53 protein-coding genes, 1 tRNA gene and 1 riboswitch (1 of these 55 only partly in view) are annotated in these 56352 nt (G+C 65.1%); of the genes, 34 read left to right on the top strand and 20 right to left on the bottom strand.

The annotated features are described in order from the left end of the window. Positions 1-58: 58 nt before the first annotated feature. Both DFR51_RS08090 and recA read left to right on the top strand, forming a co-directional pair. Positions 59-2527, top strand: coding sequence for an ATP-binding protein (locus DFR51_RS08090; protein WP_243445416.1), 2469 nt, complete (start codon positions 59-61; stop codon positions 2525-2527). Positions 2528-2660: 133 nt separating this feature from the next. Further along, positions 2661-3689 (top strand): recombinase RecA, encoded by a 1029-nt coding sequence (gene recA / locus DFR51_RS08085; protein ID WP_420853118.1) that lies wholly within the window; start codon positions 2661-2663, stop codon positions 3687-3689. 74 nt (positions 3690-3763) lie between these two features. On the opposite strand, the gene DFR51_RS08080 is transcribed toward recA, so the two are convergent. Then, entirely contained in the window at positions 3764-5791 is a 2028-nt protein-coding gene (locus DFR51_RS08080) for an elongation factor G (protein ID WP_121049012.1), read from the bottom strand. Positions 5792-5988: 197 nt separating this feature from the next. On the opposite strand from DFR51_RS08080, the gene alaS reads away from it, so the two are divergent. Beyond that, entirely contained in the window at positions 5989-8634 is a 2646-nt protein-coding gene (gene alaS / locus DFR51_RS08075; protein WP_121049977.1) for an alanine--tRNA ligase, read from the top strand. A gap of 1 nt (position 8635) precedes the next feature. Here alaS and DFR51_RS08070 read toward each other — a convergent pair whose 3' ends face one another. Together DFR51_RS08070 and DFR51_RS08065 are read right to left on the bottom strand one after the other, a co-directional pair. Then, positions 8636-10429 carry a cation:proton antiporter domain-containing protein gene (locus DFR51_RS08070; RefSeq protein ID WP_121049010.1) on the bottom strand — a complete coding sequence of 598 codons (1794 nt, stop codon included), beginning with the start codon at positions 10427-10429 and terminating at the stop codon, positions 8636-8638. 55 nt (positions 10430-10484) lie between these two features. Continuing rightward, entirely contained in the window at positions 10485-11705 is a 1221-nt protein-coding gene (locus DFR51_RS08065; protein WP_121049007.1) for an NADP-dependent isocitrate dehydrogenase, read from the bottom strand. A 159-nt stretch (positions 11706-11864) separates the two neighbouring features. Between DFR51_RS08065 and DFR51_RS08060 the strand changes: the two genes are divergently transcribed. From DFR51_RS08060 to DFR51_RS08050, 3 genes are all read left to right on the top strand, one after another. Further along, the gene (locus DFR51_RS08060) at positions 11865-12665 is read left to right on the top strand and encodes a phosphatidylserine decarboxylase (protein WP_121049004.1); all 801 of its coding nucleotides are present in this window, start codon (positions 11865-11867) and stop codon (positions 12663-12665) included. Beyond that, entirely contained in the window at positions 12662-13519 is an 858-nt protein-coding gene (locus DFR51_RS08055; RefSeq protein ID WP_121049001.1) for a CDP-alcohol phosphatidyltransferase family protein, read from the top strand. Before DFR51_RS08060 ends, DFR51_RS08055 begins: the two co-directional genes overlap by 4 nt. Before the next feature lie 281 nt (positions 13520-13800). Next, entirely contained in the window at positions 13801-15420 is a 1620-nt protein-coding gene (locus DFR51_RS08050; protein WP_276330562.1) for a long-chain-fatty-acid--CoA ligase, read from the top strand. Here the strand turns inward: DFR51_RS08050 and DFR51_RS08045 are convergent. After that, on the bottom strand, positions 15417-16481 hold the full coding sequence (locus DFR51_RS08045) for a PA0069 family radical SAM protein (protein ID WP_121048995.1): 1065 nt from the start codon (positions 16479-16481) through the stop codon (positions 15417-15419). The two genes, DFR51_RS08050 and DFR51_RS08045, sit on opposite strands and share 4 nt — an antisense overlap. 55 nt (positions 16482-16536) lie before the next feature. On the opposite strand from DFR51_RS08045, the gene DFR51_RS08040 reads away from it, so the two are divergent. Continuing rightward, positions 16537-16872, top strand: coding sequence for a VOC family protein (locus DFR51_RS08040; protein ID WP_121048992.1), 336 nt, complete (start codon positions 16537-16539; stop codon positions 16870-16872). On the opposite strand, the gene moaB is transcribed toward DFR51_RS08040, so the two are convergent. After that, a complete protein-coding gene (gene moaB, locus DFR51_RS08035; protein WP_121048989.1) occupies positions 16869-17396 on the bottom strand; it encodes a molybdenum cofactor biosynthesis protein B in 528 nt (175 codons plus the stop codon). The two genes, DFR51_RS08040 and moaB, sit on opposite strands and share 4 nt — an antisense overlap. Further along, positions 17386-18159 (bottom strand): uracil-DNA glycosylase, encoded by a 774-nt coding sequence (locus DFR51_RS08030; protein WP_207790676.1) that lies wholly within the window; start codon positions 18157-18159, stop codon positions 17386-17388. Before DFR51_RS08030 ends, moaB begins: the two co-directional genes overlap by 11 nt. Before the next feature lie 131 nt (positions 18160-18290). Between DFR51_RS08030 and DFR51_RS08025 the strand changes: the two genes are divergently transcribed. From DFR51_RS08025 to DFR51_RS08005, 5 genes are all read left to right on the top strand, one after another. Beyond that, on the top strand, positions 18291-19943 hold the full coding sequence (locus DFR51_RS08025) for an electron transfer flavoprotein-ubiquinone oxidoreductase (protein WP_121048982.1): 1653 nt from the start codon (positions 18291-18293) through the stop codon (positions 19941-19943). Between the two features lie 10 nt (positions 19944-19953). Continuing rightward, positions 19954-21627 (top strand): tetratricopeptide repeat protein, encoded by a 1674-nt coding sequence (locus tag DFR51_RS08020; protein WP_121048980.1) that lies wholly within the window; start codon positions 19954-19956, stop codon positions 21625-21627. Then, the gene (locus DFR51_RS08015; RefSeq protein ID WP_121048977.1) at positions 21624-22472 is read left to right on the top strand and encodes a 4-(cytidine 5'-diphospho)-2-C-methyl-D-erythritol kinase; all 849 of its coding nucleotides are present in this window, start codon (positions 21624-21626) and stop codon (positions 22470-22472) included. Before DFR51_RS08020 ends, DFR51_RS08015 begins: the two co-directional genes overlap by 4 nt. Before the next feature lie 287 nt (positions 22473-22759). Next, positions 22760-23635: a CHAD domain-containing protein gene (locus tag DFR51_RS08010; protein WP_121048974.1), complete on the top strand. Its 876-nt coding sequence runs from the start codon at positions 22760-22762 to the stop codon at positions 23633-23635. Then, positions 23604-24119 (top strand): CYTH domain-containing protein, encoded by a 516-nt coding sequence (locus DFR51_RS08005; RefSeq protein ID WP_243446549.1) that lies wholly within the window; start codon positions 23604-23606, stop codon positions 24117-24119. Before DFR51_RS08010 ends, DFR51_RS08005 begins: the two co-directional genes overlap by 32 nt. Here the strand turns inward: DFR51_RS08005 and DFR51_RS08000 are convergent. After that, positions 24113-24325, bottom strand: a complete 213-nt coding sequence (locus tag DFR51_RS08000; protein WP_121048969.1) for a hypothetical protein — start codon at positions 24323-24325, stop codon at positions 24113-24115. The two genes, DFR51_RS08005 and DFR51_RS08000, sit on opposite strands and share 7 nt — an antisense overlap. Positions 24326-24528: 203 nt before the next feature. On the opposite strand from DFR51_RS08000, the gene rpsB reads away from it, so the two are divergent. From rpsB to fabZ, 11 genes are all read left to right on the top strand, one after another. After that, positions 24529-25278 (top strand): 30S ribosomal protein S2, encoded by a 750-nt coding sequence (rpsB, locus tag DFR51_RS07995; RefSeq protein ID WP_121048966.1) that lies wholly within the window; start codon positions 24529-24531, stop codon positions 25276-25278. Between the two features lie 103 nt (positions 25279-25381). After that, a complete protein-coding gene (gene tsf / locus DFR51_RS07990) occupies positions 25382-26308 on the top strand; it encodes a translation elongation factor Ts (protein ID WP_121048963.1) in 927 nt (308 codons plus the stop codon). Positions 26309-26398: 90 nt separating this feature from the next. Continuing rightward, positions 26399-27118 carry a UMP kinase gene (pyrH, locus tag DFR51_RS07985; RefSeq protein ID WP_121048960.1) on the top strand — a complete coding sequence of 240 codons (720 nt, stop codon included), beginning with the start codon at positions 26399-26401 and terminating at the stop codon, positions 27116-27118. 18 nt (positions 27119-27136) lie between these two features. Next, entirely contained in the window at positions 27137-27691 is a 555-nt protein-coding gene (frr, locus tag DFR51_RS07980; RefSeq protein ID WP_121048957.1) for a ribosome recycling factor, read from the top strand. Positions 27692-27780: 89 nt separating this feature from the next. Continuing rightward, complete coding sequence (uppS, locus tag DFR51_RS07975) at positions 27781-28449, top strand: polyprenyl diphosphate synthase (RefSeq protein WP_121049974.1); 669 nt, start codon at positions 27781-27783, stop codon at positions 28447-28449. A gap of 7 nt (positions 28450-28456) precedes the next feature. Beyond that, complete coding sequence (locus DFR51_RS07970) at positions 28457-29227, top strand: phosphatidate cytidylyltransferase (RefSeq protein WP_121049971.1); 771 nt, start codon at positions 28457-28459, stop codon at positions 29225-29227. Further along, on the top strand, positions 29224-30387 hold the full coding sequence (locus DFR51_RS07965) for a 1-deoxy-D-xylulose-5-phosphate reductoisomerase (protein WP_121048954.1): 1164 nt from the start codon (positions 29224-29226) through the stop codon (positions 30385-30387). Before DFR51_RS07970 ends, DFR51_RS07965 begins: the two co-directional genes overlap by 4 nt. Then, positions 30387-31523, top strand: a complete 1137-nt coding sequence (rseP, locus tag DFR51_RS07960; RefSeq protein WP_338068299.1) for an RIP metalloprotease RseP — start codon at positions 30387-30389, stop codon at positions 31521-31523. Before DFR51_RS07965 ends, rseP begins: the two co-directional genes overlap by 1 nt. 55 nt (positions 31524-31578) lie before the next feature. Next, positions 31579-34146 (top strand): outer membrane protein assembly factor BamA, encoded by a 2568-nt coding sequence (gene bamA, locus DFR51_RS07955; RefSeq protein ID WP_121049965.1) that lies wholly within the window; start codon positions 31579-31581, stop codon positions 34144-34146. Next, positions 34146-34715, top strand: a complete 570-nt coding sequence (locus DFR51_RS07950) for an OmpH/Skp family outer membrane protein (RefSeq protein ID WP_121048951.1) — start codon at positions 34146-34148, stop codon at positions 34713-34715. Before bamA ends, DFR51_RS07950 begins: the two co-directional genes overlap by 1 nt. A gap of 12 nt (positions 34716-34727) precedes the next feature. Then, positions 34728-35198, top strand: a complete 471-nt coding sequence (gene fabZ / locus DFR51_RS07945) for a 3-hydroxyacyl-ACP dehydratase FabZ (RefSeq protein ID WP_276330560.1) — start codon at positions 34728-34730, stop codon at positions 35196-35198. Here fabZ and mobA read toward each other — a convergent pair. Genes mobA through DFR51_RS07915 form a run of 6 tightly spaced genes read right to left on the bottom strand, consistent with a single transcriptional unit; the run spans position 35190 to position 41769 of the window. Further along, positions 35190-35690 (bottom strand): molybdenum cofactor guanylyltransferase, encoded by a 501-nt coding sequence (gene mobA / locus DFR51_RS07940; RefSeq protein WP_121048945.1) that lies wholly within the window; start codon positions 35688-35690, stop codon positions 35190-35192. The two genes, fabZ and mobA, sit on opposite strands and share 9 nt — an antisense overlap. Continuing rightward, positions 35690-36202, bottom strand: a complete 513-nt coding sequence (locus DFR51_RS07935; protein WP_121048942.1) for a RidA family protein — start codon at positions 36200-36202, stop codon at positions 35690-35692. Before DFR51_RS07935 ends, mobA begins: the two co-directional genes overlap by 1 nt. Before the next feature lie 16 nt (positions 36203-36218). Further along, a complete protein-coding gene (locus DFR51_RS07930) occupies positions 36219-37382 on the bottom strand; it encodes an isovaleryl-CoA dehydrogenase (protein WP_121048939.1) in 1164 nt (387 codons plus the stop codon). Beyond that, positions 37379-39367, bottom strand: coding sequence for an acetyl/propionyl/methylcrotonyl-CoA carboxylase subunit alpha (locus tag DFR51_RS07925; RefSeq protein WP_121048936.1), 1989 nt, complete (start codon positions 39365-39367; stop codon positions 37379-37381). The genes DFR51_RS07930 and DFR51_RS07925 overlap by 4 nt, the downstream gene beginning before the upstream one ends. Beyond that, entirely contained in the window at positions 39360-40172 is an 813-nt protein-coding gene (locus DFR51_RS07920) for an enoyl-CoA hydratase-related protein (protein WP_121048933.1), read from the bottom strand. Before DFR51_RS07920 ends, DFR51_RS07925 begins: the two co-directional genes overlap by 8 nt. A gap of 7 nt (positions 40173-40179) precedes the next feature. After that, positions 40180-41769 (bottom strand): carboxyl transferase domain-containing protein, encoded by a 1590-nt coding sequence (locus tag DFR51_RS07915; protein ID WP_121048931.1) that lies wholly within the window; start codon positions 41767-41769, stop codon positions 40180-40182. A gap of 90 nt (positions 41770-41859) precedes the next feature. On the opposite strand from DFR51_RS07915, the gene DFR51_RS07910 reads away from it, so the two are divergent. Further along, a complete protein-coding gene (locus DFR51_RS07910) occupies positions 41860-42765 on the top strand; it encodes a LysR family transcriptional regulator (RefSeq protein WP_121048928.1) in 906 nt (301 codons plus the stop codon). Here the strand turns inward: DFR51_RS07910 and DFR51_RS07905 are convergent. From DFR51_RS07905 to DFR51_RS07890, 4 genes are read right to left on the bottom strand one after another with little or no spacing between them, the layout of a single operon-like run. After that, positions 42717-43418 carry an ABC transporter ATP-binding protein gene (locus DFR51_RS07905; RefSeq protein ID WP_121048925.1) on the bottom strand — a complete coding sequence of 234 codons (702 nt, stop codon included), beginning with the start codon at positions 43416-43418 and terminating at the stop codon, positions 42717-42719. The two genes, DFR51_RS07910 and DFR51_RS07905, sit on opposite strands and share 49 nt — an antisense overlap. Continuing rightward, a complete protein-coding gene (locus tag DFR51_RS07900; protein WP_121048922.1) occupies positions 43415-44383 on the bottom strand; it encodes a FecCD family ABC transporter permease in 969 nt (322 codons plus the stop codon). The genes DFR51_RS07905 and DFR51_RS07900 overlap by 4 nt, the downstream gene beginning before the upstream one ends. Then, positions 44380-45165: an ABC transporter substrate-binding protein gene (locus DFR51_RS07895; protein ID WP_121048919.1), complete on the bottom strand. Its 786-nt coding sequence runs from the start codon at positions 45163-45165 to the stop codon at positions 44380-44382. Before DFR51_RS07895 ends, DFR51_RS07900 begins: the two co-directional genes overlap by 4 nt. Beyond that, positions 45153-47024, bottom strand: coding sequence for a TonB-dependent receptor plug domain-containing protein (locus tag DFR51_RS07890; protein WP_160119221.1), 1872 nt, complete (start codon positions 47022-47024; stop codon positions 45153-45155). Before DFR51_RS07890 ends, DFR51_RS07895 begins: the two co-directional genes overlap by 13 nt. A gap of 77 nt (positions 47025-47101) precedes the next feature. Continuing rightward, positions 47102-47299: riboswitch (cobalamin riboswitch) on the bottom strand. Between the two features lie 102 nt (positions 47300-47401). Between DFR51_RS07890 and rpmE the strand changes: the two genes are divergently transcribed. From rpmE to DFR51_RS07875, 3 genes are read left to right on the top strand one after another with little or no spacing between them, the layout of a single operon-like run. Next, positions 47402-47632 (top strand): 50S ribosomal protein L31, encoded by a 231-nt coding sequence (gene rpmE, locus DFR51_RS07885; protein ID WP_121048911.1) that lies wholly within the window; start codon positions 47402-47404, stop codon positions 47630-47632. Between the two features lie 38 nt (positions 47633-47670). After that, the gene (locus DFR51_RS07880) at positions 47671-48093 is read left to right on the top strand and encodes a VOC family protein (RefSeq protein ID WP_121048908.1); all 423 of its coding nucleotides are present in this window, start codon (positions 47671-47673) and stop codon (positions 48091-48093) included. Next, positions 48090-49052: an NADPH:quinone oxidoreductase family protein gene (locus tag DFR51_RS07875; RefSeq protein WP_121048905.1), complete on the top strand. Its 963-nt coding sequence runs from the start codon at positions 48090-48092 to the stop codon at positions 49050-49052. Before DFR51_RS07880 ends, DFR51_RS07875 begins: the two co-directional genes overlap by 4 nt. Here DFR51_RS07875 and DFR51_RS07870 read toward each other — a convergent pair. Together DFR51_RS07870 and DFR51_RS07865 are read right to left on the bottom strand one after the other, a co-directional pair. Then, positions 49039-49446 carry an OsmC family protein gene (locus tag DFR51_RS07870; RefSeq protein WP_170151759.1) on the bottom strand — a complete coding sequence of 136 codons (408 nt, stop codon included), beginning with the start codon at positions 49444-49446 and terminating at the stop codon, positions 49039-49041. The two genes, DFR51_RS07875 and DFR51_RS07870, sit on opposite strands and share 14 nt — an antisense overlap. A 55-nt stretch (positions 49447-49501) precedes the next feature. Beyond that, entirely contained in the window at positions 49502-50362 is an 861-nt protein-coding gene (locus DFR51_RS07865; RefSeq protein ID WP_121048902.1) for a pirin family protein, read from the bottom strand. Positions 50363-50517: 155 nt separating this feature from the next. On the opposite strand from DFR51_RS07865, the gene DFR51_RS07860 reads away from it, so the two are divergent. Continuing rightward, the gene (locus tag DFR51_RS07860; RefSeq protein ID WP_121048899.1) at positions 50518-51063 is read left to right on the top strand and encodes a TIGR00645 family protein; all 546 of its coding nucleotides are present in this window, start codon (positions 50518-50520) and stop codon (positions 51061-51063) included. 17 nt (positions 51064-51080) lie between these two features. Here DFR51_RS07860 and DFR51_RS07855 read toward each other — a convergent pair. Then, positions 51081-51170: transfer RNA gene (locus DFR51_RS07855), tRNA-Ser, on the bottom strand. A 78-nt stretch (positions 51171-51248) separates the two neighbouring features. Here DFR51_RS07855 and DFR51_RS07850 point away from each other — a divergent pair. The 6 genes from DFR51_RS07850 to DFR51_RS07825 form a co-directional block, all read left to right on the top strand. Beyond that, on the top strand, positions 51249-52319 hold the full coding sequence (locus DFR51_RS07850; protein ID WP_121048896.1) for a lytic murein transglycosylase: 1071 nt from the start codon (positions 51249-51251) through the stop codon (positions 52317-52319). A gap of 77 nt (positions 52320-52396) precedes the next feature. After that, positions 52397-53155 carry a septal ring lytic transglycosylase RlpA family protein gene (locus tag DFR51_RS07845; protein ID WP_121048893.1) on the top strand — a complete coding sequence of 253 codons (759 nt, stop codon included), beginning with the start codon at positions 52397-52399 and terminating at the stop codon, positions 53153-53155. A gap of 24 nt (positions 53156-53179) precedes the next feature. Then, a complete protein-coding gene (locus tag DFR51_RS07840; RefSeq protein ID WP_121048890.1) occupies positions 53180-53998 on the top strand; it encodes a M55 family metallopeptidase in 819 nt (272 codons plus the stop codon). Between the two features lie 109 nt (positions 53999-54107). Continuing rightward, on the top strand, positions 54108-55262 hold the full coding sequence (locus tag DFR51_RS07835) for a D-alanyl-D-alanine carboxypeptidase family protein (RefSeq protein ID WP_121048887.1): 1155 nt from the start codon (positions 54108-54110) through the stop codon (positions 55260-55262). A 6-nt stretch (positions 55263-55268) separates the two neighbouring features. Next, positions 55269-55880, top strand: a complete 612-nt coding sequence (tmk, locus tag DFR51_RS07830) for a dTMP kinase (RefSeq protein ID WP_121048884.1) — start codon at positions 55269-55271, stop codon at positions 55878-55880. Next, a protein-coding gene (locus tag DFR51_RS07825) for a DNA polymerase III subunit delta' (RefSeq protein ID WP_121048881.1) crosses the window boundary here: on the top strand, positions 55877-56352 show its 5' portion. The gene runs 451 nt beyond the window's last position; only the first 476 of its 927 coding nucleotides appear in the window; the start codon lies at positions 55877-55879; the stop codon falls past the right edge of the window. The genes tmk and DFR51_RS07825 overlap by 4 nt, the downstream gene beginning before the upstream one ends.

Genomic DNA, 56352 nt, shown 5'->3' with positions numbered 1-56352 from the left:
TCCGTTCCGCGCGAGCGGGCTTGACCGGGAGCGGCCTTGCGCGGATGACCACCTCACGATGACGACGCACTCCGACTCCCGGTTTCCGGCCAACACTGAGGAACTTCCCGATCCGATCGAGTGGCCGCGCCTGCCGGGCGCACAGCGCCACATGGCGATCGTAATCGCAGGCGCGGTGTTGCTTGGCCTCGTTTCCACCGTGCTGGTGGGGTGGGCGATGGATTCGTGGGAAATCGCCTCTCTATACGGCGCGATGATTCTCGCGTCGGCGGTGGTTGCCTATTTCTCGGCGCTCGGCAGGGCGCGACGCGGGGCGGGCGGCATCGACTGGACGATGATGCGCACTGCGCTCGATTCGCGCAGCGACGCTCTCGCCGTAACCGACGCGGAGGGAAAGCTTGTCTGCGCGAATGCCGCTTATGGCACGCGCTGCGACGGCTACCCTTCGCCCTTCGATCTTGCGGGCGAGGATGAGGCGAGCCGCGGGCGGATTACCAACATCGCCGAGCAGGCACGGCGCGACGGCAACGGCTTTGTAGAGATCGATCAAACCGTGGGCGGCGCGCGGCGCAAACTGCGCGTATCGGTGCGGCCTGCCGATACGGCGCGGAACTATCTTCTGTGGACGCTTCGTCGCGGCACCGCAGAGAAGGCGATGGACGACACGATCGCGATGCTCGAAGGCCCGGCGGGCATCTGGCTGGGCAGCGCCGGGCTGATGATCGTGATGGCCAACCCCTCCGGCGAGATCATCGCGGCGAACGGCGCCTTCAAGAACGCCATCACGGGCACCGCCGGGCGCGTGCCGACCAACCTCGTCGATATTCTCGAGGCGGGGGAGGACGGCGCGCGGCGGATGAAGACCGGCAGCGGCACGAACATTCCCGTGCGCCTTATCGAACTCCCGCTTGGGAACCAGAAAGAGGCAGGCACGAGCGCTTACGTGTTCCTGATCCTGCGCGAAGGCGCCGCGGCGGCCGAGACCGGAACGCCAGTGCCGGACAGTCTGCCGGCGCTGCTTTCCGTGCTGCCGATCGGACTTGCGCTCGCCGATCGCGACGGTCGCTTCACGTTCATGAACGAAAGCTTCGCTGCCATCGCGGGGGTCGAGGAGGGGAGCGAACTGCGCTACCCGAGCGATCTCGTCGTCGATGAGGACAAGACGATGGTCTCGGACGCGGTGCGCCGCGCAGCCGCCTCCATTGAACGCGCGCGCGATCTGCGTGTGCACCTGAAGCACAAGCCCGAGGAGCCCGTGGCGCTCACCGTCGGCAAGGCGCCGGGCGCAGGCGGCCCCGCCGTCGTTCTTTCACTCAAAGACAATCAGGAACAGCTGAAGCTCGAAAAGCAGATCGCGCAGGCGACCAAGATGCAGGCGGTGGGCCAGCTCGCAGGCGGCGTGGCGCACGACTTCAACAACATCCTTACCGCCGTGATCGGCTATTGCGACCTCATGCTGCTCCGCCACACGCCGGGCGACAGCGATTTCGACGACATCAACCAGATCCGTCAGAACGCGAACCGCGCCGCCAATCTCGTGCGCCAGCTCCTCGCGTTCTCGCGCCAGCAAACGCTGCGCCCACAACTCATCCATGTGTCGGACATCGTGGGCGAACTCAGCCATCTGCTGAAGCGCCTGCTCGGCGAAACGGTCACGCTGACCGTGAAGCACGGCCGCAGCCTCGCACCGGTACGCGCCGACCCCGGCCAGATGGAGCAGGTGATCGTCAACCTCGCGGTGAACGCGCGCGACGCGATGCCCGAGGGCGGCGAACTCACGATCTCGACCTTTGCGGTTTCGGCGCGCGAGGCGAAGAAACTCGACCGCGAGGGCATGCCTGCGGGGGAATATGTCGCGATCGCCGTGAAGGACACGGGCACCGGCATTCCGCCAGAAATTCTCGGCAAGATTTTCGAGCCGTTCTTCACCACCAAGGAGGTCGGGCGCGGCACAGGCCTCGGGCTTTCCACGGTGTACGGCATCGTCAAGCAGTCAGGCGGCTTCATCTTTGCCGATAGCATGGTGGGTGGTGGCACCACCTTCACAATCTACCTGCCTGCGCAGGAAGCGCTGCCGGAGGCCGTGCCGGCGGCAGCGGGCGAGAACGGCGGCGACCCGTGGGGTCAGGGGAAGATCCTGCTTGTGGAGGATGAGGCGATGGTCCGCGCCGTCGCCGAGCGCGCGCTGACGCGCAAGGGCTATGAGGTGCTGACCGCAGGACACGGCGAGGAGGCGCTGGAGATCCTGGAGCGGCTGCCGGAAGGCGTCGACCTGCTGATTTCCGACGTGGTGATGCCCACGATGGACGGGCCGACGCTTGTTCAGCACGCACGCAAGACGTTCCCCGATCTCAAGATCATCTTCATGTCGGGCTACGCCGAGGAACAGCTTCGCAAGTCGATCGACGTTCCCGATGTCGCGTTTCTTGCCAAGCCGTTCTCTGTGCAGGAACTTTCCGACAAGGTGCGGCACGAGATTGCCCGTGGCAAGGCGCGCGGGAAGGCGGAGCCCGCCGCAGCCAAGTAAAGAACGAAAATAGAACAAAAGCGCTTGCGCACGCGGAACAAAATGCGTACACGATCCTTCATTGAAACGGCTTCGTCAGCCCACTAGGAGGGACCGGACAATGGCATCAGCGCTTCGGGTGGTAGAATCAGGCATGGACAAGCAAAAGGCTCTCGACGCGGCTCTGGCGCAGATCGACCGGGCATTCGGCAAGGGCTCGGCAATGAAGCTCGGTCAGCGCGACGCGCTTGAGATCGAGGCGATTTCCTCGGGTTCGCTGGGACTCGACTTGGCGCTTGGCGTCGGCGGTTTCCCGCGTGGACGCGTCATCGAGATCTACGGTCCGGAAAGTTCGGGGAAGACGACGCTCGCGCTCCATGCCATCGCCGAAGCGCAGAAGGGTGGCGGCACGGCGGCATTCATCGATGCTGAGCACGCACTCGATCCGGTTTATGCGAAGAAGCTTGGCGTCGACGTCGACAACCTCATCGTCTCGCAGCCCGATACGGGCGAGCAGGCGCTGGAGATCACGGATACGCTGGTGCGTTCGAACGCCATCGATATCCTCGTGGTCGACTCGGTTGCCGCGCTGGTGCCGCGTGCTGAAATCGAAGGCGAGATGGGTGACAGCCACGTCGGCCTGCAAGCCCGCTTGATGAGCCAGGCGCTCCGGAAGCTTACCGGTTCGATCAGCCGCTCGCGCTGCATCGTTATTTTCATCAACCAGGTGCGCATGAAGATCGGCGTCATGTACGGCAACCCGGAAACGACGACGGGCGGCAACGCGCTCAAGTTCTACGCGAGCGTTCGTCTCGACATTCGCCGCACCGGCCAGATCAAGGACCGCGACGAAATCGTTGGCAACGCGACGCGCGTGAAGGTGGTGAAGAACAAGGTGGCGCCGCCCTTCAAGCAGGTCGAGTTCGACATCATGTATGGCGAAGGTGTCTCCAAGGTCGGCGAAATCCTCGATCTCGGAGTCAAGATCGGCATCGTCGAGAAGTCGGGCGCGTGGTTCAGCCACGATTCGACGCGCATCGGGCAAGGCCGCGAGAATGCCAAGCAGTTCCTGCGCGATCACCCCGAGATGCGAGAGAAGATCGAAAAGGCGATCCGCGACAACGCCGCCGGTATTTCCGAGGCCCTGCTCACCGCAGGCCCCGACGTAGACAGCGACGAATAGGCGGCCCTTCCCAGCGTCCCCGCCGAGGCCGCCTCCCCCGAGGCGGCCTCTTTTGTTTCAGGTGCAAATGCTCGTCAGGCAGCGAGCGCCTGTTTGACGACTGCGTCCGCCAGCGTTCCGTTGAGTTCGGCGAGATGATCGAATGTCGCCGCGAACGTCGCGAGACCCTGACTCATCGAACGAAGTTCGGCACCGAAGCCGTGGAGCTCGGCTTCCGGCATCAGCGCTTCGATCACGTCCCAGCGTGACCAGCCTTCGCGCGGCGTGATGCCCAGCATTTGTCCGCGATGGCTCGCAATGCTCGACGTGATGCGCGAGGTTGCGCTGCCCGGCGTCTCGATCGTCACATGCGCGACGGGTTCGAGCAGGTGCGGGCTGCATGCCGCGAGGGCTTCGCTCATCGCGATGCGACCCGCCGTGCGGAATGCCAACTCCGAGCTGTCGACCGAATGATACGAACCGTCGGTCAGCGTCACCGCCACGTCGACGACGGGGAAACCGAGCGGCCCGCGTTCCATGGCGTCACGGATTCCGGCCTCGACCGCCGGAATCCACTGTTTAGGGATCGCGCCGCCAGTGATGCGGTCGTTGAACGCGAAGCCTTCGCCGCGTCCGCGCGGGGCGACGTCGATCACCACGTCGCCGAACTGGCCGTGGCCGCCCGACTGTTTTTTGTGGCGCCCGCGCTGAGTCGCCCCGCGACGGATCGATTCGCGGTAGGATATGCGCGGCGGCTGCGCATCCACAGCCACCGAGTAGCGCCGCTTGAGGCGCGCAAGCACCATGTTCAGATGCTCGTCGCTGATCCCACGCAGCAGCATCTCGTGCGTTGCCGCGTCCTGGTCCCAGGCGAGCCCCACGTCTTCCTCGACAAGTTTGTGGAGTGCCGTGGATAGCCGCACATCGTCCTTCCGGTCGCGCGTTGCGATCGCGAGCGCATGGCCGGGCACCGGGCGCGCGATCTCGGCGTTCCGCGCGTGACCGGTTGAAGACACCACGTCCCATGCCGCGATCGTATCCACCTTCGCGATTGCCGCCACGGCCCCGGGCGGGACGCTCGCCGTCTTGCCGAGCTTGTCGCCAAGCACGCTGAACAGTGCGCCTGCACGCACGGGGCTGCCATCCCGGTCGCGAAGCTCGCTACCTTCTGCAAGCCCGCCGAATGCGCGTGCATAGACGAGCCGCCCAGCGGCGTTGCCGTGCGCGACCTTGAAGGCAAACGTGCCACCGTCTGCCCCGAGCCGCGCGGCGGCGGCGGCAGGCGAGGGGGCTTCATGGCGCAGCATCTTCAGAAGCCGCCGCACGCCATGATCGCCCTGCGCCGAACCGAACAACAGGGGCACGACAAGGTTCTCGCCCGTTTCCCGTGAGAGGTCGCCGAATACCATCGCCGGGTCGGGCGCTTCGTCCATCAGCAGCTTTTCCAGAAGCGCGTCGTCGTGGTCCGCAAGCTGCTCCAGCATATGGAAGCGCTCCGCCGATTCGCGCTCGGCGAGGGCGGGCGGCATTTCGATGCGCTCCGATGCCTTGCCGGGGCGGTAATGAAAGGCGCGTTCGAGCGCGAGGTCGACGAAGCCGCTCACCGTGTCTCCCTCGCGTATGGGAATCTGCCGCGCGAGGATGGGCTTCGCGCTCATCGGCTGCAGCGCTTCGAGGAGATCGCGGATGCGCCCGCGCGCGGATTCGATCTTGTTGACGAAGATCGTGTGCGGCACGCCCAGCGCTTCGAGCTGGCGAAGCGCGGGCTCGGCAAGCGCCGCTCGTGCCGGATCGGGATCGATCACCACCACCGCGAGGTCGGCAGCCGCCACCGCAAGCATCGCGTCGGGCGCGAAGCCGGGGGCTCCGGGCGCGTCCACGATTGCGAACGCATCGCCCAGATAATCGAAGCGGGCGAGATTAAGTTCGGTGGAGCCGCGCCGCGCCCGCGCCTCTGGCGAGGCATCGCCGACGCTCGTTCCGGCCTCCACGCTGCCCTGCCGCGGGATCGCGCCCGCTGTGAACAACATCGCTTCTGCAAGGCTCGTCTTGCCCGTGCCCGCCGGGCCGACGAGCGCCACTACCCTGACAGGTTTGCTGGTCTCCGAAGTCAAAGCCGCCATGTCACGATCTCCCCAAGCTGGTTGCCCATACTGGTTGATCGCCGCCCGGTTTCGGCCTCGTGCATTGGGCCGGCAACGCGTGCGGCACAACATCGCCAGCGTCTGCCTGTTGCGCCGCGAGCGCAAGGGGGAATGCTCGCGCGCGCCCGTCATTCTGTCGCCTTGAGTAGTGCGCAGTCCTCGATTACATGCTCGCCATGACCTCCACGAACGATATCCGCCGCTCATTTCTCGACTTTTTCGGGGGCGAGGGGCACATGCGCGTGCCTTCCGCGCCACTGGTGCCGCAGAACGACCCGACGCTGATGTTCGTGAACGCTGGCATGGTGCCGTTCAAGAACGTGTTCACCGGCCTCGAAACGCGCCCCTACAGCACGGCGGTTTCCAGCCAGAAGTGCGTGCGCGCTGGCGGCAAGCACAACGATCTCGACAATGTCGGTTATACGGCACGTCACCATACGTTCTTTGAAATGCTGGGAAATTTTTCCTTTGGCGACTATTTCAAGGAACGCGCGATCACCCTCGCGTGGAACCTCATCACCAAGGAATGGGGCATTTCGCCGGACCGGCTGATCGTGACGGTCTATCATACCGATGATGACGCGTTCGCGCTGTGGAAGAAGATCGCGGGCCTGCCCGACAGCCGCATCATCCGCATCGCTACCAAGGACAATTTCTGGGCGATGGGCGACAACGGCCCGTGCGGCCCGTGCTCGGAGATCTTCTACGACCACGGCGAGCACATTCCCGGCGGTCCTCCCGGCAGCCCGGACGAGGATGGCGACCGCTTCGTCGAGATCTGGAATCTCGTGTTCATGCAGTATGAGCAGGAAGCGGGCGAGATTGTCCGCGACCTGCCGCGTCCCTCGATCGATACGGGCATGGGACTGGAACGGATCGCCGCCGTGCTGCAGGGCAAGCACGACAACTACGAGATCGACCTGTTCCAGACGCTGATCGGTGAAACCGCCGAGATGACGAAGACCGATGCGACAGGTCCGATGTCGGCCTCGCACCGCGTTATCGCCGATCACCTGCGCGCCAGCGGTTTCCTGGTGGCGGATGGTGTGCTGCCGTCCAACGAGGGCAGGGGCTATGTGCTGCGGCGTATCATGCGCCGCGCCATGCGCCACGCGCACCTGCTCGGCGCGAAAGACCCGCTGATGTACCGGCTGGTGCCGTCACTTGTCAGCCAGATGGGCGGCGCCTTCCCGGAACTGACGCGCGCGCAGCCGCTGATCGAAGAGACGCTGAAGCTTGAAGAGACCCGCTTCCGGCAAACGCTGGAGACGGGCCTCCGTCTGCTCGACGAGGCGACGGCTGGCATGGGTGCAGGCGCAGTGCTGCCCGGCGAGACGGCGTTCAAGCTTTACGACACCTACGGCTTCCCGCTCGACCTCACCGAGGATGCGCTCCGCCGTCAGGGACTGTCGGTCGACAAGACCGGTTTCGATACCGCGATGGCCGCGCAGAAGGCGGCTGCCCGCGCCGCCTGGGCAGGTTCCGGTGCGCAGGCCGACGAAGGCGTGTGGTTCGACATCGCCGAGGAATCCGGTGCGACCGAGTTCACAGGCTACAACTCCGACACCGCGCAGGGCGAAGTGATCGCCATCGTCAAGGACGGTGCGCGCGTGGAAACGGCGGGCGCGGGCGACACCGTCGTCATCCTCACCAACCAGACGCCGTTCTACGGCGAATCCGGCGGCCAGACCGGAGACGCGGGAACGATTACGGCTGGCGGTCTCAAGGCCGTTGTCGAAACGACGTCGAAGCCGCTCGGCAAGCTGCATGCGCATCAGGCGCGCATTGCCGAGGGCAGTGTCCGTGTCGGCGATGTCGTGCAGCTCGATGTCGATGCCGCGCGCCGTGGCCGCATCCGCGCCAACCATTCGGCGACCCACCTGCTGCACGCTGCGCTTCGCAATCGGCTGGGTGCGCACGTCACGCAGAAGGGCTCGCTCGTCGCGGAAGATCGCTTCCGTTTCGATTTCAGCCACCCGAAGGCGCTCACCGCCGAAGAGATCGCGCTCGTCGAGGCGGACGTGAACGCTCAGGTGCGCGCCAATGCGGAAGTGACGACGCGCCTGATGAGCCACGCCGATGCGATCGAGGCCGGGGCGATGGCGCTGTTCGGCGAGAAGTACGGCGACGAGGTGCGCGTGCTTTCGATGGGCCGGGATGCGGACGCGGATTATTCGGTTGAACTGTGCGGCGGCACGCACGTGCGGGCGCTCGGCGACATTGGCCTCGTCAAGATCATCAGCGAAAGCGCCGTCTCTTCGGGCGTGCGCCGTGTCGAGGTGCTGACCGGCGAGGCAGCGCGGCTTTACCTCCAGGGGCAGGAAGACCGGCTGCGCGAGGCCGCCGCGACACTGAAAGTGGCGCCCGCGGAGCTTCCGGCACGCCTGCAGGTGCTCGTCGAGGAACGCCGCCGGCTCGAGCGCGAGCTGGCCGACGCCAAGAAGGCGCTGGCACTCGGCGGCGGTGCGGGCGCAGCTCCAGCGACGGAGGCTGAGGAGGTCGCGGGCACGAAGTTCATTGCGCGTGTCGCAGAAGGGCTCGATCCGAAGGATCTGCGCGGCGCGGTCGATGAGGCGAAGAAGCAGGTCGGCTCGGGCGTTGCCGCGATCGTGGCAGTGAACGAGGGCCGTGCCAGCATTGCCGTCGGCGTCACCGACGACCTGATCGCACGCTTCAACGCCGTCTCACTCGTGCAGGCGGGCGTCGCGGCGCTTGGCGGCAAGGGCGGCGGCGGGCGTCCGGACATGGCGCAGGGCGGTGGCCCCGAAGGTGCGAAGGCTGCGGATGCTATCGCGGCGGTGAAGGGCGCGCTCGCGGCCTAGCCTATTCTGCCGAGTCCTCGTCGCTGCGGCGCAGGCGCGATGCGGCTTTCAGCGGTTCCCGCGGCAGATCCGGCACCATGGCCTTGATCTTCTCACGCTTGATTTCGCGCATCTCATGGATCGAGGCGATCACCAGACCCATTGGCCGCCCGATATCGACGAGTACGGCTTCGGCAAGCTGGAGAGACGATTCCAGCGTTTCCGGGACAGCGTCTGTCGCGCCCGCGCGGTAAAGCTGCGCGGCGTGCTCGGCATCCTTGGCGCGCGCGATGATGCAGAGATCGGGGTGGGCAGCGCGCACGGCGCGTGTCGTTGCGATCAGCTGCACGGGATCGTCCATCGTAAGCACGATCGAGCGCGCCTGTGCGATGCCGAGATGGTCGAGAAGCCCCGGCCGACCGACATCGCCGAAGACGATTTCGTGGCCCCGTTTGCGGCCGAGATCCACCATATCGACATCGGCATCGACGATCACGAACGGCTGTTCGTGCCGTACCAGCATGTCCGTAACCATTTGGCCCACCCGGCCATAGCCCGCGACGATGGTTCGCCCGCCGCTTTCCGACAGATCCCGCGTCGGTTCGGGCGTCGCCGGGTCCACGCGCCGCGCCGTGTCGCTGCCGATCCGGGCCAGCAGCGGCGTCGCGGTGAGGCCGACGGCGGTGACGATCTGCCAGAAGGCCGCCGTATCGGTACCGATCACGCGCGCCTGCACCGCAGCTGCAAGCACGATCAGCGTTGTTTCCGAAGGTGACGCCATCAGCACACCGACATTCGCGGCAACCCCGCGCGGAACGCCGGAGAGGCGCAGGAGGCTGCTGGTCACCAACGCCTTCACGAGGATGATGCCGACGATCGCGAGCATCAGGAACGGCCACATGCGGGCGATGAGCTCGAAATCGAGGCTCATGCCCACGGTCATCAGGAAGATGCCGAGCGCCAGATTCTTGAAGGGCTCGACAGTGACTTCGACCTGCATGCGATACTCGGTTTCGGCGATCACCAATCCGGCGAGGAGCGCGCCCACGATCGGCGAGAGGCCGACCGCGCTCGTCGCAAGGCTGGCGCCCATCACGACGACGAGCGACACTGCGAGGAAAAGCTCGGGACTCTTGGTGCGCGCGGCCTGGCGGAACAGGCGCGGCAGCAGCAGCCGGCCCAGCACCAGCAATGCGATGACGACGATCGCGCCCAGAAAAACCGTGCGCGTGAGATCGCCCGCATCATCGCCGCCGGGCAGCGGGCTGATAACGCCCATCACGAAGATGATCGGCACGATGGCCAGATCCTCGAACAGCAGCATCGCGAAGGCGGGCTTGCCGATCGGGCTTTTCGTGCCCGTCATCGGCAACACGAGCGCGGTCGAGGACATCGCCAGCGCGATGCCGAGCATCAGCGAGACGACGGCGCCGAGATCGGTGAACTGGTGCAGAAGAAACCCGATGAGGCCGCCGGATATGGCAAGTTCGGCAGGCCCGATGAGGAAAACCAGCCGCCTCAGGTCCCACAGGCGGCGGAACGAGAGTTCAAGCCCGATCGAGAACAGCAGTAGAATGATGCCGATCTCGGCGAACGGTTCAATGACCTCCCGGTCGTTGATTGAGATGTGCCGGACCCAGGGGAGTGCGTCTCCCAACCGACCGAGCCCCGAAGGGCCGATCAGCAGGCCGACAACGATGAAACCGATGACCGGGCTGATCCGAAGCCGGTGGAACGCAGGTATGACGAGGCCGGTCGCGCCCAGAATGACGAGCGCGTCGCGAAAACCAGGAGAAAAGAGCGGATCTGCAGCCACCGCGGTATCCTAACGGGCAGGCCACCACGGCGTCAGCAGAAAAGCGCGTAAAGCGCTAGAATTCCTTGCTCATCGCGGCTTCGAGGTTGTCCACGATCTTCTCGAAGAATTGCTCGGTCGTCATCCAGGCCTGATCCGGGCCGATGAGGAGCGCGAGATCCTTCGTCATGTGGCCATCTTCGACGGTATCGACGCAAACGCGCTCGAGCAGTTCGCCGAATTTGGTGACCTGCGGCGTGTTGTCGAGCTTGCCGCGATGCTTGAGGCCGCCGGTCCACGCGAAGATCGATGCGATCGGGTTCGTCGAGGTCGCCTTGCCCTGCTGGTGCATCCGGTAGTGGCGTGTGACGGTGCCGTGCGCGGCCTCGGCCTCCACGGTCTTGCCGTCCGGCGTCATCAGCACCGAGGTCATCAGGCCGAGCGAGCCGAAGCCCTGCGCGACGGTGTCGGACTGCACGTCGCCGTCATAGTTCTTGCAGGCCCACACGAACTTGCCGCTCCACTTCAGGGCGGAAGCGACCATGTCGTCGATCAGGCGGTGCTCATAGACGATGCCAAGTTTGTCGAACTGTGCCTTGAATTCCTTGTCGAATACCTCCTGGAACAGGTCCTTGAAGCGGCCGTCGTAGGCCTTGAGGATCGTGTTCTTCGTTGAGAGGTACACCGGCCACTGGCGCGCGAGGCCATAGTTGAGCGAAGCGCGCGCGAAGTCGCGGATGGAATCGTCAAGGTTGTACATGCCCATCGCAACGCCGGCGGTCGGGAAGTCGAACACCTCGTGCTCGATCACGTCGCCGTTCTCGCCGGTCCACTTGATGGTGAGCTTGCCGGCGCCCGGCACGCGGAAATCGGTGGCCTTGTACTGGTCGCCGAACGCGTGGCGGCCGATGACGATCGGGTCCGTCCAGCCCGGCACGAGGCGCGGCACGGACTTGATGACGATCGGCTCGCGGAACACGACACCGCCCAGGATGTTGCGGATCGTGCCGTTCGGCGACTTCCACATCTTCTTGAGGTTGAACTCCTCGACGCGCGCCTCGTCGGGCGTGATTGTGGCGCACTTCACGCCGACGCCATATTCCTTGATGGCGTTCGCGGACTGCACGGTCACCTTGTCGTCGGTGGCGTCGCGGTTTTCGATGCCGAGATCGTAATATTTAAGGTCGACGTCGAGGTACGGGAGGATCAGGCGCTCGCGAATCCACTGCCAGATGATCCGCGTCATCTCATCGCCGTCAATCTCGACGATGGGGTTTGCCACCTTGATCTTCGCCATCGATACCTCTTGGTCCTGTATGGATTTTTACTCGCGCACGCTCTTGGCGGAAACGACGGCCAAGATCAACAGGGGCGGGAGCGGCAAAGGCGCGCTCCGCCCGCTTTCTCTTAAGCTGCGCGTTGTCATCACCTGCGCGCAGGGGCTAAAGATAGGCGCATGAACGACACCACACCCCCCGAGCCGCCAGTGACGCAACCCGTAACGCCGCCCGCGCCCGCCGCTACGGCACCCGCGCCCGCTGAACCGGCGGCGACCTACAAGTTTCCCCCCTCGATCCACCCGGACGGCAACAAGTTCGTGGTGCTCGCGGCGGTGCTCACCGGTTTCTTCTGGTTCATTGCGGACTGGAATATTCTCGGCTGGCTGTCGGCGGGGCTCACGGTCTGGACGTTCGCCTTCTTCCGCGATCCCGCCCGTGTCACACCCGAGGGGGCGGGCCTCGTCGTGTCTCCGGCCGATGGACTCGTGTCGCAGATCATGGACGTTCCCGCGCCGCGCGAGATTTCCGGCACCGAGCGCGGGATCGGCGATGGAACCTTCACACGCGTTTCGATTTTCATGAGTGTGTTCGATGTCCACGTAAACCGCTCCCCGATCGCCGGCACGATCCGCGACATCGTCTACGTGCCCGGCAAGTTCCTGAACGCCGAGCTCGACAAGGCGAGCGAGCATAACGAGCGCCAGTATTTCGTCGTTGAGGGTGCCGATGGGCGCCGCATCGGCTTCGCGCAGATCGCCGGCCTCGTCGCGCGGCGGATCATCAAGTTCGTGAACACAGGCGAAAGTGTCGGGGCTGGACAGCGCGTCGGCCTTATCCGCTTCGGCAGCCGCGTAGACGTGTTCCTGCCCGCAGGCACGGTTCCCGCCGTCGCCGTCGGCCAGCGCGCCGTTGCCGGCGAAACCATTATCGGTCGTCCCGGCGGCCCCGGTGATCGCCTGCGCGGCGTCCGCCAGTGAAGGTCGACCACGAACCGCCTCGAAGGCTGAAACGGGTCATTCCGATTCGGGTTCTCATCCCGAATGCAATCACGATCGCTGCGCTCTGCGCCGGTCTCACCTCGGTGCGCCTCGCCATTGCGGGCGATTTCGAACGTGCGATCCTCGCGATCGTCGTGGCGGGTGTGCTCGATGGCATCGACGGACGTGTTGCGCGCCTGCTGAAGGGCGCGAGCCGTTTTGGCGCCGAGCTTGATTCGCTGTCCGATGTCACGGCCTTCGGCGTGGCACCCGCGCTCGTCATCTATTTGTGGACGCTGGAGCAGCTTCCGGGTGCGGGGTGGATCGTCGCACTCGCTCACGCTGTCTGCTGCGCGCTGAGGCTTGCGCGCTTCAACGCCAACCTCGACGTCACAGACCAGCCGCACAAGAAGCATGGCTTCCTTACAGGCATTCCCGCACCGGTAGGGGCGGGCATGACACTGAGCCCCATGTTCCTCTACTATTGGCTGGAGCCGACCCGTTTCGCGCATTATTCCGAGGTCGGCACGGTCGCCACCGCCGTCGTCGTCGGTACGGTCGCGTTCCTGATGGTCTCGAACCTGCCGACCTATTCGTGGAAATCGGTCCGCATCCGTCCCGAATACCGGCTGATGGCGCTCGTCGGCGTCGCCCTGTTCGCCGGCGCGCTGCTGTCCGCACCATACATGACGCTCTCGCTGATCTCGGTGGTCTACGCCGCCACGATCCCGATGGCGATCCTGTCGTACCGCAAGGTCAGGCGGCAAGTGGCAGCGGCTGCCAATCCCGATAGCGGGATGGAGCTGGACACGGACGCGGCATCGGCTCAACCGCCGTCACCAGACGCTCCGTAATCACGGCATCGATTTCACCGCGAAGCGCCCGCGCGATTGTGGTGCGTGCATTCGCGAACATGTGAGCGACCACGGCAAGGCTTACGAAAAGCAACAGGCTTGAAAGCGTGGCAGAGAGCATGAAGGCCATATTTGAACCCCTTTTGTTCTTCTCATGTTCGCTTGTTCCATATTTGTTCCATCGTTGTCAAGAGGCCGCTCTGGCAGCGTCGGATTGATCAGCAGCGTGCGTCCGGCTAGCTTCGCGCCGCTCTTCGGGAGGAGTCATAATGTTAGGTGGAATGCAGGACTGGCCTTTGCTGGTCTCGAAACTTATTGACCATGCAGCCCTCAATCACGGCACGCGCGAAATCGTCACGGCGCTGGTCGAAGGCGGCGAAGGCCGTTCCAACTGGCGCGAGGTGCGCGAACGCGCGCTCAAGATCGCGCAGTCCCTGAGCCGCCTCGGCATCCGCCTCGGCGACCGCGTGGCGACGCTCGCGTGGAACACCCAGCGCCATGTGGAATGCTGGTACGGCATCTCGGGAATGGGCGCGGTCGCACACACCGTGAACCCGCGCCTTTTCGAAGAGCAGATCATCTACATCATGAATCATGCGGGCGACCGTGTGCTGTTCTTCGATCTTACCTTCGTACCGCTCATCGAAAGAATCGCGCCCAAGCTGAACACGGTCGAGCACTATGTTCTGATGACGGGGCGTGAGCACCTGCCCCAAACGAGCATCCCGAACCTGCTTGCCTACGAAGACCTGATTGCCGACAGCGACGGCGATATCGAATGGGCCAATATCGACGAACAGACGCCCGCGGGGCTCTGCTACACGTCGGGGACGACCGGAAATCCCAAGGGCGTGCTCTATACGCACCGTTCGAACGTGCTGCATACGCTTGGTGCCAACTCGGCGGATGCGCTTGGCGTCACGTCTTCAACCGCGATTCTGCCGGTGGTGCCGATGTACCACGCGAACGCATGGGGTGTGCCCTACGCCGCGGCCGCCGCGGGCGCCAAGCTCGTGATGGGCGGCGCTCATTTCGACGCGCCGACGCTGCACGGCCTTATCCTGCGCGAGAAGGTGACGCTCACTGCGGCCGTGCCGACGGTTTGGCTCGCCATGCTCCAGCACCTCGAAACGACAGGGGATGCGCTTGGAGAACTGAAACGGGTCGTCATCGGCGGCTCGGCCGTGCCACGCTCCATGATCGTTGATTTCAAGGAGAAGTATGACGTCACCGTCTGCCACGCCTGGGGCATGACCGAGATGTCGCCGCTGGGCACGCTCGGCTCGCTTTCCGCCGAAGCGCTCGAAAAGCCGCAGGAAGAACAATACGACATCCAGACCAAGCAGGGCCGTTCAATCTTCGGTGTCGAGATGAAGATCGTTGACGACGACGGCAGCGAGATGCCGCGCGACGGCAAGGCCTTCGGCCACCTGATGGTACGCGGGCCTTGGGTCGTGCGCGAATATTACGCGGGCGATGGCGGCCACGTGCTCGATGCCGACGGCTGGTTCGATACTGGCGACGTCGCGACGATCGACGCGTCCGGCTACATGCAGATCACCGACCGCGCCAAGGACGTGATCAAATCCGGCGGCGAGTGGATCAGTTCGATCGAGCTGGAAAACGAGGCTGTAGGCCATGCAGGCGTGGCGGAAGCTGCTGTGATCGGCCTGCCGCATCCGAAGTGGGACGAGCGGCCGCTGCTGATCGTCGTGCCCAAGGCGGGCGCGAACCCGAGCAAGCAGGAGCTTCTGGACCACCTCGCTGGCCGCGTCGCCAAGTGGTGGATGCCGAACGACGTCGTCTTCGTGGAGGAAATCCCGCATACGGCGACGGGCAAGATCCAGAAGCTGACGCTCCGCCAGCAGTTCAAGGACTATCGCTTCCCAGACGCGGCCTAAAACAGTGAAAGCTGCCTTCCGCGCGGGCTGAACAAGTCGGTGCGGAGTGAAATGTCGCGGCGGTTGAGGCCGAAGCGGCGGCATCCGGCCTGGAAACGCGCGCGGATCATCGCCGCATAGGCCCCCTGCGGCTTGAAGCGCGCGTGGAAGCTGCCCTCATTGTCCTTGCCGCCACGCATCTCCTGGATGTGCGACATCACGCGCGCGGCGCGGTCCGGCATGTGAGCATCGAGCCAGGCCCGGAAAATGGGCGAGACCTCGTGCGGCAGGCGGACGAGGATCATCGAGGCCATATCCGCGCCAGCCTTCGCGGCAGCTTCCAGGATTGCTTCAATCTCGTGGTCGTTGATCGCCGGGATGAGCGGCGCCAGCGACACGGAGACGGGCACACCCGCCTCAGCAAGGGCCTTCACTGCTTCGATTCGCCTGTGGGGAGCGGTCGCACGCGGTTCCAGCGTCTTCGCGGTTTCCACGTCGAGCGTTGTGATCGAGACCATCACCGCGGCGAGACCGCGCGCTGCCATCGGGGCGAGGATATCGATGTCGCCCACCACTCGCGCGGACTTGGTCGTGATCATCACCGGATGATTTGTTTCAGACAGGATTTCCAGTATTTTCCGTGTCGTACGGTATTTCCCTTCCACGGGCTGGTAGGGATCCGTGTTGGTGCCGAGCGCCATCGGACGGCATTCGTAGCGCGGTTTTTCAAGCTCCTTCCTGAGCAGCTCGGGAATGCCCTTCTTCACCGTCAGCTTGCGCTCGAAATCGAGGCCCGGCGAGAGGCCAAGGTACGCATGCGTCGGTCGCGCGAAGCAATAGGCACAGCCGTGCTCGCAGCCGCGATAAGCGTTGATCGAACGGTCGAAGGGCAGGTCGGGCGAAGTGTTGCGCGTGATCGCCGTTCGCGGCAGTTCGTAGCTGATCTCGGTGCGGAACGGCGGCAGGTCGTCCTCGCCGCACGAATCGAGCCAATCGCCGTCCGCCTCGCGTGCCAGATCATCGAAGCGGTTGCTGGTTGTGTTCAGGGTTGCGCCGCGCGCGGCGTTGACGCGTCTCGACATTGACAAATCATGCACGCCATTTAAGAACAAATCAAGAACATTGAAAGGAACAGAGATGGCGCGCTTCAACTATTTGGAACTGCCGACGCGCGATATCGCGAACGCTAAACGCTTCTATGCGGATGTTTTCGGGTTCGAGATCAACGATTTCGGGCCCGGTTATGCTGCGACCGTGACGGGTGACACGGACATCGGCTTCAACGCCACGGGCGAGCACGTGACGGCGCATGTCCTGCCGGTGATCGAGGTAGAAGACCTGGAGGCGGCGAAGGATGCAGTGATCGCGGCAGGCGGGGCAATCAGCCTCGACATTTTCCCGTATCCAGGCGGTCGCCGCTTCCACTTCGTCGACCTGGAAGGGCACGAGCTTGCTGCGGTGAAAGGCGACTAGCGCTCCCGCAGCCTCGGCATCAATTCCACAAAGTTGCACGGGCGATGGCGGCTGTCGAGCTGGGTGGCGAGAATACCGTCCCAGCCGTCCTTCACGGCCCCGGTGGAGCCGGGCAGCGCGAAGATATAGGTGCCGCGCGCGATGCCTGCGGTGGCGCGAGACTGCACAGTGGACGTGCCGATCGACTGAAAGCTCAGCCAGCGGAACAGTTCGCCGAAACCAGGGATTTCCTTTTCGCAGACCTCGGCGAGGGCTTCGGGTGTGACGTCACGCCCGGTGACGCCGGTACCCCCGGTTGTGATCACGCAGTCCACCTCCGCGTCTTCGATCCACGCTGCGAGTTGCTCGACGATGGTGCCGACGTCGTCCTTCACGATCGCGCGTGCCGCGAGGATATGCCCCGCGCCCTCCAGCCGTTCGACCAATGTGTTGCCCGATCGGTCGTCGGCGAGCCCGCGCGTATCGGAAACCGTGAGCACGGCGATACGGACGGGAATGAAGGGTAGGCTTTCGTCAATCGGCATCAAGCTTCGCTTTCACGGCGAGAAGGTCTGCCCATGCGAGGCGTTTCGCATCGGGCTGGCGGAGCAGGAACGCCGGGTGCAGCGTCGGCATCAGCGGGCAATCCGTGCCTTCGACGGCAAGTGGTCGCCACTGGCCGCGCAATCGCATGATACCGGTGACGTCTCCCGTGAGCGCGCGCGCAGCGCAGGCGCCGAGCGCAATGATCACCTTCGGGCGGACCAGCGCGATGTGGCGGCGCACGAACGGCATCGTCGTTTCCACCTCAGCCGGTGTCGGCGTGCGGTTGCCGGGTGGGCGCCAAAATGTGACATTCGTGATGTAGGCGCTGGTGCGATTGCGGCCAATTGCCGCGAGCATCCGGTCTAGGAGCTGGCCTGCGGGCCCAACGAAGGGCAGGCCCATGCGGTCTTCCTGTGCCCCGGGCGCCTCGCCGATCAGCATCAGGTCAGCCTCCGGGTTGCCGTCCGCGAACACCGTGCTGACGTTCCCCGTGCGCAGCGGGCAGCCTTCGAAAATCTCGACCGCGTGGCGGAGTTCAGCGATCGTCGTCGCTGAAACGGTCGCTGGCGGGCTTGCGGCGCCGGCGCGCAAAACAAGCTCCGGCTCCGACACGGAGGCAGGGATTTCACGCGTCGCAGCGCGCGGAGGCGGAGTGCGCCAGTCTCGCGGCGCGGCTTCGACGAGCGTGTCTACACCCGCCTCGACCCACCAGCCGAGTGTGGCAAGCAGTTCGTCGCGCTCGCTCGCTTCCATCACTCGCATGTTCCTCAAGTCTTCAATCCGCACTGGTAAAGGCGGGCCTTGCGACCTATCAAACCCGCCAAAACCATTATTGTGTCGTCTGCAATAAGGCGCACAGCTAGAGTTGCAAACGGGGGAAAGGGAAGGAACCCATGAGCGAACGCGAATCGATGGCCTATGACGTCGTCATTGTCGGCGGCGGACCGGCAGGCCTCGCGTCGGCGATCCGGCTGAAGCAGCGCGCGGCGGCCGAGGGCAAGGAGATTTCGGTCTGCCTGCTCGAAAAGGGATCGGAGATCGGCGCGCATATCCTTTCGGGTGCTGTCATCGACCCGCGCGGGCTTGATGAGCTGCTGCCGAACTGGCGCGAGATGGATGGGCATCCGCTCACCGTCGAGGTGTCGTCGAACCACCACTGGATCCTGACGAAGAATCGCAAGTTCGATTTCCCGCATATCCTGCTGCCGCCGTTCATGGACAATGACGACTGCTACACGGGCAGCCTCGGCAATCTCTGCCGCTGGCTGGGGTCGCAGGCTGAGGCGCTTGGCGTCGAGATTTTCCCCGGCTTTCCGGCGGCTGAAGTGCTGTTTGATGAAAACGGCGCGGTGAGGGGTGTCGCGACCGGCGACTTCGGTGTTGCGCGCGATGGCAGCCACAAGCCTTCGTACCAGCCGGGGCTGGAGCTCCATGCCAAGTATACGATGTTTGCCGAGGGCGTGCGTGGTCATCTCAGCAAGCAGCTGAAGAAACGCTTCGCCCTGGATGTGAACAGTCAGGCACAAGTCTATGGAATCGGGATCAAAGAACTGTGGGATGTGAAGCCCGAAAATCATGACGAGGGCTGCGTCATCCACACACAGGGCTGGCCGCTCGACGATGCGAATGGCGGCGGTTTCATCTACCATCAGGCGAACAACCAGATCGCGCTCGGCTTCGTCACCTGGCTCAACTACCGCAACCCGCACCTCTCGCCGTTCGAGGAGATGCAGCGCTGGAAGACGCATCCGGCGATCGCGAAGATGCTCAAGGGCGCTCGCCGCGTGTCCTATGGCGCGCGGGCGATCAACGATGGCGGCTACCAGGCCGTGCCGAAGCTGGTATTTCGAGGCGGCGCGCTCGTCGGCTGCGCGGCGGGCTTCGTCAACGTGCCGCGCATCAAAGGCTCGCACACCGCGATCAAGACCGGGATCATGGCGGCGGACGCCGCCTTCGATGCCGTGACCGCTGGCCGCGCGAACGATGAGCTTTCCGCTTATGCCGCTGCCTACGACGAGAGCTGGGTGAAGAAAGAACTCTTCACCGTCCGCAACACGCTGCCGCTTGTCGAGAAATTCGGCAACCTTGTTGGAACCGCGCTTGCCGGCGCGACCATGTGGCTCGAACATTTCGGCATCCGTATGCCGTTCACGATGAAGCACCACCCGGATAACGAGCAGCTCTGGCGCAAGGAGCACTGCAAGAAGCCGGATTATCCGAAGCCGGACGGCGTGCTGACCTTCGATCGCCTCTCGTCGGTGTTCCTGTCGAACACCAACCACGAGGAGGACCAACCGGTCCACCTGCAGTTGAAAGACCCGTCGATCCCGATCGCGTACAACCTGCCGCTCTACGACGAGCCTGCGCAGCGTTACTGCCCGGCGGGCGTTTACGAGGTCGTGGGGGAGGAAGAGGGCAATCCGCGTTTCCAGATCAACGCGCAGAACTGCGTCCACTGCAAGACATGTGACATCAAGGATCCGACGCAGAACATCAACTGGGTGACGCCAGAAGGCGGTGGTGGGCCCAATTATCCCAATATGTAGCGAGGTTTCCATGCGTGCAGCCGTAGCTTTCCTCCTCGCATCCGCGCTTGCGGCGCCGACGGCGCAGGCGACCGTGATGCCGTTGAAAGAGGCGGACTACGGCAGCTACGTGCAGGGCCACCTTGCGCTAGCGAACGGTGAGCTTGGGCGCGCAGCCGATTATTTCGCGGGCGCGCTCACCTATGCGCCCGACGATCCGCAACTGCTGCGGCAGACCTTCGACCTCGCTATCGCGGCAGGCGACGAGGCGCTTGCGGTTGGTGTGGGTGAGCGGTTGGCGCGGCAGGATCGCTTCGACAGCGGCGTGACGCTGCTGCTCGTTGCAAACGCGATCAAGACACGCAAGTGGAGCGAGGCGCGCGAGGCGACGGCACGGCTCACCGATGCCGGCTTCGGCAGCTTCATCGTGCCGATCATCGATGCATGGATCTTGGAGGCGCGCGGCAAGACTGCCGAAGGCGTCCGCAAGCTCGATGCGGAAAAGCTCGATGGTTTCGCGCGGGCCTATGTGCTGGAGCACCGCGCGCACCTGCTGTTCCGTGCAAAGCGCTACGCGGAAGCTGCTGAAATCTATGATGAGCTCACCAAGGACGACGGCGGGCGTAACATCCGGATGCGGATCGCGGCGGCGCGCGCGCTGCAAGCCGAAAAGCAGCCCGAAGAGGCGCTGAAGCGGCTTTCCGAATCTGCCGGCCATACGGATGTCGAGGCGGCGAAGGCCGCGCTTGCCGCGGGAACGCCGATCGTCGGCATCCCGGCGAATGCCAGCGAAGGCGTTGCGCTTCTTGCGCTGCGCATGGCGGCCGACCTGTCGCGTGAGCGGCCGATCCCCGTCGCGCTTACACTGGCGCGGATCGCGACGATGCTGGCGCCCGATCAGGCGTCGGGCTGGCTGCTGACGACCGAACTTCTCGCGTCTTCAGAACGTTACGAGGCGGCGCTCGATGCTGTTCGCAAGGTGCGCGGCAGCGATGACGAGAAGGCGATGGCGCTGGGGCAGGAGGCCGCGATCCTCGCGCGCCTCGACCGAGAGCCGGAAGCGATGCAACTGCTGGAAACCGCTGCGAATGCGCCGGGCGCACGTGCCGAGGATCACGCACGCTACGGCGATGCGCTGCAATCGGCGAAGCGCTTCCTTGATGCCGCTGCGGCCTACGACAAAGCGCTCGCGCTCGGGCCCGCGGACCAATCGATCGTGTGGCGACTGCATTTCCTGAAAGGCTCGGCGCTCGAACAGGGCGGCAAGTGGCCCGAGGCGGAGGCTTCGCTGCGCGAGGCGATCCGGCTCCAGCCTGCCGACGCGACGCTGCTCAATTATCTCGGCTACGCGCTCCTCGATCGCGGGCTTTCGAAGCCGGAGGCGCGCATGCTGATCGAGAAGGCGCACGCGCTCGCGCCGGAGGACGGCTACATCACCGACTCACTCGGCTGGGCGCAGTATCAGGCGGGCGAATATGCGGCAGCCGCCGCAACGCTCGAGCAGGCGGTGGCGGCCGTCGCCGACGATCCCGTCATCACCGAGCACCTCGGCGATGCCTACTGGATGATCGGTCGCCGTATCGAGGCGCGCCACCGCTGGAAGGCTGCGCTCGATGCCGGGCCCACGCCCGAGCGCAAAGGGCCGCTCGAAGCCAAGTACGACTATGGTCTTGATCTCGCGCTGAGGGACACGGCGAAGAAGTGACCGGCGAGACGGCCGCCGAGACCGGCTGGGCGAAGATCAACCTCGCGCTCCACGTGCGCCGCCGCCGCGCGGACGGTTACCACGACATCGAGACTATCTTCGCCTTCGCGGATTTCGGCGACATTCTCTCCGTGCGTGCGGCAGATGACGTCACGCTGACCATTGGCGGCCCGTTCGGCGAAGGCTTGCCTGCCGACGAGAGCAACCTTGTCCTGCGCGCAGCGCGCGCGCTTGCCGGTGCGTACGGCATAGAGACGGGCGCAGCCCTTATGCTCGACAAGCGCCTGCCGGTTGCGTCCGGTATCGGCGGCGGCTCCGCGGACGCGGCAGCGGCGCTGCGCCTCCTCAACCGCCATTGGGGAATCGATGCCGACGAAAAGGCGCTATGCGCGATCGGCACGGCGCTCGGCGCGGACATACCCGCTTGCGTCGGCAGCCGCACACAGCGCGGCGACGGGGTAGGGGAGCAACTTCGCGTTCTTGCTGACGATGATGTGCGCGGCAAAGCCGTTCTGCTCGTGAACCCCGGGACGCCGCTTGGAACCGGTCCGGTGTTCGCGGCATGGGACGGCGCCGATCGGGGTGCGCTCGCGGGCGGTCTCCCCCTTGCTGCCGCCCGGGACGGGCGAAACGATCTGGAGCGCCCCGCGATTTCGCTCTGCCCGGTGATCGGCACGGTGATCGCTGCGCTGGAGGATCGGCCCGGCGTGGCATTTACACGCATGTCTGGCTCTGGCGCGACCTGCTTTGCGCTGTTCGAGGCGGAGGCTGATGCCGAAGCGGCCCGGGCTGCCATTGCGGCCGAACACCCAGGCTGGTGGGCGGCGGCGGGCAGATTGCGTTGACTGTCCCGAAACGGGGCGGGCGGCACAGAATCGTCAAAGTGACGTCATTCGCAAGTCATTGATTTCATATAATTGATGTTCTGGCACTGCCCTTGCTGAAGCAACGCTGGCAGCGCGAGGATGTCTGTATGGATAGGCCCCGCAGCTTTCGGTCTGGGTCGATTGCCTGAGCTGACCCACACCGAGAAACTGACGGCGGAACGCATTGAGTTTGCGTCCGCCGTTTTTTTTTGTGCGCCAAGCGCCTATAGCGACGTGCTGAAACAAAGGCGGAGCGACATCGATCTATGGCCTATCGTTTCGCGCGGGGCGATGCCGGCATCGAATCCGCGCTGCGGCGGATCGCTGCCGAGCAGCTTGACGGCGCGCTTGCCTCGCTGGAGGGGGCGGACGCCAATCTTGAGCGCAGCGTCCACGGCGTCCGCACGGCAACCAAGCGTATACGCGCGCTGTTGCGGCTGCTGCGTGCGGTCTTCCCCGGCTATTCCGAAGCGAACGTAGCCCTGCGCACGCTCGCCGTCAGGCTCGCCGATGTGCGTGAGGCGCAGGTGATGCTCGCGACGTTCGACAGTGTCGCGGGCGAAAGCGGCGGCAAGACACTCGCTGCCTTCCGCACCGAGCTGGAGGCGGACGAAGCAGCAGCAGCTTTGCGCGTGCGCGGCGCTGTGCTTGAGGACGCGCGCGCGCGGCTTCTCGCGTTGCGGGCCGCGGCCGAAGGCTGGCGGCTCGAACGCGATGGGTTTGGTGCGCTTCGCAAGGGGCTGCGGCGTACGTGCCGCAAGGCGGTGAAGCTGATGGGCGAGGCAGGCGGAGCGGCGGGCGACGATTTCGAGGCGTTCCACGAGTGGCGCAAGCACATCAAGGACCATGGATTTCAGGTGCGCCTGCTTCACGATATCGATCCTGCTCTCACCGCGCGCGGTGAGATGCTGGGGCGGCTTGGCACTCTTCTTGGCGAACAGCACGACCTTTGCGCGCTGGAGGCGCGGCTGCATGATCGCCGGGAAAAGCCGCTGCGACGCTTGGAGAAAGTGGCGATCGAACGGCGGCACGCGCTTGAAAAAGAGGCGTTGAAGCTTGGCGCCATCCTCTTCGAGGAGCCATGCAAGCGCCGCGTTCGCCGCTGGGAGCGTGCGTGGGCCGGTTGGCGCGACGCTACGTGATGGACGGGATCTGATGGCGCGCGAGATCGAACGCAAGTTCCTGGTCACCGGGGACGGCTGGCGCACGAACGTGGTGCGCAGCAGGGCGATTGCGCAGGCCTATATCGCGCGCGGCGAGCAGGCCTCCGTTCGCGTTCGGATCGTTGATGATGCGGGCGGCAGGCTCACCGTCAAGGGGCGGGTCTCGGGCCTATCCCGCGACGAGTTCGAATATGACGTTCCGCTCGAAGATGCGCGCGCCCTGATCGGCATGCGCAGTGGGCGCCTTCTCGCCAAGCGGCGATATGACGTCATCGAAGAGGGAAGGCTGTGGGAAGTCGATGTTTTCGAAGGTGAATTTTCAGGGCTGGTGATCGCGGAGTGCGAGTTGGAACGTGAGGATGAGGCCGTGACGCGTCCGGCGTGGCTGGGCCGTGAAGTGACTGCCGATCCGCGCTACTACAATGCGGCGCTCGCCGTGCAGGGGCTTCCGAGCGATCAGTAAAGCGCGAACACCGGTTTGCTGCGCCGGGCGGAAGAGGCTTTCGGCGCCTCGAAGGGGCAGGCGCGCGCGCCTGTATTGATCTGGAGCGTGGGGACGCCGCCGCTGAACAGCACGAATGCGCCGTTCGGGCCAGTCTTTCCCGTATCGGACGCCGCCGATCCCGCTGCTGTTGCAGCCATGCCGAGAATAAGCGCGGACTTGAGCATGTCGTCCTCCCAAGACGATCTTTGCGCCTGATACGCAATACAGGGCTTTCGTCCCCCGAACAATCGCCGGACGACGCAGGCCCCTTGCATTTGCCGACGCGCGGAGCTAAAGGCCGCCGCATTCCACAGATGCGGGAACATATCCGGTGGGCGGTCCGCTGCCTTCCTCCTGCATCGAGGTAAAACCGGAAGGAGAAACGATTATGGCGGCACCCGTCGTCACGATGGCGCAGCTTTTGGAAGCCGGCGCCCACTTTGGTCACCAGACGCACCGTTGGAACCCGAAGATGAAGCCTTACATCTTCGGTGATCGCAATGGCGTGCACATCATCGATCTTTCGCAGTCCGTCCCGCAGTTCGCGCGCGCGCTTGAATTCGTTCGCGCCACGGTTGCCGCCGGCGGCAAGGTGCTGTTCGTCGGCACCAAGCGCCAGGCGCAGGAGCCGATCGCGGAGGCCGCGCGCCGTTCGCGGCAGCATTTCGTGAACCACCGCTGGCTGGGCGGTATGCTCACCAACTGGAAGACGATTTCGCAGTCGATCCGCAAGTTCAAGCAGCTCGAAGAGCAGCTTGCCGGCGACACGCACGGCCTCACCAAGAAGGAAGTGCTGAAGATGACGCGCGAGCGCGACAAGTTCGAAGCCTCGCTCGGCGGTATCCGCGACATGGGCGGCCTGCCCGATGTCATGTTCGTGATCGACACGAACAAGGAAGACCTCGCCGTGAAGGAAGCCAACGTGCTCGGCATTCCGGTGATCGCGATCCTCGACACGAACAGCGATCCGAGCGGAATCGCTTTCCCGATCCCGGGCAACGATGACGCCTCGCGCGCGATCCGCCTCTACTGCGATGCGATCGCGGACGCGGTTCTCGGCGGCAACCAGAATCGCCAGCGCGATCTGGGTGCGGACCTCGGTGCAGCGGCTGAGCCGCAGGCCGAAGTCGCCGCCTGACGCCCCACGCGCCGCTTTTCGAGCGGTGTGTCACAAAACGGAAGGGGCGGCGCCGTAACGGGCAGCCGCCCCGCCTCATTCAAAGACAGAAGGGATTAAGCACATGGCCGAGATCACGGCACAGCTTGTGAAGGATCTGCGCGAGCGCACCGGCGCCGGCATGATGGACAGCAAGAAGGCGCTCACCGAGACGGGCGGCGACTTCGAGGCCGCGGTCGACTGGCTGCGCGCCAAGGGCCTCGCCACGGCCGCCAAGAAGGCGGGCCGCACGGCCGCCGAGGGCCTCGTCGGCGTCGCCACCAGCGGCACGAAGGGCACGGCGGTCGAGGTGAACTCCGAAACCGATTTCGTCGCCAAGAACGAGATCTTCCAGGGCTTCGTGCGCGAAGTGACCGACCTTGCACTCGCGAGCGGTACGACGGACGTCGCGGCGCTCGGCGCGCAGAACACCGCCGCCGGCAAGCCGGTTTCGGAAGCGCTGACCGACAACATCGCAAAGATCGGCGAGAACCAGTCGCTGCGCCGCATCGCGCAGGTCTCGGTGCCCGCGGGTGTCGTGTCGTCCTACGTGCACAACGCTGCTGCGCCGGGCCTCGGCAAGATCGGCGTGCTCGTGGCGATCGAATCGACGGGCGATGCCGCCCAGCTCGAAGCGCTCGGCAAGCAGATCGCGATGCACATCGCCGCCGCGAACCCGCTGGCGCTCGACGAGACGGGTGTTGACCCGGTGGTTGTCGAGCGCGAACGCTCGATCGCGCGCGAAAAGGCCGCGCAGTCGGGCAAGCCGGCCGACATCGTCGAGAAGATGGTCGAAGGCGGCGTTCGCAAGTTCCTCGGCGAATCGACGCTGCTCGGCCAGATCTTCGTTATCGACGGCAAGAGCAAGGTCTCGGACGTGGTCGCCAAGGCCGCGAAAGACCTCGGCACGCCGGTGAAGATCGCCGAGTTCGTGCGCTTTCAGCTCGGCGAGGGCATCGAGAAGGAAGAGACCGATTTCGCGGCTGAAGTCGCCGCCGCCGTCGGTCGTTAAAATTCAGCCGAAAGCGGGGTGGCGGCGCTTGTCCGCCCCCCGCCGGCCAACTAAGGTGCGCCCCGCGTATTGGGAGGCGCGACAAAACGTATGTCATCGAAGCCGTTCAAGCGCATTCTTCTGAAACTGTCGGGCGAGGCGCTGATGGGCGACCAGTCGTTCGGCATCGACACCGCCACGGTCAACCGCGTCGCCGATGAAGTCCGGATCGCCAAGGAGGCAGGCTTCGAGCTTTGCCTCGTCGTTGGCGGCGGCAACATCTTCCGGGGCCTCGCGGCGGCAGAGCAGGGTTTCGACCGTGCGAGCGCCGACTACATGGGGATGCTCGCGACCGTGATGAACGCGCTCGCCGTGCAGAACAGCCTGGAACGTATGGGCGTCGATACGCGCGTCCAGTCCGCAATCCCGATGTCCAGCGTCTGCGAGCCCTACATCCGCCGCCGTGCCGTACGGCACATGGAAAAGGGCCGGATCGTCATCTTCGCGGCGGGCACCGGCAATCCCTATTTCACGACAGACACCGCCGCTGCGCTTCGCGCTGCGGAAATGCAGTGCGACGCGCTGTTCAAGGGCACCAGCGTCGACGGCGTCTACAACGCCGATCCGAAGAAGGACAAAAGCGCGACGCGCTACGAGTCTCTCGGCTACGACAAGGTGCTCGCTGATAATCTCAAGGTGATGGACGCTTCCGCCGTCGCGATCTGCCGCGAGAACGCCATTCCGATCGTCGTCTTCAATATCCGGGAACACGGCAACCTTGCGCGGGTTCTTGCGGGCGAAGGCGTCTCCACGATCGTGCGCAACCAATAGACCCCAGGGGGACAGAGCATGAGCTACAACAAGGCTGATATCGAACGCCGCATGGCCGGTGCGCTTGACGCGCTCAAGAGCGATCTCGGCGGCCTGCGTACTGGCCGCGCCTCCACGTCGCTGCTCGATCCGGTCAATGTCGAGGTTTACGGCGCGCACATGCCGCTGAACCAGGTGGCAACTGTGACGGCACCGGAGCCGCGTATGCTTTCCGTTCAGGTGTGGGACCGCAGCAATGTGCAGCCGGTCGAAAAGGCGATCCGCGCTGCCGGCCTCGGCCTCAATCCCATCGTCGACGGACAGACGCTGCGTCTGCCGATCCCCGACCTTACCGAGGAACGCCGCAAGGAACTCGCCAAGCTCGCCTCGCAGTATGGCGAGAAGGCGAAGATTGCCGTGCGCAACGTCCGCCGCGACGGCATGGATGCGCTGAAGGCCTCTGAAAAGAAGGGCGAGATCGGCAAGGACGAGGAAAAGCGCCTCGAAACCGAAGTCCAGAAACTGACCGACAAGGCGATCGGCGATGTGGACAGCATCTGCGCCGCCAAGGAAAAGGAAATCCTCGGCCAGTGACGTCGCCTGCCGTTCCGCCAGCCGCGCACCCGGAGAGACGGGCCGCCAGCGGGCAGGAGCCCGCCGGGCCGCGCCATGTCGGCATCATCATGGACGGCAATGGCCGCTGGGCAAAGGCGCGCCGCCTGCCGCGCATCGCCGGGCACAAGTCCGGCGTCGAGTCGGTCCGCAAGGTCGTTGAGGCAGCGCCCGATCTGGGCATTGAGGTGCTGACGCTTTACGCGTTCTCCTCCGAGAACTGGAAGCGCCCCGAGGACGAGGTCGGCTACCTGATGGGTCTCCTCAAGCAGTATCTGCTGAGTGAGATCGCAGAGCTGGACCGGAACGGCGTTCGCCTCAGCTTCATTGGTGATTACAGTCGTTTGTCGCCGGATATTCTCGCGCTGCTTGAAGGTGCAAAGAAGCGCACGGCGGGAAACGAGCGTCTCCGGCTTGTCATCGCGCTCAACTACGGCTCGCAGGACGAAATCACGCGCGCCGTGCGGGGCATCGCGCGGGACGTCGCCGCCGGGCGCATGGCGCCGGACGCCGTGACCTCCGCAGACATCACCGCGCGGCTCGACACTGCAGAGCTCCCGCAGCTCGACCTCGTGATCCGCACGTCTGGCGAACAGCGCCTCTCGAACTTCCTGATGTGGCAGGCCGCTTACGCGGAGCTGGTGTTCACCGAGCAATACTGGCCGGACTTCGACGGCGAGTCGCTGCGCCGCGCTGTCGAGGCGTTCGGCGTGCGCGAACGGCGTTATGGCGGGCTCTGAGCCGGCCATGAAGCCGGGGTCGCGCTACGGCGACCTCCTGCCGCGCATCCTTGTCGGTATCGCACTGATCGCGCTCGCGCTCGGCGCCGTATGGCTCGGCGGCATCGCTTTTGCGGTGCTCGCTGCGGTCGTCATCCTGCTCATCTACGGCGAATGGTGCACGATGCATCACGTTGGCCGCACTGTGAGGCTGGCGGGCATGTTTGCGCTAGCCGGGGCCGTTCTGTTCACGCACCTCGGCTATCTCGGCTACGCGCTGGTTCTGGTCGGTGTAACCGCGGCGGGCCTTTTCTTCCTTGCCCGTATCGCCGCCTGGGGCCTGATCTACTCGGCATTTCCCGGGATCGCCCTCGTTTGGCTGCGCGCCGAGTCGCTCGGCGCCCAACTCGTGATCTGGACGCTGGCGATCGTCTGGGCGACTGACATCGCCGCGTTTTTCTCAGGTCGCACGATCGGCGGCCCCAAGATCGCGCCGCGCATCAGCCCTTCGAAGACGTGGGCAGGTCTTGGCGGCGCCATGATTGCGGCGGCGCTGACGGCATGGCTGCTTTCCCGTCAGTTCGGGCTCGGCCTTGAGCCTGCCTTCGCGGCGGCGCTCGGTGCCGTGCTGGCGGTTGCCGCGCAGGTGGGCGACTTCTTTGAAAGCCACCTCAAGCGCCGCGCCGGCGTGAAGGATTCCGGCAGTATTCTGCCTGGGCACGGCGGCATGATGGACAGGCTGGATGGCGTTGTGCCGGTGAGCGTATTGGTCGCCGTCGCGATCGGTCTTACCGGATGACAGCCCGTACGATCAGCATTTTCGGTGCCACCGGCTCGGTCGGTAGCTCGACGATCGACCTCGTGTCGCGCGAGCCCGAGCGCTGGTCCGTCGATGTGCTGACCGCGAACCGCGACGTTCGCGGCCTTGCGGCGCAGGCGCGTCGCCTGGGGGCCCGCATGGCTGTTGTCGCGGACGATAGCGCGTACAGCGATCTGAAGGACGCGCTCGCAGGAACGGGCGTGGAAGCGGCGGCAGGCGTTCAGGCGCTGAGCGATGCCGCCGACGTGCCGAGCGACATCGTGATGGCGGCAATCGTGGGCGCGGCGGGCCTGCCGTCCACGCTACGCGCCGTGGAGCGGGGCGCACGTGTGGCGTTTGCCAACAAGGAAACACTGGTCTGTGCCGGCGAACTCGTGAACGCGCGGGCGAAGCGCAGCGGAGCGCATCTGCTGCCCGTCGATTCCGAGCACAATGCCATCCATCAGGTCTTCGATTTCGAAAACCCGGAACGCGTGTCGCGGATCATTCTCACGGCGAGCGGCGGTCCATTCCGTGCGCGCAGCCTGGCTGAAATGGCGGCGGTGACACCGTCCCAGGCCGTCGCGCACCCAGTCTGGTCGATGGGCGCGAAGATTTCCGTCGATTCCGCCACGCTGATGAACAAGGGATTGGAGCTCATCGAAGCGTATCACCTGTTCCCGGTGGAGGAGAGGCAGCTGGACGTCATCGTGCACCCGCAATCGGTGGTTCACAGCTTTGTCGAGTATGTGGATGGCTCGATGCTCGCTCAGCTCGGGTCGCCCGATATGCGGATTCCCATCGCCTATGCGCTTTCCTGGCCGGACCGGATGGCAACGCCGTGCGCACGGCTCGATCTGGCGCAGGTCGCCCGGCTCGATTTCGAGGCGCCCGATCCTGCACGTTTTCCTGCCCTACGCCTCGCCCGCGAGGCACTTGTCAGCGGCGGTTCATCTCCCACAGTGTTAAACGCCGCCAATGAAGTGGCAGTCGCGGCATTTCTGGAGGGTCGAATCGGCTTCCTCGATATTGCCGCGATTGTGGAGCAAACGATGGAAGCCGTCGGCGGTCACACCGTCGAATCGCTCGATGACGTGCTGGCCTGCGACAGCGAGGCGCGGCGTGTCGGCGAGATGCACATAAGAGGTCGCGCGCACTGATGGAAATCCTGCCGTCCCCGGGTGTTCTGTTCACGATCCTGATGTTCGTGGCCATGATCAGCCCGCTCGTATTCATCCACGAGATGGGCCACTACCTTGCCGGGCGCATGTTCAACACGGCGGTGGACAGCTTCTCGATCGGCTTCGGTCGCGAAATCTTCGGCTGGACGAACCGGCGCGGCGAGCGCTGGAAGGTCGGCTGGCTGCCTCTCGGCGGCTATGTGAAGTTCACCGGCGACGCCAACGCCGCGAGCATGCCGCAAGAGGCTGCGCGCGTGAATCCAGCTGAAAAGCCGTTTCTGTTCGCCTTCAAGCCGCTGTGGCAGCGCGCGATCATCGTCGCGGCTGGGCCGTTCGTGAATTTCGCGGCCGCCATCCTCATTTTCGCGACATTCATCGCCATCTACGGTCAGAGCTACACCTCGCCGGTGGTGTCCAACATTGTGACGGAATCGGCCGCGGACAGGGCGGGACTCGCCCCCGGCGACCGCATCCTGAAGGTGGACGGCAAGACGATCGAGCGCTTCGAGGAAATCATCGGCATCGTGATGATCAATCCCGGCACGCCGGTTTCGGTGGATTTCGAGCGCGCGGGCGCGGTGCGCAACGTCGTGCTGACGCCCGACCTCATCGAAGAGAAGGACCGCTTCGGCAAGACCTTCAAGATTCCACGCATCGGCCTCATCGGCGAGGAACGCGGCGTCATCGAGCGCGGTCCCTTGGAATCGCTATGGTACGGCACCGAGGCGGTTTTCGACACCACGGGCATGATGGTGAAAGGCCTTGTCCAGATCGTCACCGGCCAGCGTTCGATGAAGGAACTGGGCGGGCCGCTAAAGATCGCAGAGGTCTCGGGGCAGGCGGGCACGATGGGCATCGAGTCCTTCGTGAACCTCATGGCGCTGGTCTCGATCAACCTTGGTTTCATCAACCTGCTTCCCATCCCGATGCTGGATGGGGGGCACCTTGCGATTTACGCAGCGGAGGCCGTGCGCCGGAAGCCGATTCCGCCACGGGTGCAGGAGTGGGCTTTCATGACCGGCTTTGCACTTCTCATCTCCTTCATGCTGATCGTAACCTGGAACGACCTTGCATCTTTTGGCGTGTTCAAGCATGTCGCCGGGCTAATCGGCTGAGATGCGGCCATAAGATTTGAACGAGAGTGGGGAACCTGTGGGCCAACAGACGCTGATGCCGGCCACCATGCATCGTAACTGGGTCTCCGCGCTGCTCCTCGGCAGCGCGCTCGGCCTGTCGCAGCCCGCGCTGGCGCAGGACACGCAGCCTGCGGATGCCGCGCCTTCGGCGGCGCCAGCGCCTGCGGCTGTTGCCGAGCAAGCGAGTGTCGTGCGTTCGATCACGATCCGCGGTGCAGAGCGTCTGGAGCCGGAAACCGTTCGCTCGTATGTGGGCCTGTCAGCGGGCGACAGCTACGACCGCAACCGACTCGACCGCGCGCTGAAGGACCTCTACGCGACCGAACTGTTCGCCGACGTGACGATCCGCGATCGACAGGGCGAACTGGTGGTCGACGTGCGCGAGAACCCTGTCGTCAACCGCATCGTGCTTGAAGGCAACAAGCGCGTGAAGGACGAGAAGTTCAAGGACGAGATCAAGCTCGCACCGCGCCAGATCTTCACGCGCTCCAAGGCGCGCGCGGATGTGGCCCGCATCCTGGAACTCTATCGGCGCCAAGGCCGCTTTGCGGCCGCTGTCGAGCCGAAGATCGTGCAGCTCGACCAGAACCGCGTTGATGTGGTTTTCGAGATCGACGAGGGGCCGAAGTCCAAGGTCCGCCGGATCAACATCGTCGGCAACACGAAATTCTCGGACGGCGACCTGCGCGGCGAAATGGCGACCAAGGAAGCCAAGTGGTACAAGTTCTTCACCTCGAACGACACCTACGACCCCGATCGCTCGGCCTATGACCAGCAAAAGCTGCGCCAGTTTTATCTGACCGAAGGCTATGCGGACTTCCGCGTGGTTTCGTCGGTCGCCGAGCTGACGCCGGACCGCAAGGACTTCATCATCACCTACGTGGTGGAGGAAGGCGAGCGCTACAAGTTCGGCGAAGTCGATCTGGAAAGCCAGATTCGCGACATCAAGGAAGATAACTTCAAGCGCATGCTTCCGATGAAGCAGGGCGATTGGTACAACGCCAAGCAGATCGAGGACACGGTGACGAGCCTGTCGGAATCGGTCGGCCTCCTCGGCTACGCGTTTGCCGACATCAACCCCCGCTTCAATCGCGACAAGGAAAAGCGCGAGATGGGGGTGACGTTCGTCATCAACGAAACCCCGCGCGTTTACGTCGAGCGTGTCGAAATCAACGGCAACACGATCACCAAGGACCACGTGATCCGCCGCGAGTTCCGCCTCGCGGAGGGCGACGCGTTCAACAGCTTCCGCGTCAAGCGCTCGCGCGACCGCATCCAGAGCCTCGGCTACTTCCAGGAAAACCTCGAAATCCAGCAAAAGCAGGGCTCGGGGCCGGACAAGGTCATCCTTGAAACCAATCTGCAGGAGCAGGCGACCGGCGAGCTTCAGGTCTCGGCGGGCTACTCGAGCCTTGAGAACTTCCTCGTCAACCTGTCGATCCGGCAGCGCAACTTCCGCGGCATGGGCCAGGAGCTGCGCGCTTCGGTCAACTGGTCCAAATATTCGCAGTCTGTCGAACTGGGCTTCACGGAGCCATATTTGTTCGGACGCAACCTCGCACTTGGCGGCGACATCTTCCGCCGTGATTACAATAGCTTCCGCTTCCTCGGAAACGGCGACCGCGATACGACGTACGAGCAGTCGACCACCGGCTTCCAGATCCGTACGGGCTTCCCGATCACCGAATTCTGGTCGGCATCGTTCCGTTATGGCCTCAGCTACGACGACGTGTCGCTCGACGAGCGCACCTTCTACACGAACGGTGTCTGCGACCCGCTGCGCGCTGGCCGCTTCCTCTGCGACGCGGTCGGCAAGCGCACGACCTCCTCGATTGGCTACTCGATCGCTTACGATACGCGCAACAACGCGATCCGGCCGAGTGCAGGCCATCGCTTCATGGTCAGCCAGGACATCGCAGGCGTCGGCGGCAGCGTGCAATACGTTCGCTCGCGCCTCAACGCCGACAAATACTGGCGCCTGTTCGGCAGTGGCTTCATCCTGAACCTCGGGCTCGAAGCGGGCTACATCTTCGGCTGGGGCGGCGACAACATCCGTCTCACCGACCGCTTTTTCCTCGGCGAACCGCGTATGCGCGGCTTCGACATCCGCGGCATTGGCCCGCGCGTGATCCGCAAGCAGTATGTTCCGAACTCTTCCGATCCTAGCAATCCGGACCTCTTCACTCTGAGCGATGACGGCAGGCAGAGGCAGGATGACTCGATCGGCGGCGAGACCTATTATCAGGTTCGCGCCGAGGTGCAGATTCCGCTGAGCGCAGGTGCTGCCGAGATGGGCCTGCGACCGTCGGTGTTCGTTGACGTGGGTGCACTGTGGAACACCAACTTCAATCCGGCTACCGATTTGCAGGATATCCGGCAGATCCCCACCGGCGGTGTAACCTCTGGCGGTGATCCGGAATTCACTCCCGGCTTCAAGGAGTTCTATTTTGGTGACACATGGAAGCCGCGTGTCGCCGTCGGCTTCGGCATCAACTGGAACTCTCCATTCGGCCCGTTCCGCATTGACATCGCGAAAGCGCTCGTCAAGCAGGAGGGGGATGACACCAAACTGTTCCAATTCAACGTAGGGACCCAATTCTGATGAAAATGCTTACCCGCGTCGCCATTGCCGGCGCTCTCGCGTTCACGGCGCTTCCGACCGTTGCTCTGGCGCAGGCAGCACCGCCGATCGTCGTCGTCGACATGGGCCGTATCGCCGCCGAGTCTGCTGCTTCGAAGAGCGCCGAGCCGCAGCTGAAGGCGAAGTTCGAAAGCGTTCAGGCGCGCGCCAAGACGCTGGGCGACCAGTTCCGCGGCGAGTATGAAAACCTGCAGAAGGCGCAGCCTTCCATGGCGAAGGAAGCGTTCCAGGCGAAGGCCAAGGAGCTTCAGCAGCGCCAGGTGACCGCCGAGAACGAAGTGCGCGGCAAGGAGCAGGATTATGCCCGCTCCGTGCAGTATGTGCGCCAGCAGATTCTGGAAGCCGTGAACCCGATCATCACCGCCGTGATGCGCGAAAAGGGCGCGAGCCTTGCGCTTGACCGTGATGTGACGCTCGCCACCGCGCAGTCGCTCGATGTTACGAACGAGGTGATGACGCGCCTCAACTCGGCGCTGCCGCGCGTCAACGTGAACCCGCCGGCCGCTCCGGCCGCTGCGCCCAAGAAGTAAGCGGCGCGCGTCTTGTCAGGGGGCGAAAGCTTCGATGCGATCGAGGTGGGGGCAGTGATGGCACTGCTCCCACATCGCTATCCCATGCTGCTCGTCGACCGTGTGGTCGATTTCGTGCCGAACGAGCGCGCGCGCGGCATCAAGGCGGTGACGATCAACGAGCCGTTCTTCCAGGGCCACTTCCCACAGCGCCCGATCATGCCCGGCGTGCTGATCGTCGAGGCACTCGCGCAAACTGCAGGTGTTCTGGCGATGAAGTCGCTCGGTGACGAGGCGCTCGGCAAGCTTGTGCTCTTCATGGCGATCGAGAACGCCAAGTTCCGCCAGCCGGTCGAGCCGGGCGTTCTGCTGAACCTTGATGTCGAGTTCGTGCAGCGCCGCTCGCGGGTCTGTAAGTTCAACGGTGTCGCCAGCATCGTCGGCGGCAAGGTCGCTGCGGAATGCAGCTTCACCGCAATGATCGCGGACCCGCCCTCAGCGTAGGTCTTCTGGCCGGTTGATGTTCCGGATCGGCTCCGGCCACGCCACCATCGTTGCGCCTGCCGCTTCGCACCAAGCCCGCATGGCGCGGGGCGATCCGCTTTCCAGATAGTCCGCGAGCCGGCCCGCGAGCGATGTGGGCCACACGCCGACGACCGGCAGGCTAGCCGCCACGGCAGGCGGCGATGCTGCGAGCGCCGACAGTAAAGTCTCGGGCAGGTCCGGCACATCGCACGCGGTCGTCAGCACGGCTTCAAATCCCGCTTCCGCCCCATAAGTGAGCGCGCCGCAGATTCCGCCGAGCGGCCCGAGGCCGGGGGCGGGGCGATCGGGTACACCGCTCTTGCGCCCCACGATGACCACGGTTTCGCAAAACGGAGCAATGCTTGCGGCGGCGTGGTCGATCAGGCGCCTGCCGCCCAGAAATGCCTCCGCCTTGTCGCTGCCGAAACGACGGCTTTCTCCGCCTGCAAGCACGGCACCCAGAATACGCATCACCGCGCGAGTTCGATCGTGGCCTCGATCTCGACCGCGTAGCCCGCGGGGAGCGACGCGACACCCACTGCGGAGCGCGCAGCGAGCCCCGCGTCGCCGAATGCCGTCTTCATCAGTTCTGAAAAGCCGTTGATGACTTGCGGCTGTTGCGTGAAGTCGGGCGCGCTGTTGACCATACCGAGAATGCGCACGAAGCGCTTCACGCGCGACAGGTCGCCGCCGAGCGCGTCCTTGATCGTCGCGAGCATACAGAGGCCGACGCGCTGCGCTTCGGCTTTGCCCTCGTCAAGTGTGACGTCGGCACCCACCTTGCCGCGCTTGCCCCCACCGATGCAGTCGATGTGGCCGGAGAGGAACAGCAGGTTGCCAGTCTCCACCGATGTCACATAGGTTGCCGCAGGTTTCGGGGCAGCAGGCAGGCTATGTCCCGCCGCGGCCAGCCGTTCCTCGGGGCTCGCCGCTAGCACCGGTGCTGCAATCATCGTCAGGAGAAACGGCAGCAGTCGGCGCATTGGCGGTCCTTTCAGATCAGGCGGTTTCCTCGAACAGCTCGCGGCCGATGAGGTAGCGGCGGATTTCGCTCGTACCCGCGCCGATCTCATAGAGCTTGGCGTCGCGCAGCAGGCGTCCGGTCGGATATTCGTTGATATAGCCGTTGCCGCCAAGCGCCTGAATCGCCTCAAGCGCCATCCATGTCGCCTTCTCGGCGGAATAGAGGATGCAGCCCGCAGCGTCCTTGCGCGTGGTTTCGCCCCGGTCGCACGCCTGCGCTACCGCGTAAACGTAGGACCGCGCGGTCGAGAGCGTCACGTACATGTCGGCGATCTTGCCCTGCATCAGCTGGAAGGTGCCGATCGGCTGGCCGAACTGCTTGCGCTCGTGAACATAAGGCACGGTGACGTCCATGCACGCCGCCATGATGCCGAGCGGGCCGCCCGAAAGCACGACGCGCTCATAATCGAGGCCGGACATGAGCACGTTCACGCCCTTGCCCTCTTCGCCGACGATGTTTTCATAGGGGACTTCGCAGTCCTCGAACACCAGCTCGCAGGTGTCGGAGCCGCGCATGCCGAGCTTGTCGAGCTTCTGCGCCGTCGAGAAGCCCTTGAAGCCGCGTTCGATAAGGAAGGCTGTAATGCCGCGCGGCCCGGCGTTGGGATCGGTCTTGGCGTAGACGATCAGCGTGTCCGCTTCCGGCCCGTTGGTGATCCACATCTTGTTGCCGTTCAGCACATAGCAGTCGTTCCGGCGCTCGGCCTTCAGGCGCATCGAAACGACGTCCGAACCGGACCCGGGTTCGGACATGGCAAGGCTGCCGACATGCTCGCCGGAGATGAGCTTCGGCAGGTACTTCGCCTTCTGCTCCGGCGTGCCCCAACGATTGAGCTGGTTGATGCAAAGGTTCGAGTGCGCGCCGTAGCTGAGGCCGACCGAAGCCGATGCCCGGCTGATCTCTTCCATGGCGACGACATGCGCGAGATAGCCAAGTCCGGCGCCGCCGTATTCCTCCGGCACGGTGATGCCGTGCAGGCCAAGCGCGCCGAGTTCGGGCCAGAGGTCGCGCGGAAACTTGTTCTCGGCGTCGATTGCGGCCGCGCGCGGCGCGATCTTGTCCTCGGCAAACGCGCGCACGCTCTCGCGCAGCATGTCGATGGTTTCGCCGTGGGCGAAGTTCATAAGGGACAGGCTCATTGGTCCTCGCTTTCGATTTCAACCAGCAGCGTGCCTTCGGCGACCTGATCGCCCTCCGTCACGCCCACCTTCGCGACCGTGCCCGAAACCGGCGCGGTCATGCGGTTTTCCATTTTCATCGCTTCCAGCACGAGCAGCCGCGCGCCAGCCTCCACCTTGTCGCCGGGCTTCACGAACACGGCGAGCACGCGGCCCGGCATGGGTGCGGTGATGCGTCCGCTGGCGCCTTCCGCCGCTTCGGCATCTGGCGCGGACGTGCCGATGACGAACACGCGGCCTCCGATGCGGAGTTCAAAGCTGCCGTCGCGCTCCACAATGGTCGCGCGCACAAGTTCGCCGCCGAGGTCGGCTTCCACGCTCTGCGGCCCTGTCCACAGCAGCGCGCCGGTGACAGGCTCGTCAAGGCCGTCGATGCGGTATGCCGCGCCTTCGGGCGTCAGGCTCAGCGCACGCTTCTCGCCCCCCTCGGGGAACAGGTCGACATGGCGGCGGCTCGGCAGGTTCATGCGCCATGCGCCCGCGCGCTCGAACATCGTTTGCGCCGTTGGCGGATTGTAGCTGCCGACGCGCGTGAGCGCTGCAAGTGCGAGTACCCGATCCGGGATGTCCGTGGGCGGTTTCAGGCTCTCGGCGTGGCGCGCGATGAAGCCGGTGTCGACGTCGCCGTCGCGGAACGACGGGTGGTCGACAAGGCGTGCAAGGAACGCCCGGTTCGTCCGCACGCCCTCCACGATGGTAGCGTCGAGCGCACCGACCAGCCGGTCGATCGCGCTCTGGCGGTCGGCGCCATGCGCGATCACCTTGGCGATCATCGGGTCGTAGTGAATGCTGATCTCGCCGCCCTCGACAACGCCGCTGTCGATGCGCACGCCGGGGCGGCCTTCGGGGAATACAAGCTGCCGCAGGCGTCCGGTGGAGGGCAGGAAGCCGCTCTCGGGATCTTCGGCATAGAGCCGGGCCTCGACCGCGTGCCCCTCGATCCGCAGTTCATCCTGCGTCATCGGCAGCTTCTCGCCGCGCGCGACGCGGATCTGCCATTCGACGAGATCGGTGCCGGTGATGAACTCCGTCACCGGGTGCTCGACCTGCAGCCGGGTGTTCATCTCCATGAAGTAGAATTTGGGATCGCCGGTGGTGTCGACGTCGTCGCAATCGAGAATGAACTCGATCGTGCCCGCGCCTTCATAGCCGATCGCGGTCGCCGCCTTCACCGCCGCGGCGCCGAGCGCCTTGCGAAGCGAGGCGGAAAGGCCGGGGGCAGGGGCCTCCTCGATCACTTTCTGGTGACGGCGCTGCAGCGAGCAGTCGCGTTCGAACAGGTGGATGGCATTGCCATGCCGGTCCGCGAACACCTGAACTTCCACGTGGCGGGGGCGCAGGATCAGCTTTTCGATCATCACGCCATCGTTGCCGAAGGACTTTTCGCCTTCGCGCTTCGCCGCAATCAAAGCATCGGCGAATTCGGAGGCATCGTCGACGCGCCGCATCCCCTTTCCGCCGCCGCCCGCGACCGCCTTGATGAGCAGTGGGTAGCCGACCGCCTTCGAAGCGGCTTCAAGCCGCGCAAGGCTCTGGTCGTCGCCCTGATAGCCGGGGGTGACGGGCACGCCCGCCGTCTTCATCAGCTTCTTTGCCGTGTCCTTCAGGCCCATCGCGTCGATGGCTTTCACCGGCGGACCGACGAAGGTCAGCCCTGCATCGCGCACCGCGAGCGCGAACTTCGCGTTCTCGGAGAGGAAGCCGTAGCCGGGATGCACCGCGTCGGCATTCGTGCGCGCTGCGGCATCGAGGATGCGGTCGACAAGCAGGTACGATTCCGAGGCCGGCGCCGGGCCGATCAGCACGGCCTGTCCCGCCTCGTGAACGTGCGGCGCATCCGCATCCGCTTCCGAATAGACGGCAACGGTTTCGATGCCCATCCGGTGCGCGGTGCGGATGATGCGGCGGGCGATCTCGCCCCGGTTGGCAATCAGCAGCTTACGCATCGGTCTTCATCCAATATGGCCGGCGTTTCTCAAGAAAGGCGGTCAGGCCCTCGGCGGCTTCCTCGGTCGCGCGCCGCGCGGCAATGCGGCGGGCGCTGTCGGCGCGGAGTTCGTCCGTGATCTCGCGCCCCCCGAAATCGGTGACGAGCGCCTTCGCATCGATCACCGCGCCTGGCGCAGCTTCGAGGATGGAATCCACCCAGGCATCCACCTGCGCGTCGGCATCGCGGAGATCGGCAACACCGACGTGCACCAGCCCCATCTCGCGCGCTTCGGGAAGACCGAACAGCTCTGCGGTGGTGAACCAGCGCTTCGCCTGACGCGCGCCGACCGCGGCGATCACGAACGGAGAGATCGTCGCGGGCGTGAGGCCAAGGCGCACTTCGGAAAGGCGGAACTTCACGCCGTCTATGCCGACGACCATGTCCGCACATGCAATGAGCCCGACGCCGCCGCCGAAGATGTTGCCCTTGGCGATGGCGATGACCGGCACGGGGCAGGCGGCGATACTCGCGAGCATGTCCGAAAGCCGCTGCCCGTCAGCAATGTTCTCCGCCTCGCTCCAGCTTCCGGCGGCGCGCATATATTCCAGGTCTGCACCTGCGGAGAAGCTCTTGCCTTCACCTGAGAGCACCACGGCACGCACGCCGTCCATCTTGCCGATGGCGTCGAACGTGTCCTTCAGCGCAGCGATGAGTTCGGCGTTGAAAGCGTTGTGCCGTTCCGGGCGATTGAGCGTGACACGCGCGACATTGTGCTCGTCGAGCGTGAAATAGAGCGTGTCGGAGACGGTGTTGTCGTTCATCGCCGCCTCACATCCGGAACGTGCCGAAGCGCGTCTCGGGCACCGGCGCGTTCAGCGACGCGGCGAGGCCGAGCGCGACGACCGTGCGTGTGTCGGCGGGATCGATGATGCCGTCGTCCCACAGGTGGGCGCTGGCGTAATAGGGGTGGCCCTGGCGTTCGTACTGCTCGCGGATCGGCGCCTTGAACGACTCTTCCTCGGCCTTGGTCTTGAAGCCGCCGCGTTTCACCGTGGCGAGCACCGATGCTGCCTGCTCGCCGCCCATCACGGAAATGCGGGCGTTCGGCCACATCCACAGGAAGCGGGGCGAATAAGCGCGGCCGCACATGCCGTAGTTGCCCGCGCCGAAGCTGCCGCCGATCACCACGGTGAACTTCGGCACCGCGGCGCAGGCGACCGCCGTTACCATCTTGGCGCCGTGCCGCGCGATGCCTTCGTTCTCGTAGCGCCTGCCGACCATGAAGCCGGAGATGTTCTGCAGGAACAGGAGCGGCACCTTGCGCTGGCAGCACAGCTCGATGAAGTGCGCGCCTTTCTGGGCGCTTTCCGAAAAGAGGATGCCGTTGTTGGCGACGATGCCGACGGGATAGCCCTCGATATGCGCGAAGCCGGTGACGAGCGTCTCGCCGTACAGCGCCTTGAACTCGTCGAGGACGCTGTCGTCGACGATCCGCGCGATAATCTCACGGACGTCCACGGGGTGCCGCGTATCGGCGGGGATCAGGCCGTAAATCTCGGATGGATCGTGACGCGGCGGTTTCGGCGCCTGCACCGCCACCTCCGGCGCGCGCGGCGCGGGGAGGGTGGCGACGATGTTCCGGGCGATCGAAAGCGCGTGCGCGTCATCGTTCGCGAGATGATCGACAACGCCGGAGATGCGTGCGTGCACGTCTCCGCCGCCAAGGTCCTCCGCCGTCACTTCCTCGCCGGTCGCGGCCTTCACCAGCGGCGGCCCGCCAAGGAAGATCGTACCCTGATTGCGCACGATGATGCTCTCGTCGGACATGGCGGGCACGTAAGCGCCGCCTGCCGTGCAGCTTCCCATCACCACCGCGATCTGCGCGATGCCCTCCGCGGACATCGTCGCCTGATTGTAGAAGATGCGCCCGAAGTGGTCGCGGTCGGGGAACACCTCGTCCTGGTTGGGGAGGTTCGCGCCGCCGGAATCGACGAGGTAGACGCAGGGCAGGCGGTTCTGCCGCGCCACTTCCTGGGCGCGCAGGTGCTTCTTCACAGTCAGCGGGTAGTAAGTGCCGCCCTTCACCGTGGCGTCGTTGCACACAATCACGCAGCTTCGCCCCGCGATCTGGCCGACGCCCGCGATTACGCCTGCGGCGGGCACCTCGTCGTCATAGACGTCGTAGCCGGCGAACAGCGACAGTTCGAGAAAGGCCGTGCCGGGATCGAGCAGCCGCTCCACCCGCTCACGGGGCAGCAGCTTGCCGCGCGCCGTGTGGCGTTCCCGCGAGTCCGCATTGCCGCCGAGCGCGATTTGCGCGGATCGTTCGCGCAGGTCCGCGACGAGCGCCTCCATGGCCTCCGCGTTTGCCTTGAATTCCGGGTCGATAGCATTCGCCTGTGTGCCGACTGCGGCCATCGGTCGATCATCCCCTCAGCTTCGTTCAGAGGGGCAATAGCACGCGAGAGGGATTCGGTCTTAATTGAATGCGCCTTCGGTTTCGCATAGATGGCATCTATGATTGACGGCTACCTCCTGCGCTACTTTCTCGCCATCGTCGAGACCGGCAGCTTCACGGCGGCGGCGGCCCGCGTGAACGTCACGCAGCCGACGCTTTCCGCAGGCGTCGCCAAGCTGGAGCGTGAGCTCGGCGTCTCGCTGTTCGTCCGTTCCGCGCGCCGCGTGGAGCTGACCGAGGCCGGGGCACGCTTCCTCCAGCGCGCGCGCAACATCATGCAGGAATATAACGCCGCGCTCGGCGAGATCGGAGAGCCGGCCCGCCGTCGCGCGCTGCGCCTCGGCCTTCTCCACACCGTGCCCGCCAGCATCGGCGAAAGGCTGGTGCGCGACTGGCAATCCATCGACGGCGCCAATGGTCTTGAGATCGTTGAGGGCAGCGATGCTGAACTGGTCACCCGCCTTGACCAAGGCCGCGTCGACATGGCGCTGACCTTGATGCGCACCGGCACCGAGAAATACGCGCCCGTCGTAGTGGGGGAGGAGCCCTATCTGCTGATGATGCCCGAAGGCCACCCGCTTGCCGCATCAGACCCGGTGCCGTCGGACGCGCTGCACAGCACGCCCATGGTCGTCCGCCGCCGCTGCGAGGTGCTGAGCGAGGTCAGCCGTCACTTCACCGGCCACGGCGTCCGCCCGCCGCTTGCCTACCGCACGGTGCAGGAGGAGCGGGCGCTGTCGATGGTTGCCGCCGGCCTTGGCGTCACGGTGATGCCCGCGTCATATGTTGCGCCCGGAATCGTCCAGCGGCGCCTGTCCGGCTTCGATCGCACGCGGACGCTCGCCGTCCTCCAAAGCCCCGTCGCGATGGCGCTGAGGAGCGATGTGGCGCGCATGACCTCACTCGTTCAGGAGGCGTTCCGCCGCCAGCCCGCCCCGTCGCGCGCGATCCCGTAGACTTCGGCGAGGTTCGCCTCGGTCAGCACGGTCGAGGGCGCACCCTCTGCCACGATCCGACCGTCCGCCATCAGCACGCACCGGTCGCAGTGCGCCTCGGCAAGCGTGAGATTGTGGAAAGACGCCAGCACACCCGCGCCATGTGTCGCCTCCGCGCGCAGCAGCGCCAGCACGTCAAGCTCATGCCCCGGATCGAGGTTCGCCGTCGGCTCGTCGAGCAGCAGCCAGTCAGCACGGCCTGCCAGCACCCGCGCCAGAAGCACGCGCGCCCGTTCACCTGTCGAGAGCGTATCCACCTGGCGCGATGCGAACGCCTGCATGCCGACCCGCGTGAGCGCTTCCGCCACATCGGCCTCGCCCGCGCCGGAAAGCGCCACGATATCGTCCGCGCGCATCGGCCAGTCGACGCGCCGACCGGAAGGCATATAGGCGATATGACGCGCCCGCTCGGCTGACGTCATGGCGTCAAGCGATCGTCCATCGGCCGTAATCGTCCCGTATCCGGCGGTCAGCCCCGCAAGCGCGCGCAGCAGCGTCGTCTTGCCCGATCCGTTCGGTCCGATCAGCCCCACGATCTCCCCGCGAGAGACGGCAAGATCGATCGCGCCGCTCAGGTGCGGACGCGCGATGGCGGTTGCGACGAGACCGCTCACGACGGCATCCCGCGCCGGGAGAGGATCAGCCACAGGAAGAACGGTGCCCCCAGCATCGCTGTCACCACGCCAACCGGCAGCGTCTTGCCGTTCAGCGGAAAGCGCGTGACGATGTCCGCCGCCACCAGCAGCGCTGCGCCGCCGAGAGCGCTTGGCAGCAGGGCAGGGCCGGGGCGGTTCCGCACCAGCGGTCGCACGAGGTGCGGCACGATCAGCCCGACGAAGCCGATGATCCCCGCCACAGCGACCGCACCGCCCACCGCGACGGCGCTGCCGCCCACGATCCGCCAGCGCATCGCGCGGACGTCGTGGCCCAGCGTCGCGGCGACGTCCTCGCCGAGCGCCAGCGCGTCGAGCCCGCGCGCCGCCGAAAGCACGATCAGGCTTCCAGCGAGCATCGCGGGAAGGCCAACGCTCACGTGGCCGAGATTGCGATCGGCGAACGAACCGAGCAGCCAGAACATGATGTCGTAGAAGGCGAATGGCGACGGCGCGAGCGCGAGCGCAAGGTTCATCATCGCGCCGCCGAGAGCCGAGATCGCGACCCCGGCGAGGATCAGGGTCGCGGAGGAAGCCCCGCGCCCGGCCAGCGCCAGCAGAAGAAGAAGCGCGATGAGCGCACCCGCAATGCCACCGCCTGCCATCGCGAGCGTGCCGGAAAGCCCAAGGAAATAGGCCGAAACGACCGCGCCAAGCGCCGCGCCTGCCGAGGTGCCGAGAATATCGGGTGACGCGAGCGGATTGCGGAGTAGCCCCTGAAGCGCCGCACCGCAGAGGCCGAGCGCGGCGCCCGCCGACGCTGCAAGCACCAGCCGCGGCAATCGAAGCTCGACGATCAGCATATGGGCAAGCGCCGGATCGCGCTTAAGAAGACTGAGGATCGGCACGTCGCCGACGAGCAGCGACGCTGCCGCCACAAGGGCAAGCAGCCCGCCGAGGATCAGGCAAAGACGCCCCGCGCTCATTGTGTGATCTCCGCGCGAAGCCGCGCGACATCGGCTGCGGCAAGCGGGCCGGGGCAGGACCAGAGTCGCCCGTCGACGTAAGCGGGCGTTCGGCCCGAAAGACGTGTCGCGGTTCCAAGCCAATCCTGCGGCAGCGAAAATTGGTCGGCGCGGTAACGGCTGAGGATGAGGAGGGGCGGCGGCGTGGCCACAAGCCCTTCCAGTGTGACGCGGCTGGACGGCATCACCATCTGCCGGATGCCCGCGTGCGCGAGAAGTTCGGCGGCGATCGAATGCACGTCGGGCGTCAGCCCGCCTGCAACGACCATCAGCGCGTCGTGGGCATTGGCCGGGGCGCTGCCGAGCTTGGTTTCCATCCAGGCGATCAGCGCCGCACCGCGCGCCGGATGCCCGAGCGCGGCGGCGACCGTTCGGATATTGTTCCGAAGCTCGGCAAGCGTCAGCGGCGGCGGCACGTCGACCACGTGCGTGCCGGTTTGCTCGGCAAGTTCGCGCGCGAAGCGGTTCACGGCGCCTCCGGTGATGACAAGATCGGGTTTCAGGTGCGCGACCGAGCTGAAGCGACCATCATTGCTGTGCAGCCCTTGCGCCTTGGTGGCGAGCGGTGTCTCGCGAAGGTCGTGCCCCAGGAAAGAAACGGACACGAGCTGATTGGGCTCAGCCAGCAGCAGCACCAGTTCGTCCGTGCAAAGCCCGAGAGAGGCGACGCGTGCCGGTGTTCCCGCCTCCGCCGCCGTGGCGGCGAAGGCGAGCACAGCAAGAAGGGCTATCAACCGCCCCATTTCACGCGGATGCCACCGAACGCGGAGATGCCCTGCGTCCGGTATCCGTAAGCGTCTTCATAGGTCGCATCGAACAGGTTCTCGATGCGCCCCGTCAGCTCGAAGTCGCCGCCCAGCTTCACGCGACCCGAAAGCGAGGCGAGCACATAGTCCTTCAGCGTCACGACACGTGCCGGGAAGCTGTCGAAGTCCGTATCCTTGCGATTGCCCACATAGTTTGCCGCGAACGTGACCGAGGCGGCGCCCAGATCGGCGGTCGCCAGCACGCTGCCGCTGTGCCGGGGGCGCCGCGCTTCGCGCAGCTTTGCCGCGCCTGCAACTTTCGCTTCCTTGGCGTCGAGCCAGGTATAGCTGGCGCTCAGAGTCAGCCAGGTGACCGGCTTCGCATCGAATGACGCCTCGATGCCCTTGCGCTTGCTCTTGCCGCTCGCGTTGGCGACGCTGGAGAGGAAGGTCGCGGAATCGAAGGTCGAGACGATCTCGTCCTCCAGGTCAGCCTGGAACCACGTTACATCCGCCGAAAATGCCTCCTTGCGATATCCGACACCCACATCCCAGCCGATCGAGCGTTCGGGCGTCAGGTTCGGATTGCCGACGAAGCTGCCGGGGAAAAAGCCGAACATTTCCGTGAAGGTCGGGTCCGTCACGCCTTTCCCCGCGCTCGCGTGAACGGTGAAGCCGTTCTCGAGCGTATAGCGGCCGGACGCGCGCCACGTCGTTGCATCCTTGAATGCGTCGTTTTCGTCCTGCCGGACGCTGGCTCCCAGGGTGAGCCCGCCCGCCGTCAGGCCGTAGTCGAGCACAAAGCTGGTGCGATCGCGCGAGACGCGCTGGTTGGTGCCGCCGAAATACGCGTCGTCGTCGGCCCGGAAACGCTGCGTGCGATACTCGATGGCGCCGGTTACCCGGTGGCGAAGAGCTTCGCTGCCGAAGTCGATGCCTGTCTGGTAGCCGGTCTCGAACACGTCCGCGTCGGTGCGGTTGAGATACGTGTCGTCGTCACGGTTGATGTTGTCGGTGGTCACGAAGCTGCCGAAAATCTCGTGCCGCCAGCGGCCATCCAGCGTGTCGACGCGACCGAAGCCGCGCATCGCGGTCGCCCGTATGCGCGTGTTGTCGAGCGTGTCGTCGCGCACGAAAAAGCTGTTGGAGCCGTCGAATTCGCTCAGCGAATTGGTATGGCGAACGACGAGGCCGAGTTCGCCGTTCTCGGTCGGCCGGATGGAGGCTTTCGCGGACAGCATCAGCGATTCATAACCGTCGCGTTCCTTGATCCCGCCGCCGAAGCTGTCGGTGCCCTTGGTATCGTACCAGTTCGATTGAACGAGGATACCGCCTTTCTCGTTGCCGATCCCCGCGCCGCCTGCGGCGTGAAGCGTCCCGAACGAGCCGTACTCGGCGCGGCCGAAAATCCGCGTGCCGTCGGTCGGTTCCGCCGATGTCACGGAGACGACGCCGCCGATCGCTTCAGATCCCCACAGCGCCGATTGCGGCCCCCGCAGCACTTCGGCGCGCGCGATTCCGTCCGACCCAAGCGTTTCCCAGCGGAACTCGCCGGAGGTGGCCGGGTCATTCATGGCGATCCCGTCGATGAAGACGAGCGTATGGTTGGCTTCCGAACCGCGCACGCGAACCTGGGTTTGCGATCCCGTGGGGCCAGAACGCGCGACGGACACGCCCGGCGACAGGCGCAGGACGTCAACGAGTTGCGGCACGGCGACAGCCTCGATCGTCGCGCCGTCGATCACCGTCAGCGCGCCGCCGGTTTCGCCGTAGGCAACCGGTTCCCGCGCGGCGGAAACGACCAGCGTCCCGTCATCGACGATCGCAGCAGCGGAAAGAAGAAATACAGCAATCATAATAACCTCCATGACCATGTTCACACATCGTCACAGCGGGCATGACTGCTCGCACGCGAACGGCTGAACCCGACCGGGCGTGGACGACAGACATGGCAGGTTTCCTGGCTTGCGGGTCATCGCCTTGCATGTCGCCTTCCCGGTCGGCCTTTCGCGGCTTCCCAGTGGCATTTCGACATGCAGGCTATCCGCCTACAGTTGCGGGCACAGCGCCGGTTTTAGACCGGCTTCCCTTTTATCCCCGTTTCCGGGGCACCACATCACGGGGCGGGCCTTAGTCCCTTGCGGTGCGGCTTGCAAGTGGCGCGCGTGTCGGTTATTGGCGCCGCTTTCCCGGCTGCTGGTCGGAAACCAGCGGCAGACATCGGAGCAGTCCAGTGAAGCAGAACATCCATCCCGACTATCACACCATCACGGTGCAGATGACCGACGGGACGACCTATCAGACACGTTCGACGTGGGGTAAGGAGGGCGACACGCTTCTCCTCGAAATCGATCCGACGACGCACCCGGCCTGGACCGGCGGCAACTCGAAGATGCTCGATACCGGCGGCCGCGTCGCGCGCTTCAACAAGCGCTTCGGCGGGCTCTCGCTCGGCAAGAAGTAAGCCCTGTGCGGCGGCGGCTCCGTTAAGGACACGCCGCCGTGAACGGGCTCATTCATCACATCGATCTGAACGCGAGCGATCTCGCGGCTTCGAAGCGCGTCTACAGCCTGCTGCTGGGCGCGCTCGGCTACGCGTGCGTGCGCGATGATGGTGAGTGCGAGTGGGATATCCGCACACCGCAGGGCTTCGCTTCGATCGGATTGAAGCAGGCGCGCGTTTCCGGCGCGCACAAACGCTATGCCCCCGGCATCCATCACTTGGCATGGTCGGTGGATAGCCGGGCGGAGGTGGATCGCGTCCACACCCTGCTTCGCGATGCAGGCGTTCGCATCCTTGATGCGCCGACGCTCTACCCCGAATATTCTGCGGATTATTACGCGGTGTTCTTCGAAGACCCGGATGGCATCAAGCTTGAAGTGCTGAACGCTCCGAGCTTTGCTGATCCCGGCCGCACGCCGTGAAGGCCTGGGTCTGTCACGCGCTGAGCGGCGACCGTGCGGGGCTGCGCTTCGAAACCGAATGGCCCGATGCGCCACCACCCGCCTCCGGTGAGGTGCGTGTCGCGCTGACGGCGGCGGGCCTCAACTTCCCCGATCTTTTGATGCTCTCCGGCGGCTACCAGTTCAAACCGGCGCTGCCGTTTGTGCCGGGTGTCGAAGGCGTCGGCGTCCTCACCCATACGGGTGCGGGCGTCGATCCGTCTCTGCTGGGGCGCCGTGTCGTTGTCCGTGCGCGCTCGGGATGCCTTGGCGAAACGATCACGCTCGATGCCGGGCAGGTGCGCCTCGCGCCAGACGGGTTTTCGGACGCGGAAGCGGCAAGCTACGGGGTCGGGGCGCTGACCGCGTGGGTCGGGCTCGTCGAGCGGGGTCGGCTGATGCAGGGCGAAACGCTGCTCGTCACGGGCGCGGGCGGCGGCATGGGCCTCGCCGCGGTGGCGCTGGGCAAGGCCTGCGGCGCGCATGTGATCGCCGCGGCGTCGGGCGAAGCGAAGCTCGCGGCAGCGCGCACCGCCGGTGCCGACGAAACCGTCGCGCTCGCTGACCTTTCAACGCTGAAAGACCGCATCGATGTGGTGTTCGATCCGGTCGGCGGCGCGCTGTTCGCCTCCGCCGTACGGACGCTGCGCTGGAACGGGCGCTACCTGCTGATCGGGTTCGCGGGGGGCATCCCGAAGCCATTCGCGCTCAATTATGCGCTCATCAAGGGGATCGAGATCGTCGGTGTCCGCGCCGGAGAGTTCGGCCGCCGCGATCCCGAAGGTGGGTCGCGCGCCAGCGCGGCAATCGACGCACTGGTTGCCTCGTCTCGGTATCGCCCCTTCATCGGGATGGAGGTGCCGCTTGAACGCGCCGATGAAGCTTTCGCCGCGATGGCGGCAGGTGCGCTCATCGGCAAGGCCGTGGTCAGGATCCGCTGAGCGTCGTTTCGATCGGCACGCCATTCCTGATGGCCAGCGTCACCGGCGTACGCTCGGCGATGTCCGCAAACCGTGCGCGCTGCTCTTCGGTAAGATCCCCGGTCAGCGTCAGCACCCGCTCGATCCGCGCGGTATCGCCGTCCTTCAAATGCCGCATTGCCACCTCGGCGCTTTCGAGAGGCCACTCTTTGCGCTTCGCATACATCCGCAGCGTGATCACCGTGCACGACCCAAGCGCCGCGAGCAGAAGCTGGAACGGCGCCGGCCCCGCATCCTTGCCGCCCATCCTCTCGGGTTCATCGGACACGAACATGTGATGTCCGGCACGCACATCAACCTTGTAGTCGTCCATGCCGATGTTCGCGGTGACGCGTGCAATGGTGATTTCCGGCATGTTGCCTCCTCAATGGAAAAAGGGAGGCAGACGGTGCACGCCTGCCTCCCTTCCACTATGCCGCAGCCATTCGGCCGAAGCGACCACTGTTGAAGTCGTCGATGGCGGTGCGGATTTCCGCCTCGCTGTTCATCACGAACGGGCCATATCCTACGATCGGCTCCTCAATCGGCTCGCCCGTGAGGATGAGCAGCGTGGTATCGGCCTCCGCCCTGATCCGCGCGGAGGTTCCCGCACGGCTCAGTTCGAGGACTTCGGCGCTTGCCGCATCCTCGCCGTTCACAAGCACCCGGCCCGACAGCACGACGACGAGTGCCGTGTGCCCTTCGGGCAGGTCGAGTGTCACGTCGGCACCGTCATCCAACCGCACGTCCCAAACATTCACCGGGGTGAACGTCCGCGCCGGGCCGGTCTTGCCGCTGAGCGTGCCCGCGATGATCCGCGCCATGCCCCCGTCGAGGTCGACGACCGGAATGTCCGCTTCAACGATCGACTGGTAGCCGGGCGCCGCCATCTTGTCCTTCGCAGGCAGGTTCACCCACAGCTGAACCATGCGGAACGGCCCGCCCGCGCGTGTGAAGCCCTTAGAGTGGAACTCCTCGTGAAGCACACCGCCGGCAGCCGTCATCCACTGCACGTCGCCGGGGCCGATGATGCCGCCGTTGCCGGCGGAATCCTTGTGCTCCACCTCGCCGTCATAGACGATGGTGACCGTTTCGAAGCCGCGATGCGGGTGCGTACCGACGCCGCGCGGCGTTTCGGCAGGTTCGAACACGTGGGGTCCGGCATAGTCGAGCAGCAGGAACGGGCTGATCGCAGTTCCCTGGGCGTGATACGAGATCAGCGAGCGCACCGGGAAGCCGTCACCAACCCAGTGGCGCTGTTCATTGGTGTGGCGTGTGATGATCGTCTTCATGTTTCATGCTCCTGCGTGCGGGAGGTAAACCTTCCGCCTTCGTGAGCCGATGTAGGAACGCAGGTGCAAACGGGGAGGGGCTGCACTTGCAACCCAAGGTTTCCCGCAGCGGAACGGCCTTGGAGAATCGCCCTCGCATTTGATACGCCGCAGCCATGTCTGATTCCGCTCCCGGCGCACCGTCGCCGCTCCGCCCGCTTCCGCTGCTCATCTTCAGCTCGCGCTGGCTGCAACTCCCGCTCTACCTGGGCCTTATCGTGGCGCAGGGCGTGTACGTGCTCCTGTTCCTGAAGGAGCTTTATCACCTCACCATGCACAGCTGGGAGTTCACCGAGCAGCAGATCATGCTGCTGGTTCTCGGCCTCATCGACGTCGTGATGATCTCGAACCTGCTCGTGATGGTGATTGTCGGCGGCTATGAGACCTTTGTCTCTCGCCTGGGCCTCAAGGGTCACCCGGATCAGCCGGAATGGCTTAGCCACGTGAACGCGGGCGTGCTCAAGGTGAAGCTGGCGATGGCGATCATCGGTATTTCGTCGATCCACCTGCTTCGAACCTTCATCGAGGCGAGCAACATCGGTCTGCCGACCGCGCGGATTACGGCCGAGGGCGTGCTGTGGCAGACGATCATCCACACCGTCTTCATCCTCTCGGCGATCGGCATCGCCTGGGTGGACAGGATGACACAGCAGAAACACTGAGATTCTGCGCGAGAAATTGGCGGACAGGGTGGGATTCGAACCCACGGTACGGTTACCCGCACGGCGGTTTTCAAGACCGCTGCCTTAAACCACTCGGCCACCTGTCCGCTGCGCGCGTCTCATCGCCTATTGGGATTGCGGTTTCAAGCATGTAGGCTGGGCTGCCCGGCTGAAGGAGAAAAATATTGATCCTGCGCTTTGCGGCAATCGCGCTGGTCCTGCTCGTCCCGGCGGCATCCTCTGCCCAGATCCCCGAGCCTGCGCAACAAACAGAAGCGCCGCCCGAGCCCTCTACGGAGATGCGTTTCCAGGCTTGGCTTTCCGATTTCCGTGCCCGCGCGGCAGGAGAGGGGATCAGCGCTGCAACGATTGCTAGCGCGCTCGACCGCCTCACCTACAGCGCGCGCGTCGTGTCGCTGGACCGTGCCCAGCCTGACGACAGCCGTCCGCAGAGTGTGCCCCTGTTCAGCGACTATCTTGCCGCGCGGCTCGTGCCTGCGCGCATCAATCCGGGTAAGCGTCTCGCTTCAGAGCTGAGCCCGACGCTCCGCGCGGTGGAAGCGCGCTATGGCGTACCGCCGGAAATCATGCTCGGCATCTGGGGGATGGAAACGAGCTACGGCGGCTACACGGGCAATTTCGATCTCGTCCGCTCGCTCGCGAGCCTGGCGTTCGATGGTCGGCGCGAGGCGCTGTTCACGCGCGAACTTATCGCAGCGCTGCGTATGATCGACAGCGGCGTGCCGCGCAGCCGGCTTGTCGGCTCGTGGGCAGGTGCCACCGGAAACCCGCAGTTCCTGCCATCGTCTTACCTGACGCACGCGGTCGACTTCGATGGAGACGGCACCGCCGACATCTGGCAGAGCCGCGCCGACACCGCCGCCTCCATTGCGAACTACCTCAAAAACAACGGCTGGGTGACGGGCGGCGACTGGGCGATGCGCGTGTCCGTGCCCGCCGCGCTGGACCGGATGCGCGTCGTCAACACGATCGAACCCAAAAGCTGCACGCGCGTGCTTGCCAAGCACAGCCGCTGGATTCCGGTGAAGGAATGGCGCGAACTCGGCCTGCAGCCGCTGGACGGCCGCACCTGGCCCGCCGACGACACGCTCGCAACGCTCGTCGAGCCCGATGGCCCCGGCAAGGGGGCGTACCTCTCCTACGGCAACTTCCGCGCGCTCCTCGCCTATAATTGCTCGAACTTCTACGCGCTCTCGGTGGGGCTGCTTGCCGATCAGTTGCGCACTGGAAGCTGACGGCACGGCTTGACTAAGCCGACGTTCGGTGATTCTTGTTCCCGCATCGTTCCAGTATAGCGTTGGGGGAAGGGGTCATGATCGGGATCGCGAGATGGTCGGCGGGGTTCGCGTCCATTTTGTTCCTGCCGCTGCTCGCCGCGTGCGCCGGAAGCGTGCAAGCTCCGAAGAGCGCGGGCACCTACAAGGTCGGCAATCCCTATCAGATCGCGGGCAAATGGTACTACCCGTCCGACGATCCGCATTATCAGGAAACCGGCACCGCCTCGTGGTACGGCCCAACGTTCCACGGCAAATCCACCGCGAACGGCGAGCAGTTCAACGAAAACGACGTCACCGCCGCGCACCGCACGCTGCCGATGCCGAGCTATGTGGAGGTCACGAACCTCGAAAACGGACGCAAGCTCATCGTCCGCGTTAATGATCGCGGACCTTTCGCGAAGGACCGCATCATCGATCTTTCGCGCCGTTCCGCGCAGCTTCTCGGCGTCGAACAGCAGGGCACCGCGCGCGTGCATGTGAAGCGCATCTATCCGAAGGGGCAGCAGCCGGTGGCGGTCACAGCGGCTCCACCGCCGCCCCCGCCGGTCACGATTGTGCCCATCGGCGACATCTTCGTGCAGGTCGCTGCGCTTTCCGATCGCGGTCGCGCCTCCAGCCTTGCCGCGGAACTCAGCCGCTTCGGCGTCAGCAACATCAGTTCCACCGGCACGGGCTTCTACCGCGTCCGCGTCGGACCCTTCGCCGACGAGGCGAGCGCTACGGCGGTGCTGGCGCAGCTCCAGGCCGCGGGTTATGCGGAGGCGCGCGTCGTCGGATCAAAGCCGACGGCCTGAGTTTCAAAAAAGGATAGTCAACACATGCGGCTCTTCATTTCCGCCGACATCGAAGGCGTGGCGGGGGTCGTGTCGCGCGATCAGGCGGGGCCGGAAGGTTTCGAGTATGCCGCCGCGCGCCAGCTGATGACGAACGAGGTGCTCGCCGTCGTGCGCGGCGCACGCGCGGCGGGCGTTACCGAGTGCGTCGTGTGCGATTCGCACGGCAACGGGCTTTCGATCATCGCGGACAGGATGCCGCCGGGCACATGGCTCGTCCGCTCGTGGCCGCGCCCGCTCTTGATGATGCAGGGGATCGAGGTCGGCGACTATATCGGCGCGATGCTCATCGGTTATCACGCCGGCGCGGCGGACAGTGCCGGCACGATGGCGCACACCATGTCGAGCCGCGGCATCCGCAGCGTGAAGCTGAATGGCCGCGAGGCCGACGAGGCCTTCATCAGCGCCGCGACCGCAGGCCAGTTCGGCGTGCCGCTGCTGATGATCTCGGGCGACGACGTGTTCATCGAAAAGAACGGCCCCGCGCTCGGCCCTGTCGAGCAGGTCGTCACCAAGCGCTCCCTCGGGATGTTCTCGGGCATGTCGCCGTCTCCTGACACGGTCTGCGCCGCGCTCGAAGCGGCCGCATCGCGCGCGGTCGAAGCGCGGCAGAAGGCGCCGCTCGTGAAGCAGGACGGTCCCATCGAGGTGGAACTGACGCTCGTCGACCGGCTCGCGGTAGAAGTGCTCGATTTCCTGCCGATGTTCCGCCGCCTTGGCGCGAACACGATTGGCTTTCGCGCGGACGACATGGCGGCGCTGAACCGCGCTTTCGCGTTCCTGCTGTTCTTCAAGCTGTCGTAAGCCGCCTGCCTCCGCGCTGGCGAAGCGATGGGGCGCGGGCTATAGCTGCGTAAGACTCGTGCGGGCGTCCGATCCCGCCGAAGCCGATCTAAAGGAGTGAATTCAAGCGATGCGTCTTGCCGCACCGATCTCGGCCTTCATGCTGGCTTTCGCCGTCCCCGCCGCCGCCAATTACCAGAGCCTCGCGCCCTTCGCGTACTTGAAGGACATGAGCACCGGCGCGGTACTGTTTTCACAGGCCGCCGATCAGCAGATGCCACCCGCCTCGATGGCGAAGATGATGACGACGCACGTCGCCTTCGATCTGGTGAAGCAGGGCAAGCTGAAGCTCGACCAGAAGTTCCGCGTTCGGCCGGAAACATGGGAAAAGTGGCATGGGCCGAAGGCGGGCTCCACGATGTTCCTGTCGGTCAATCAGGAAGTCTCCGTCGAGGATCTGCTGCACGGGATCGTCACGCTTTCCGGCAACGACGCCTGCGTCGTGCTCGCCGAGGGCATTTCGGGCACTGAGGAAGCCTTCGTCGATTTGATGAATGCGGAGGCGAAGAAGCTCGGCCTCAAGGGCTCGCACTTCACCAATTCGAACGGCTGGCCCGATGACCGTCAGGTGGTGACGCCGCACGACCTTGCGATCATCGCGGAGCGGACGATCAAGGACTACCCGGATCTCTACAAGCAGTTCTACGCGGTCGACAGCTTCACCTGGGGTCAAACGATGGGCGGCGCGCCCATCACGCAGCCGAACCGCAACCCCATTCTCGGCAAGGTACGCGGTGCGGACGGCCTCAAGACTGGGCACACCGAGGCGGCAGGCTTCGGCTTCACCGGCTCGGCCGAGCAAGACGGGCGCCGTCTCGTCATGGTCGTCTCGGGCCTCACCTCGTGGGACGAGCGCGTCAAGGAATCGATCCGCCTGATGGAATGGGGCTTCGGCGCTTGGGACGCGAAGCCGATCCTTGCAAATGGCAAGGTTGCCATGCGCGCGCCCGTGTTTCTTGGTGACGCGCCGGACGTTGGCATCACCGCCGCGCCCGGCACGGCGGTTTCGGTGCCCAAGGCAATCGTCTCAGGCGTGGACGCGAAGATCGTTTACGACGGTCCCATTTCCGCGCCGATCGCCAAGGGACAGAAGATCGCCGAACTCGTTCTCACCGTACCGGGCCTTGCCGAGCAGCGCGTGCCGCTCGTCGCCGCCGAAGCCGTGGAGAAGGCGGGCCCGTTCGGTCGCATGATGGCGGCGTTCAGGCACGTGTTCGGCGGCTGAGGCCGCGTGGGCGGGCACTTCATCAGCTTCGAAGGCGGGGAGGGCAGCGGCAAGAGCACCCAGCTCCGCCGCCTCGCCGCACGTCTCTCGGCGCAGGGCGTCACCGTTATCACCACGCGTGAGCCTGGCGGCACGCCCGGCGCGGAAGATATCCGCAGCCTGCTCGTGGAAGGCGAGCCGGGGCGCTGGGACGGCCGCGTCGAGGCGCTGCTGGTGAATGCCGCGCGTGCCGATCATGTGGCGCGGCTCATCCGCCCCGCACTTACCGAGGGCAAGTGGGTGCTCTGCGACCGCTACGTGCACTCGACGCTCGCTTATCAGGGTGCAGCACGCGGGCTCGATGAGGGCGAACTGCGGCATCTCCATGCGTTCGCGACCGGCGACCTGTGGCCGGACCTTACCATCGTGCTCGATGTCGATCCCGCGCTCGGTCTTGCGCGCGCTGCGGGGCGGGCAGGGGGAGAGGCGCGCTTCGAGGGCGAGCCGCCTGCGTTCCACAAGGCTGTGCGCGAGCGGTTTCTGCGTTTCCCCGGTGTCACCGTGATCCCGAGCGATGCGCCCGTCGATGACGTCACCGAGCGTGTCTGGGCCATCGTCGCGGAGCGTTTCGGCCTGTGAGCGGCATCATCGGGCATCAGGCGCAGCAGGAAATGTTTCGCGCGGCATGGGATCAGGGCAAGGTGCACCACGCGTGGCTGCTCACCGGACCGCCCGGCATCGGCAAGGCCAGCGTGGCGCAGGCGCTCGCCCGCTTCGTCCTCACCGATGGTAAGGGGCCGCCGCATCCGGCGCTCGCACTGATCGAGGCCGGCAGCCACCCAGATCTCCGCGTTCTCCAGCGCGGGCTTAACGACCGTGGCGCGCTTCGTGCCGAGATCGTCGTCGAGCAGATCCGCGACCTGCAGTCGCTGTTCCAGTCCAAGCCGGGTCTTGGGGGCTGGCGCGTCGTTGTCGTTGATGCAGCCGACGAGATGAATCGCAGTGCGGCCAATGCTTTCCTCAAGAATCTTGAGGAACCGCCGGAGAAGACTCTGTTCCTTCTCGTCAGTCACAGCCCGGTGCGGCTGCTGCCGACAATCCGCTCGCGCTG

It is taken from the genome of Sphingosinicella microcystinivorans (genome assembly GCF_003634215.1).
GTDB classification, from domain to species: domain Bacteria; phylum Pseudomonadota; class Alphaproteobacteria; order Sphingomonadales; family Sphingomonadaceae; genus Sphingosinicella; species Sphingosinicella microcystinivorans.
The sequence above is the reverse complement of the archived record's forward strand: the minus strand, read 5'-3'. Positions and strand labels throughout refer to the sequence as shown.

Excerpts from the sequence above, each read along its gene's own strand:
- DFR51_RS07845 (WP_121048893.1), top strand. The coding sequence starts at position 52,397 with ATGATCGGGATCGCGAGATGGTCGGCGGGGTTCGCGTCCATTTTGTTC.
- DFR51_RS08040 (WP_121048992.1), top strand. The coding sequence starts at position 16,537 with ATGGCGCGCTTCAACTATTTGGAACTGCCGACGCGCGATATCGCGAAC.
- DFR51_RS08020 (WP_121048980.1), top strand. The coding sequence starts at position 19,954 with ATGCGTGCAGCCGTAGCTTTCCTCCTCGCATCCGCGCTTGCGGCGCCG.
- DFR51_RS08000 (WP_121048969.1), bottom strand. The coding sequence starts at position 24,325 with ATGCTCAAGTCCGCGCTTATTCTCGGCATGGCTGCAACAGCAGCGGGA.
- DFR51_RS07950 (WP_121048951.1), top strand. The coding sequence starts at position 34,146 with ATGAAAATGCTTACCCGCGTCGCCATTGCCGGCGCTCTCGCGTTCACG.
- DFR51_RS07915 (WP_121048931.1), bottom strand. The coding sequence starts at position 41,769 with ATGGCCGCAGTCGGCACACAGGCGAATGCTATCGACCCGGAATTCAAG.
- DFR51_RS08030 (WP_207790676.1), bottom strand. The coding sequence starts at position 18,159 with ATGCGAGTGATGGAAGCGAGCGAGCGCGACGAACTGCTTGCCACACTC.
- rseP (WP_338068299.1), top strand. The coding sequence starts at position 30,387 with ATGGAAATCCTGCCGTCCCCGGGTGTTCTGTTCACGATCCTGATGTTC.
- DFR51_RS07890 (WP_160119221.1), bottom strand. The coding sequence starts at position 47,024 with ATGATTGCTGTATTTCTTCTTTCCGCTGCTGCGATCGTCGATGACGGG.
- pyrH (WP_121048960.1), top strand. The coding sequence starts at position 26,399 with ATGTCATCGAAGCCGTTCAAGCGCATTCTTCTGAAACTGTCGGGCGAG.
- DFR51_RS07895 (WP_121048919.1), bottom strand. The coding sequence starts at position 45,165 with ATGGGGCGGTTGATAGCCCTTCTTGCTGTGCTCGCCTTCGCCGCCACG.
- DFR51_RS07910 (WP_121048928.1), top strand. The coding sequence starts at position 41,860 with ATGGCATCTATGATTGACGGCTACCTCCTGCGCTACTTTCTCGCCATC.
- bamA (WP_121049965.1), top strand. The coding sequence starts at position 31,579 with ATGCCGGCCACCATGCATCGTAACTGGGTCTCCGCGCTGCTCCTCGGC.
- DFR51_RS07925 (WP_121048936.1), bottom strand. The coding sequence starts at position 39,367 with ATGCGTAAGCTGCTGATTGCCAACCGGGGCGAGATCGCCCGCCGCATC.
- DFR51_RS08050 (WP_276330562.1), top strand. The coding sequence starts at position 13,801 with ATGCAGGACTGGCCTTTGCTGGTCTCGAAACTTATTGACCATGCAGCC.
- uppS (WP_121049974.1), top strand. The coding sequence starts at position 27,781 with ATGGACGGCAATGGCCGCTGGGCAAAGGCGCGCCGCCTGCCGCGCATC.
- rpsB (WP_121048966.1), top strand. The coding sequence starts at position 24,529 with ATGGCGGCACCCGTCGTCACGATGGCGCAGCTTTTGGAAGCCGGCGCC.
- DFR51_RS08065 (WP_121049007.1), bottom strand. The coding sequence starts at position 11,705 with ATGGCGAAGATCAAGGTGGCAAACCCCATCGTCGAGATTGACGGCGAT.
- DFR51_RS08010 (WP_121048974.1), top strand. The coding sequence starts at position 22,760 with ATGGCCTATCGTTTCGCGCGGGGCGATGCCGGCATCGAATCCGCGCTG.
- DFR51_RS07865 (WP_121048902.1), bottom strand. The coding sequence starts at position 50,362 with ATGAAGACGATCATCACACGCCACACCAATGAACAGCGCCACTGGGTT.
- DFR51_RS07900 (WP_121048922.1), bottom strand. The coding sequence starts at position 44,383 with ATGAGCGCGGGGCGTCTTTGCCTGATCCTCGGCGGGCTGCTTGCCCTT.
- DFR51_RS07870 (WP_170151759.1), bottom strand. The coding sequence starts at position 49,446 with ATGCCGGAAATCACCATTGCACGCGTCACCGCGAACATCGGCATGGAC.
- DFR51_RS07930 (WP_121048939.1), bottom strand. The coding sequence starts at position 37,382 with ATGAGCCTGTCCCTTATGAACTTCGCCCACGGCGAAACCATCGACATG.
- alaS (WP_121049977.1), top strand. The coding sequence starts at position 5,989 with ATGACCTCCACGAACGATATCCGCCGCTCATTTCTCGACTTTTTCGGG.
- recA (WP_420853118.1), top strand. The coding sequence starts at position 2,661 with ATGGACAAGCAAAAGGCTCTCGACGCGGCTCTGGCGCAGATCGACCGG.
- DFR51_RS08045 (WP_121048995.1), bottom strand. The coding sequence starts at position 16,481 with ATGTCGAGACGCGTCAACGCCGCGCGCGGCGCAACCCTGAACACAACC.
- DFR51_RS08025 (WP_121048982.1), top strand. The coding sequence starts at position 18,291 with ATGAGCGAACGCGAATCGATGGCCTATGACGTCGTCATTGTCGGCGGC.
- DFR51_RS07970 (WP_121049971.1), top strand. The coding sequence starts at position 28,457 with ATGAAGCCGGGGTCGCGCTACGGCGACCTCCTGCCGCGCATCCTTGTC.
- DFR51_RS08060 (WP_121049004.1), top strand. The coding sequence starts at position 11,865 with ATGAACGACACCACACCCCCCGAGCCGCCAGTGACGCAACCCGTAACG.
- DFR51_RS08090 (WP_243445416.1), top strand. The coding sequence starts at position 59 with ATGACGACGCACTCCGACTCCCGGTTTCCGGCCAACACTGAGGAACTT.
- frr (WP_121048957.1), top strand. The coding sequence starts at position 27,137 with ATGAGCTACAACAAGGCTGATATCGAACGCCGCATGGCCGGTGCGCTT.
- DFR51_RS07835 (WP_121048887.1), top strand. The coding sequence starts at position 54,108 with ATGCGTCTTGCCGCACCGATCTCGGCCTTCATGCTGGCTTTCGCCGTC.
- DFR51_RS07840 (WP_121048890.1), top strand. The coding sequence starts at position 53,180 with ATGCGGCTCTTCATTTCCGCCGACATCGAAGGCGTGGCGGGGGTCGTG.
- DFR51_RS07860 (WP_121048899.1), top strand. The coding sequence starts at position 50,518 with ATGTCTGATTCCGCTCCCGGCGCACCGTCGCCGCTCCGCCCGCTTCCG.
- DFR51_RS08080 (WP_121049012.1), bottom strand. The coding sequence starts at position 5,791 with ATGGCGGCTTTGACTTCGGAGACCAGCAAACCTGTCAGGGTAGTGGCG.
- DFR51_RS07920 (WP_121048933.1), bottom strand. The coding sequence starts at position 40,172 with ATGAACGACAACACCGTCTCCGACACGCTCTATTTCACGCTCGACGAG.
- mobA (WP_121048945.1), bottom strand. The coding sequence starts at position 35,690 with ATGCGTATTCTGGGTGCCGTGCTTGCAGGCGGAGAAAGCCGTCGTTTC.
- DFR51_RS07965 (WP_121048954.1), top strand. The coding sequence starts at position 29,224 with ATGACAGCCCGTACGATCAGCATTTTCGGTGCCACCGGCTCGGTCGGT.
- DFR51_RS07935 (WP_121048942.1), bottom strand. The coding sequence starts at position 36,202 with ATGCGCCGACTGCTGCCGTTTCTCCTGACGATGATTGCAGCACCGGTG.
- tsf (WP_121048963.1), top strand. The coding sequence starts at position 25,382 with ATGGCCGAGATCACGGCACAGCTTGTGAAGGATCTGCGCGAGCGCACC.
- moaB (WP_121048989.1), bottom strand. The coding sequence starts at position 17,396 with ATGCCGATTGACGAAAGCCTACCCTTCATTCCCGTCCGTATCGCCGTG.